The organism is Faecalicatena faecalis (genome assembly GCF_012524165.2).
Taxonomy (GTDB): Bacteria; Bacillota; Clostridia; order Lachnospirales; family Lachnospiraceae; genus Faecalicatena_A; species Faecalicatena_A faecalis.
In genome coordinates this window covers 57,672-115,342 of record NZ_JABACJ020000029.1, presented here as the reverse complement: position 1 = coordinate 115,342, position 57,671 = coordinate 57,672, and the positions used below count along the sequence as shown (strand labels likewise).

Sequence of the window (57,671 nt, the reverse complement as noted above, 5' to 3'; positions counted from 1 at the left end):
CTGTCCGGGCTTTTCGGACAGGCGTATTTTGCTGCTCAAAAAATTTTTTGAAAAAAATCCGAAAATCTTCGGCGTTTTTTTCAAAAGGCAGTATTGCCCCGCGAAAAGGGGGAAGCACCACCAACTTTCCAACGAGAAAGGGGGTGAGAATGTGGAACCTAATCGCAGGGAGTTTATAAAACAGTGCGCTTTCCAGAAGTTTTGTAATACGGTACTGCACAATGAAGCGTGTGACGCTCACAAAGAGCTGCACAGGCATAAGGCAAGGGAGATTACCTTTTCCGACTTGACCTTAGAAGAAGCGCGGCAGCTTCATACCTTTGATGAATATTTCAAAGGGGAAATCGCCTTTGAAAGAGCCGGGAAGAAAATCACGCCGAAGCTGCTTCTTGAAGCAATCCGTACTTTGCCGGAAGAAAAGCGCAAAGCCGTACTCCTGTACTATTTCGAGGGAATGAACGACACCGAGATTGCGGAGCTGTTCGATACGTCGAGAAGCACGATACAGTACAGGCGGACAAGCTCTTTTGAGCTGCTAAAAAAATATCTGGAGGAAAATGCTGATGAATGGGACGAATGGTAACGAACCCGGCTACCCGGAAAAAGCCCTTGTTCCCTATCCTGTCATTTTGGCAGCGACAAAGGGCGACCCGGACGCTATGAAGATTGTCTTGCAGCATTTCAGCGGCTACATAGCCCGCCTCTCCATGCGGAAGCTGTACGACGAGCGCGGGAACGTCTATTTTGGCGTAGACCACGACATTCGGGAACGGCTGCAAGCAAAACTGATGATGGCTGTCCTCACCTTTAAGGCAGAGGAATAAACCGCAGCGGCGGGACGCTTTCTCTCTCCCCCTTTTCCGTTCCGCTGCTGACGCGGCAGCAAAGCCATTCTGAACCTTGACAAAGAAAGCGGCGCAAGATAACGGCGGCGCAGCATAGGGCAAATCGGATACGTTCCTTTTGCGCCGAGCCATACGGTGGGTGCGCCATGACGCTATCCGGGTGAGGTTATCCCCGCCCGGACAGCCGAGCGACCAACACCGCGCCGGAAAGCAAGTGTAGCGGCTTGCGGGCGACGACACGCAAAATATACAATGATACTTCCTTACAGCCACAGTCCGAGCGTTAAGAGCGTCGCAGGCAATGGGTAGGGCTGCATGAGAACCATGCCGGGGTGAAATTCCCATGAGGTTATGCTAATAACCGTCCGATTAAAGCCTTTGTTTTCTTGAATAGTGGACTTGCTGCTATTCATAGACTGTATTATATGTTTGCGAAAGAAAGGGGGATTTTCTTTGACGCAAAACCAGACGCCCGTTACCACAACGGAGCATAAAATCGGAAAAGTTACTTACCTTGTATGTTCGTCCGCAAGTGAACGCGCAACGGACACACTGGATAAAAAGATAAAGAAGCTCATTCGCAAGGACATGGAGCTGAACCCCGCAAACGCCCGGAAATAGGGCGTTTCTTCACATTTTATACATGACACAGGCAGCGGTATGTGGTATAATATAGACAGTACAAATACCATGCTTGTCTGTCGTCGGAAAGGAGGACAAAATGTTACAGACAGACAAGATTACCGCTTTATATTGCAGATTGAGCCAGGAAGATATGCAAGCCGGGGAAAGCGAAAGCATACAGAACCAAAAACTGATTTTACAAAAGTATGCTGACGAACACCACTTTTTCAACACACGCTTTTTTGTAGACGACGGATTTTCCGGCGTGAGCTTTGAGCGTGAGGGGCTTCAAGCCATGCTGCATGAGGTTGAAGCCGGGAACGTGGCGACCGTCATAACAAAAGACCTTTCCCGTCTGGGACGTAATTATCTGAAAACCGGCGAACTGATAGAGATTGTTTTCCCCGAATACGAAGTGCGCTACATTGCCATTAACGACGGTGTAGACACAGCGAGGGAAGATAACGAGTTTACCCCTCTGCGGAACTGGTTCAACGAGTTTTACGCCCGCGACACCTCAAAGAAAATCCGGGCTGTCAAACAGGCAAAGGCACAGAAAGGCGAGCGCGTCAACGGCGAAGCTCCTTACGGCTACCTTATCGACCCGGATAACCGCAATCATCTGATACCCGACCCGGAAACGGCACACGTCGTAAAACAGATTTTTGCAATGTATGTACGGGGCGACCGTATGTGTGAAATCCAGAACTGGCTGCGGGACAATGAGATATTGACCGTCGGGGAACTGCGCTACCGCAGGACAGGGAGCAAACGCCACCCCCGCCCACAGCTCAACGCATGGTACAACTGGCCGGATAAGACACTGTACGACATTCTGACAAGGAAAGAGTATTTAGGGCATACCATAACCGGGAAAACCTACAAGGTATCTTATAAGTCGAAAAAGACGAAAAAGAACCCGGAGGAAAAAAGGTATTTCTTCCCCAACACTCACGAACCTTTGATTGATGAAGAAACCTTTGAACTTGCACAGAAGCGGATTGCCACCCGGCAACGCCCGACAAAGGTTGATGAAATTGACCTGTTTTCCGGGCTGCTCTTTTGTGGGGACTGCGGCTACAAAATGTATGCAGTACGCGGAGCCGGGACGCTTGAACGGAAACACGCCTACACTTGCGGCAACTACCGCAACCGGGCAAGAAATGATATGCTCTGCACTACGCATTATATCCGCAAAAGCGTATTGAAAGAACTTGTCCTTGCAGACTTGCAGCGAGTAACGTCTTATGTGAAAGAGCATGAACAGGAGTTTATCGAAACCGCCAACGAGTGCAGCGCAAAGGCAGTACAAAAGACGCTGACACAGCAGCGGAAAGAACTTGACAAGGCGCAGAACCGTATTAACGAGCTGAACATCTTATTCCGCAAGCTCTACGAGGACAACGCTTTAGGGAAACTTTCAGATGAACAATTTGCTTTTCTGACTTCCGGCTATGATGAAGAAAAAAAGACGCTGACCCGGAGGATTGCGGAGCTGTCACAGGAAATCGACAACGCCACCGAGCGCAGCGCGGACGTAAAAAGGTTTGTCGCACTGGTACGCAGATACACAGCGATTGAAGAACTGACCTACGAAAACGTCCATGAATTTATTGACCGTATTCTTATTCACGAACTGGATAAGGAAACGAACACCCGCAAAATCGAAATCTTTTATAGCTTTGTCGGCAGAGTTGATACAGGCGACAAGCCTACTGAAAGTATCTCCTATTTCAGACAGATAGGAGCCGACGTAAAGAGTTATGCTATCTAACATACATCAAAAAGAGGTAAGATAACACCCTCTGCAAAAAAGGTATCGTTATCTTACCTCAACAAAATAAGAACCAGCAAATCCATATGTGTCATCATCAATAATGTATTTAACATCCTCTTCTGTAAGGTCATCCAAATAGAAACAAAAAGCTTTAACAAACAAACTGCTCTGATTCCTCATAAAATGTTTGAAATTGTCCGTATTTTCACAAAGAAGATTAAGAAACCGTTTCTTTTGTGAATCAGGAAGGGTTCTCTGTTTATAAAGATTATAAAGCATTTCAAAAAACGCTTTACTATCTCCAAGCTCATTTTTAATTACAGAGAAAGCTAAACGAATTTGTCCTATTTTATCCATCCATGCACGAAGCGTATCTACATATGTATCATGCTTTGCAAGAATACTATTACTGATTTCTATAATTTCATATTCACAAATCAATTCGTCAATTTTTGCATTAACAGTATCCGTACTCCACACCCAATTTGCATCATCAGAACTAAACTTATACTTCAACTGATTAATATACTGACCGCCATCATTAAGCTTTGCCGCAACAGAAGGAAGCTTTCCACCTTCATATAGCTTTAAATACTCAAGCATTCCGCTCTTACAATTATCATCTTTAAGGATTGACTTCAAATCCTCTGCAACGCCTTCATGGTCAAGGCATAATCTACCAATAGCAAGTGCAATATCATTATCCGACTTTTCTCCTTCCATATTTTTATTGTTAGCAATGCCACAATAATAATCAATAAGCTTAGAAATAACATCTTTACCCGTCTTAAAAGTATTTCCGTCAAAAACATACTTAATTACCCAAATTGGGAATGAAAAACCTTTCATTCGCTCTCGAATCCTAGACCGGGTTTCAGTAATAGAAACACAGTACATTTCAGGAATATCAAAGGCTAATGATGTTGCCTTATTGAATGCACGCTCTTCCTCAGTCAACGTTACAATAAACTTATCCTTATAACGCTTGTCTGGATTGTTATCTTGCTTGATAACTTCTGAAATCATACTTGCAAGTTTTTCCGTATCTAATGGTACAGTGGTAAGATTGTCGCTGTATGAATAAATGCCATTTGCATATTCTTTCAGAACAAAACCAAGAATAAATGCCGTAAGGTTACAAGGCATAAAACCAAAAGGCTCTGCTTTGAGCATCTCGTATATTGAAGCAATGGAAATTCGGTCACTTTTCTCAAATGCTTTGTTAATATACTCATCTACTTCTTTTTTTAGGCTTGCAATATATGAGTGTGAAGATTTCCAATATTCTTGCGTTTTCCATGCATCTTTTAAAACATTTTCAAGTTTGGTTGCCTCATTACCAGAACGGAATGTACCTTTGGTTTCTTCATTGATACCACAAATCGCACCTGCACCAAGTGAATTTGCATCAAACATGGTATTCAATACATTCGTATAAGCACTCTCAAGGCATTGTGGATAATGAAATTTGTCAATATCGAGTAAATAAGCAAAGAGGTCTTGCATATTGGCTACTCTTTCACCACTTGTAGCATACCTAGAATAAACATAGAATGAACCACTCTTGATACGCTTTGCCCAATTTGATAGAACTTCAATAGCATATCCCTCATATGTTTTACGCTGGTCTAAGTCACTGTTTCCGATGGCAAGTGACATGGCATAATTTTCGACAAACTCATCGTATTCGCCATCCCCAAGAATACACGCTGAGCTGTCTATTACAACTGCATTTGATTCAGGACTATTTGCAAAAAAATTTTCTATTTTCTTTTTCAACGCACCACTCTCAGCAGAATCTCTGCCGATGGTCGTAACCGTATAAAGTTTATTGCTATTGACACTTGGATTGTTTGCCTTTTTAATTTCGCTATCAAAGTCCGAAAGCGTAGCATATGTCAGTGAATAACGAAGTTTCAATGCACCAGTAAATTCAATTATTGTACGTAAATTGCTACCTGCCATAAACGACATATCTTTCGTAGATTTCGCCTTTGCTTGTGACATAAACGGAGTGGGGTCCACAATAGGTCCCATATTTTTGCAACAGTATGAAAACACATCGCCAGTAAGTGGTATTCTGGTCACAACATGGTCGTTCAAGAGCTTTTTAGCAATTTTGGGTGCAGTAAATTCCAAATCTGTACCTTCAAATGCCATCGTTAAGTTTTTGTCATTTGGAAGGAAAATATCGCGATTACCAACCATCCTTTCAGATATAGCCTGAAGCAGTAAAATAACCTTAAGTACTCGTTTTTCGTCTTCCAAAAGTTCCTTATCCATTTTTGGTGTATAACAACTTAGAACTTCTCTTATACCATCCGCCAACTTCTGGCTACCAGTTTCATAAAAGAAATTCCAAAGCATATCGATAGTAACAAAAGGATTTGTAGAGCTAAAATCGTAGTTATCGATAAACCACTGAAATGCCTTAACATCGTCTCCTTCATCATTTTTGATAAAATTGAACATACTACGAGCTGTAGAAGTATAATAAATAGAAATATGTTGAAGGATTAACGCTGCATACGGATGAATTGGCAAAACATTACTCAAATCCTTGTCCGTAAGCCCTATCTTATTTTTTACCACAGTGCGGCTTTGCATAGTACGGTGGTCTAAGCTTTTTTTATGTTTTTCCCACTTCTCTGCCTTATCAGCATCATCAGTTACTTTCAAAGCCTCATGCATTAATTCAAATGCTATATTTTCAGGAAGAGAAATATGTACCGGTGATACAAAGCGGTCAAGAATTTTTCTCTTATCAGGATCACCATCTGAAAAATATCCTTCTGCCTTATGAGTAACAATCATCAAACAGAACGGGGCGGTAGCCGCAAGCTCTGATATCTGCTGAAACCCTGTCAAATGATGCATATTGTTCTCAAAGTACTCAGAAAATTCATCCCAAATGAACACTAATTCTTTGAGATTATTCTTTTTAATGACTTCTCGAATCCAATCGCAGAGTTCTCCAGTATTCATGGCGAATCCACCTTTTACAACAGGAACTTTAAACACCTTTTCAATAAGTGCATTCAACGATTCTTCTTCATACTCGTTCAATTTTTTCAGTATATTGTCAGCAGTATCTCCACCAAGAACTGTTCGATATTTACCTTTAGCATAGATATCAAAACTTTGTTTGTTTTCCTCATCCCCGAAATACCGAACAAGCGAATTCTTTAAAGAAGAATTAGCAGCATTCTCAATGCCAGCATCAAAAAGTGCCTTCTCCACACCTTCCTGAATCGCTACAATCAAATCCGTATCACTTTGAATATCAGATGACCCATAACGATGACAAACAAGAATCTTGCCTTCATTTTTTTGAGTAAGCAACTTTTTGCAAAGGAAATCATCAAGCTTATAACGCTCAAAATAAGAATTTATCTCTTCATCCGATGCTTCAATAAGTTTTTTCAAAGTAAAAACTGCATGAGATTTACCAGTGCCATAAGCACCGTCAACCCAAATAGACAATTTTTGCTTACGAGCCAATACATCTACCATAGATTTCAGAAGCTGTATAAAAGAAGGGTGCGGATAGAACTTTTTCCACAAATCAGGTTGTTCCTCAATGATTTTTTTATCTACCTGTGGAAAATATTCCGGGTCAATGTCAAAATACTCTCTGTAGCTCATTTTTTCTTTTCCTCCTTAGAACAGTTCGTTCAAAATTTCGTCAGCGTTCCTATTGCTCTTAAGCGTAATGTTGTCTAGTCCTAATGTAAATCTCGCTTCAATCAGGTCTGGATAATTAAAGGTAAGACCATTCAAAATCTTCTCCATAGTTTCACGATTTAATCCAAAAATCTGAGTTGGACTAATTCCTGCACTTTCGATAGACGTATCCATCAATCTGGTTAATGTAAATTGCCTGTAATTTCCACAAGCCTCCGCAAACTTATAAAGAGAATATAAGATGACGTTCTCATTTGGTTTTTCCCATGCACCTCTAACAAAAAAATTTAAAGTAATTGTCTCTCTACCATTTGCCGATACTTTTTCCTCATAGTCAGCAACGCTACCAAGTCCAAGTTGTTTTCCAAACGGTGTCTTAACAATAAATGATTTGAGTGCATCGCATACATTTCTCTTTCCTAGACCAGACTTGTCATTTTCCATTACTTCTTCTAAGCGAAGTTTTACAGATTCCAGTGTTGTTGTTTCTCCAAAAGGTATATTTTTTATAAACCATCTAAATTCTTCTGAATCTTCCGCATATACTAAATTGCACATCAAATACGCCCACATATTTTCATCATCTACACCAAGTAAAAACATCTTTTGTGCAAATTCGTTTGGCTTATATTTTGTATATTTATAATCTTTTCCTTTTAAGGATTTATCTTCTTTTACTAAACCTGCATCTTTAACAAAATTTAAAAATGCATCTTTTTTCTTATTTGGCACTTCACCATCGCCATCAGAAGTCCAAAATGCCATAGAACCTTCATAGTCAAAATATACTCTCAACCAATTTTCTCTAATACCAAAACTATAATATCTGTCAAGACCAGTCATAGCCTTTGCTCCTAATCTATTTTTTATCGAATTGTATCTCAAACAATGAGAATATATGTCATGGCAACTGAAACAATGTTCACATTGTTCTGATATTTGTAATCCATTTGTCATATCAATACAACCCTTTTTACACTCTGCCACACAGTAACCGCAATTAACGCAATAGACACTTTTAATAATTGAACTTTTAAAGAGTGATAAAAATTTAATATCCTCCTTACTACTTCCCAAATTAGGGAACCTAAACTGTCCGCCTCCATTGGGAATTTCAGAAACCCGAATAACATAAGCTCTTCCTTCATATGTAATGCTAAACTCATCATCGCTTAAACGGGTAACTTGACCAATCGTTTTAGCCCACTCTTTCCAACGTTCGTTTTTTTCCAGTATAGTAATTACATTTTGTCCCTTGATTATTTCAAAAATATGCTTATCATGACCAAAATTTAATTCCCTACCACTTTTTCTAGTACGCCAATAACCTTGTTCAACAAATCTATCAAAATCTTCTTTTGTATAATTTCTTTTTCCACTGGTAGATATTATTTTATCAATGAATATATTGGTAGGTTCGGGATAATTCTTATACTTCATATAGTCATGCTTTCCCTGGGACATTGGACACACAAGACACCCCGCTCTTGTATTGCCCATTTTATACGTTTCATTAAACACTATTTTATTTTCATATATGTACAAAAATAGTTCTGCTGCATTCCATTCAAGAATCGGATGACAACTATACTGTCCTGAGTGCTTACCACCATAACTTATGCCGTCATATTCACTTCTTGATAAACTCTCATCACCCCGAACCCCTGTAAATGCCATACCTGTAAAATCAGGTTTATGCAGAATTTCTCGTAAAAGCATTATTTGTGGCGTCGTTTTATGAACACTACAACACCAACGCATTGTTACGGCTGGAGGTCCAAATACTCTCCAAGTATTTTCAGGTATAAGTTTCGATTTAGCTTGTAAAAAATCAATATTTTCCTCAGCACAAATTTGTTTAATTTTCTCAACCGTCTTATATGTATCTGGGAATTCCATTCCAGTGTCACCAAATAGAACCTTAAAACAGTTATGTGGAAGTGCTCGTTGAACTAAATCCAACACCACCACACTATCCTTACCTCCAGAAAACGCCACATAAAATACATCTACTTTTTCTTTATACTCGATGAAAGTATTATAAATTTTCTTTATTGTTTCCTGTGTTAATTGTTCCATTGACTGTCGATTCTTTTCAACCATAGCCGGAATATCAACATAACGAAGTGGATAGCCTTGCGGCTCTGGTTCATCAATTATAACCAGTTCCGGTGCTGTATAAAGAGACCCCCCCTTGGTCTTTGCGACAAGCCTTCCACGATAATAATAGTTATTAGCTTCCGCCCACATGTACGGTAAACTATCATTTTTATCGTAATTCCAATATTTATCAAATCCTAAAATGTCAAGTTCTCTATAGTACACGGGACGCGGTTCTTTTGAAAATACCAATGGCATTGGCGTTAGAACATATCCACCCGTAGAACTGTCCCATTCATATGCGTACATTCTATTTATTCCTTCCTTTTCCGAATTTGTGTCGCTTTTTGAAGTGCAGCGTCAAGTTCTTTATAACTGCGTCTCGTAATCATATTGACCTCTGTAAGATAATCAAGTGCTTCAGATTTTTTTAAAGTAATTCTGCTTTCTGAAAGTACCGCTGCACATACATCCACAAACTCTTTTATTTTTCCGTCTTTTTTTACAATGGCTCCTGCAACATTATTCAAAGACAGGCCATTGTTCAAAAGCATAAATTTTTTACTGTATGAAAATAGAAAGCTTTCTAATAAATACTCATTCCATTCATAACCAACATATGGGAAAGCAAGGAAGGAGTCTATTTCACGTACTCTGATATAATCTTTTGACATGAAGCTTTCAATCGTCTTGTCAACCATTTGCACATCAAAGCTTATTATCTTTTTCGAGACAAACAAATCATGACTAACACGTACAGAAACCTCCGTCAATGCGTCAAAATAAATAACTGTATCTAATTCTTTTGAGAGATTATATATATCATCTGCAGTAAACTCGTCATGGTGCTTAGCATAAAGCTGATACACATCTCTCATTGTATATTTATCTTTCGGCAGACTTATAACTGCACCCTCAAAGATAAATTTACCTACATAATGCTGCGCTATTGCATTACGAACACCAAGTCTGGAAAGATAAAGATTATTTTCCAAAAATACCGGCATCCTATCCTGCATTTCATTCCAAACATCTGTCCAAATTGCATACTCATTTTCGTCGATAAATCCATTTATAATGTCCGCAATACATTCAAGTTCATCATTAGTAATTTCAAAAATACCGATATGAAAATACTCACCTTTCGCATTTCTGAGGAAACGAGAATCCATAGTAATAATTCTATTAACCTGTTTCTGCGGAATATGAGATAGTGCTGTACATACTTCTTCTTTCTGCATAGGCTTACCACTAGACAGAAAATACTCTTCAACCTCTGCATTGTGGTCAACTTTTACATTCTTTTCAACGGACATATAGTTAGAAAAGAAATAATACTTTCTTGATGTTAAAGAATACTCAATATATGCTTTCAACATATTTTCGTCGCTAAGAGTGTAGCAACTGGCAAAGGCATCTGCTAAATCTTCATAAATTGCTTTATAGTACAATACCTTCTTGCCGGATTCAAAGCTATTCTCAATGTAGGAAAGCAGCTTCTCCTTTGTATCGCTATCAATAATTCCTTCAACCGGGAACAGTCTGTCTTTATATATTACACCGCAATAGCGAAGTCTCTCTTCAAGCGCATTATCATCAAATGTAAGCACTTCATCATAAAGTATCTCATACATTTCGCGGAAATTTTCAAAATCTATGGAATCAAATTGCATTCCATTTCGATATCGATGCAAAAGAGTTGCTTCAAATTTTTCTTTATCAAAATCTTCAGGTTGTATCTTAGTTTTTTCTTCTGCACTCTTGGAATCCGATTTTCTTCCTAAAGTAGGAATCTGACCGCCCATTTTCAAAAATTTTGTATCAGTAACTATATTATTGGTTTTTGCAAAATATGGATACACTCGTTCTCTCAATACAGAATCGGCATTTCTGGAAAATGAATAAATATCATCTGACATTTTTACTGCCCAAGAAGCATTATCTAGAATATCTCTCACTACGGATTCATCAATTTCATTTCCAATCATAGACATTATTTTTTTTATTGTTATACCTGTTGGGTCATCATACACTTTGGAAACAGAATACAGTTTTTGATAAATCTTTGACCGATTTTCATCGGCATCTTCGTTTTTTTTACTTTCAAAAGATATACTCTCTTGACTATATCTTAGAAAATCTTTATAAAGCGAAACAGCTTTATAAAGAACAACAGCAGTTTTTCCATGAGTCAAACGATATATTTTCATACTAAGAAGCTTTGAAGTGACTGCAGCAAATTCTCTGCTATCATGTATGTCCCAGAACTTTTTTTTGCCCAAATTGCGAGACATGCAGTATTCTGAACCTTCATCAAGTGCTCTGGCAATTGTTTCAGAACTATACTTTTTTGAAGAATTAGACGAAAGCCACTGAATAAACAAATCTCTTGTATTCATATTATCCTCAGCCTCCTTTTCCCAAATTTGCTTTCTTGCAAGTACAAGTATTCTTTCAAATTCAACAGGATTTAATTTACTCAATCTTGCCATTTCCACATATAATTTACTTGCTCCCGGCAGACCAGTTTCTCCGCCTGTCAGGAGATATTACCTCTTTGTCATTTGAAGCGATATTCCATTCTCATCATTAAATATTTCATCTACATCAATGCCTTTTGACTTTGCACATTTTCCAAGTGTATATGATAATTTATGTATAACCTCAACTTTATCAATCTTCTTTTCTCTAACTTGATTACATGTATCAATAAGCAATGCCACTTCAAATTCATCCCAATTTATTCGCAATGCCATATCAATCCTCTAAAACCTAACAAACATCTCCTATATCGCAATGAAATACTTTACATATTCTCATCAATCCTTCCAGAGATACTATTTCGTTCTTATTCAACTTCGTTGCAACAGATGATAAAATCTCCGCTGCACGCATTAAATCCGGTCTTTTCATCTGATTATCAATCATAAGTTTTTGAAGTCTATTATAACTTATTCTCATCTGTAACACTCCTTTACCTTACAATTTTCTTGGTTACAGTTATATAAATGACATTATAGCACAAAAAACTTCACTTTTTCTATACACATACAACTTTTTACAGTTCCTAAAATGAAAAAGTAAATTCCACTCCTCCATTAATCGGTGGGGTTTACTCTTGCACAGTTGATATTTACTCTTTCATACATGAGTGATACGATTATGTCTCCTTCTGTCAGCAGTAGGAGGAGACTTTATGAGCAAACATATTCCTGGCAACCAGAAACACCTTACCCTTGAAGACCGTATCTACATCGAAACTTCTTTGTGTAAAGGCCACACCTTTAAAGACATTGCCAAATACCTGTGTAAAGACCCGACCAACATTTCCAAATAGGTCAAAACACACCGCTTTTCTGACTGGTATCATAAAGGCACTTTTTACAATGCCAAAAACTTCTTCATCCATCGCTATCATTGCAAGAAGACCAATGCATGCGGCAAAATCCTTTTATGCGGCATCAAATGTACTTCCTGTCCTACCTGTAATCAGACCTGCCCTGATTTTGAGCGTGAACACTGCAACAGTTTAGATAAGGATTCCTATGTCTGTAATGGCTGCGACAAAAAAATCAACCACTGCACCATTTCCCACAAGTATCTCTACAATGCTCGGTCTGCAGACAAAAAATACAAAGAAAAACTCAGTGATTCCAGAGCCAGAATCAACATGACAAAACAGGAGCCACATCAAAAAGTTAAGATAATCACGCCATTAATTGAGCAGGGCCAGCCCCCTTATCAGATCGCTATAAACCATCCCGAACTGGATCTGTCTGTCCGCACCATGTATACCTATCTTGACAAAGGGTTATTCACGGCCAGAAACATTGACTTGAAACGAAAATCCAAGTTCAAACCCCACAAATGTCACAAAACACAAATCACTGATCGCTCTGTGTTTACGAATCGGACTTATGCAGGTTTCCAGTTATTGGCCCCTGATGCCTACGTCGAAATGGACACAGTCCATTCTTCGCGTGAATCAAAGAAAACGCTATTAACTTTCTTTTTCCCGAAGGAAAAACTCTTCCTGGCTTTCCTGATGAATCGCTGCACGAAAGGTGCTGTACGCTTTGTTTTTAATCATTTGGAAAAACGTCTGGGAACTTACGATTTCTTATCTCTGTTTGACAATCTGCTTACAGACAGAGGTTCTGAATTCGGTGATCCCGAAGCACTTGAAACAGGTATGGATGGAATCCAGCGAACCAGTATTTATTATTGTGATCCTATGAAAAGTGGACAAAAAGGCGGTGTGGAACAAGCTCACACAATGCTTCGCATGGTACTTCCCAAAGGTACTAGTTTTGACTTTCTGACTCAGTGGGATGTGAATCTGATTGTAAATCACATCAATTCCATACCAAGAAAAAGTCTTGATGGCAGGACTCCTTATGACGCTGCGTTAGAATCATTTAGCGAAAACATTTTGAAAACGCTTCAGCTTAGGCGGATTTCCCCTGACGAGGTAAATCTGACACCTAAGCTGATTCGCTATAACCGTTAACTAGCTTACAAAAATCTGCTGTCGGACTGGAATTAAACTTTTCACATTTTTCAAATGTGGCCGATGGAATTTAGTTCAGCACACAAAATCCCAGTGGCCTGTTTGTCATGTCCTAAAACAGGATTTTGGGTAAGAAGTCAGCCTAATTATAACAGATATGGAAGACCCTTGCGTTAAAAACCTTATAGTTTAAGCTGAATTTTAAAGAGTGATGGAATTTAGTCTTGCACTGGAATTTACTTTTTCAATTCAGCCTTTTCTCACTCCACTGATATTCTTGCTATCCAGCTTACTGCAACGTGTCCCTAATGCCGCAATCGCTTCGATATGCCCGTCCAGTTCTATCCGGACCTGTACACTGTCTTCTTAGTCATCCTTTACCTCCTGTTTCTGTCCATCCTGTATCGCCGGTACCTCTGTCAAGCATTTTCCATGGAACCTGCCCTCTATCAGTTCAAACCGAATATATTTCCCATTTTCAAGTAGCCAGACGGCGTTCACATCGTCCGGGTTATATGCGATGGTCACGATTCCACCTTTCAAATACCGTTCCGCGTAGTTCTCATTCTTGTAACGCAGGCAGTTGACTTTCAGTCCGAACTTTGTAAAACGCCCGGTGGTCCTTGGCATCAGCCCCCTCAGGCTGTACATGCTACCTTCCCATGAAAGGGCATATCCATAGCGGAGGCTGCTGCAAACGTCAATGCAGGCTTGTTCATTTACCCTCGGACCGTTTCCCAAATCCGTTCCCAAAATCTCTGATTTTTCCCAAATCCGGTATTTATTATGCGAATTGCTTTTGGCGATTTCATTCTTGCACCTGTTCTCCCTTGTATTTATGCGGTTTCTAAGGGATTCCCCATTTCCCAAAAACGATATTTTGAAAAAGCGCTATATTCCCATGTAACCCCCATTATCCTCTAATGTGTAAATTCCATCATCCTCTACACCCTCTCCCTTCCCCCTACTACCCCCATCCCTCTCCCATGGAATCTCGTCACGAAAGTTCGTAACGACTTTTGTCATAAATGCCGTATTTACTGGAGTTATGGAGCTTTTTGCCGTAACAAAAAAGCCCCGAACTTTAGATTTCTCTAAAGATTCGAGACCTTTTTTTTATTTTATACCAGGCTGACATTTTTTGCCCCAAACAGGATAATCACCTTTGCCCCACTCCTCCGCCATGCTCAGCTCGATTCCGCTCCGCTTCATCTCGCTGACGGCTTTCGCCGTATAAGTCTAAAATGAAAAAGAGTCAGCTGAGAGCGTAAACGTTCTCCTCTGACTCTTTTTCATTTTATCCTTGCATGGCTCATTGCCTATTCCCACTCTACAAAGACTAACGCTTTTTGTTTAGGAATTATTCTCTGTAATGTTTCTCGTTCTTTTGATTATTTGATATATCCATATTATCCTGCCTATACGAGCTAATGTTATCATTTTGTTATCGGCATTGATAACACCTACTCGATAACTGTGGATAATAACTATATGTAGCATGTCAAATTATAAGCTATTTTGCTTAGAGATTCAACACAAAACTGAAATTTTACTTTTCCTTATATTCATCTGGTATTGCTATTTGAAATGTTTCACACAACAGCATCACATCATGCACATCATTTTTATCGTGTTCATATCCCAAATGAAGCATTACCTGACTCAATGGTTCAATACAAGAAACAGTTATATCTCCAACTTTTCCAATACCGGAAAAAGTTTTTGATGGAAATATATCTCCCTCATAAACAATTCCGTCATCTGTAAATTCAAAACAATGTAAATCAATGATTCTTTGTTTATCATCTTTCCAGACAGTATGACCATCCGTTGTATAATCAGTATTTACTTCCTCAAATCCATGCTGCTTAATCACATAAATATAATCATGATAATGTTTCAGTTCAACAAACAAATCAATATCATTGTGTATTCTTGATTCTCTTTTAAGAAGTGCATCAACACCCCATCCGCCATCTAAATATACTTTAATTTCGTTTTGCAAAGCATATTTTATAATTTCACATGCATCTTCTGTACGTACCATAATCTATCCTCCAAATTCAAATCTTTGTATGCTTTCCAACTCACTAAAAGCCTGAAATTTGTCAGTCTTTCATCCTTTTTGTTATCAATCACCAATTAGCTGTAATCCATTAGGATTTAGCTGATATATTTTATCGCACACCTCTTCAATATACTTTCTATCGTGAGAAATGCTAATGACAGCCCCCGGAAATTCTCGGAGCATTTTTCTTATTACCGGACCGGACAATGGTGAAAAATTTCTTGTCGGTTCATCCAGAATAAGAACATTTGCACCACTTAAGCTCATCCTCAAGAGAAGCACTTTCGCCTTTTGTCCGCCTGATAACTCCCGAATCGGATGCTCCATTTCATCTGGTGTGTATTTAAGTGAACCAAGGTATGTTCTAATTCTTGTACGCTCTTCTTTATCTCCTGTTTTATCAAGGTAATCAACCGGTGTAACATCCAAATCCAGCAGGTCTTCATAAGTTTGAGGCATATATTCTGCTTTAATGTCATTCCGATTTAGGAGTTCTTCCGCTATCTTTTTTAGAAGAGTCGTTTTTCCTGCCCCGTTGGCTCCTATCATACAGATTTTTTCTGAACCTTTTATTTTTAAATGAATTCCTTCTGCTAAAATTCTTTTGCCATCCGGAGTCACAAGCTTTGAAAGTTCATATTCTATGACCGTTTTTCCTGCGGGAATGTGTGAGTTTTCATCCCCTAATTTGACAAAGATTGCTTCTTCCTGTTCCGGCATCTGAGTCATATTTTCATCTTCTTTTTCAAATCTTCGTTCCATTGCCTTAACCGTATGCATTTTGTCCTTTAAGTTTTTGGCAACAGACGGTGCTTGTCTGGTACAACTTCTTAATGCACCTTGTACACTCTGCATAACTCTTTGATATTTTTCATCGCGAATCTTTTTCTCCCTACGGTCACTCAGTGCCCGCTGTTTTTGGATTTCAAATTTATGAAGCCGTTCTTCCACATAGCGTCTATAGGGAAGCTTTGCCACGGTATATCTCGCCTTTGTTTTTCGTATAATCTGCTCGATATGTATCACCATGTTGGCAGTACGCTCTATCAGCGTTTCATCGTGTGAAATAAAAAGCACAATGTGCTTCCAGTCATTTATGATTTTTTCCAGTAATGTAAGCGTCGCAATGTCGATGTCATTGGAAGGTTCGTCCAACAACAGCACAGAAACATCGCGAATGAAAAGCCTCATAAGTTGTGTCTTGACTTTTTCGCCTCCTGAAAGACTACCCATTGTCTGGTTACTGTAGAAAAAATCATTTTTCATTCCAAATTTTCCCGCAATAACAGACAATTCTTTAGGCGTTTTCTCCCAGAATATTTCCTCTTCAGAAAAATATTCGTATATTGTTTTTTCCTTATCTTCATCGAGCATCTCCTGCGGAAGATAACCAAGACGTTCGTGTCCCATTATCCTTTCCCCATCTGCTTCTATATAGTTTTCTACAAGCGACGGATTGTATATCCACTTCATTAATGTCGATTTCCCATTTCCCTCTTCTCCAATAATAACTGCCTTATCTCCATCATTTAGCACAAGGTTGAAATCATTAAGAATTATTCTCAGGTCTTTTTTATGTGTTAAATTTAATTTTTTTATCTGCAACATTAAAGTTTCTCCTTTTCGAAGTCTGAGCCAATTATTATTTTGAACACACAAAAACGAGTCTTTTTTGCATACGCAAAAATAGACTCGCTAAATAGACCCTTATTTCTTTTCCAAAAGGAAAACAAAGGAAATGCCTCTTGCGATAATCCAACTTAAGCGTACACAAAACAAACCTATTCTCTACAGGCTCAATAACTATATGTGTCTTACTTAAATCAAATTATCTATTAATCATTTCCTCACCTTACACAAAATGTGCCTTTCTTTCTTCTAATGGCAATACTATCATACTGTATTTTTTGTGTCAATACATTTCACCTTATGGAAGTGCAAATTAAAATTTTCACTTCCTAATTATACATCCAACCATTACGAAATTCAATCTTTCACAACCTCTTTACAACCACAACCACAGCACTCCAGCAAACGCAGGAGCACCATACCGTAAAACGCTTATGTGTAAATCAACTCCGTTCCTACAACTTCCCTCACACAAGCCTGAATATTATTCATTCTTCCAATCCATTCGTAGGGATTATCTTTCTTTAATTGTTCCGTCACATCTTGTCTGTCGGCATATTCCTTTACCAGTCGAAGAAACATATCCTCTGCTTGCTTATCGACTTCTGCAAGATAACTATGCAGCTTTCCGCTTGTCAGCAGGTTCATATATAACACTTTATAGTGTTCCTTTAAATGCCTTGCATGTCGTTTCCCCCATAAACCAATCGGCTCTATTTCTTCTTCGGCTGGTACTGTGATGTTCGGCAATAAATAATCACCCACCTGTCTATAAGTTCCGCCCATTTCTTCAAAAATTGTCTTTGTCATTTTCCTTTTCCTCCTGTGATTTTTGTCTATCGTGATCGTGTATTATCACGCTTGCGACCTTTAACTGTTCTTGCCTGCTCCAACAAATCATCTATCTGTTTGCGACCAAAAACCTTACGGAGCAGGCTGTAATCTTTATTTTCTGCTTTTAGGATTTTGTTTTCTTCGGTCAATCTTTCATTGACTTTCTCCAAACGCTGATTGGTGCGGTATAACTGTGCATTCGCTGTATTCAGCCTATGATAGTTGTCCCACCCCTCAAAGCAGCGGGCAAGCACCGTTTTGACAAGTTGCTTCAATTTCCTTACAACCGGCTCTGCCATTTTGGTTTTATATGCCTTTGCAGTCATAAATTTCTCTGGTTCTGGCAACTGATATTTCGGTGCAGTATCAAGCTCTATTTCAAGATTTGACAGCTCGTCTTTTGCCTTATCATAGTTCAATACTCGTTCCGACAACACATCAAATTCAATCTGTTTCTGCTCGATTTTCGCACCTAATGCCGCCACTTCTTTTTCTCTTTCCTGCTTTTTATAATCCAAAACAGAAAGATGTTTTTCGTGTGTGCCTAAATGTTCCCACTCAATCCCATAACGTTCCATCACCGCCGCAAGCTGTTCTTTTTCGGACTGTATCCATTGCGACCACTCCGTATCGCCACGACTGCCGCCCTTAAAACCTTGCGTTGCAAGAGCCTGCTTTAGTGACACTCTTGTATCAAGTCCACGCTTGCTGCCTGTGGTAAAAGGTACAAAATCTATGTGCAGATGTGGTGTAGCTTCATCCATATGCAGATGAGCCGAGAACACCCGAAGCTGTGGATTTCGCTCCTGAAAACCCTGATAGTATTCATCTAAAATCTGCTTTGCCAGTTCTCCGTTTTCCGTATCGGCGTTCATATTTCCCTTACCGCCCACCTGTAAAATGATTTCGTGGAACGGTTTTTCCTGCTTGGAACTTCGGATTTTTTCATAATAATCTTTTATCTTTCGGTCTGACCTTATCTGCTTGGCATTGTATCTTTCCAATGCTTCATCAAACAATTCGTGATAAACTGTCTTTATATTTTCATTGCAGTAGTCGATATTGAGATGAGTACGAGTTCCGTCTACATTTTCTGCTCGGAACTTTCGGCTATTGTGATTGACCGAGCCTTTACCGACCATTGCACTTATCGTTCTCTGCATTTTTTCATCTCCCATCTGTAAATTTCAACATTCTCAGGTTTTGTTACTTTTGTCAAAAGTAACGCAAAAGCACTTTTGACGGGTACACCCATCAAAAATGCGACCTGTAAACAGGTTTTGCGTTCTCCGAAGGCTCTCCGAGGGGTGAGCGTGTGCCGGTGGCACACACGCCTGCGAACCGACCGAGCCAGCAGGCGAGACCAAAGAGCCGCCTTTGAAAAGGCACTCTCTGCACACTCCCCTAAACTTTATCCGGTGTCAAAGTGTGACGATGGTGACAATGTTTTTCACAGCGTGCTGCTCTCAAAAACATTGACACCTTTGACACCGTTTGTCACGCCGTCTGCTCGGTTTCTTTCCAAAGTGAAACCTTTCTTCCGTCGTGTGTGCGGCTGTTCTGATAACGGATACCGTAATCACGAAACAGCCTGCTTGCGTTGATACTGAGCCTTAAAGAAAGTACATTCGGCTTTATATCCACCGCAAGCCTTTCGCAAAGTTCCGAAGCAGTTCCTTCCCATCTGTCACTTTCCGAAAAGAGCGTATCCGCTATCTTCTCAAGCAGAGGTTCGGGCGGTTCTTTCCACATCTCCGTTTCCGATTTTGCAAAGTTCCACACCAATCGCTCGCTGTCCCTTACAAGATGGATTTTCATATCCTGCTGGTCTCTGCCAGCAACATCAAGTGTGGCATTGTTGGAAGTACGCTTGTCCTTACTGAGAACAAATGCACCGTCTGCCGCACCCATCAGACCATTCGTGCCTGAAATCATATCGAATATATCTTCCGATTTTTGTTTGCGTGTATGATGAACAATAAGCATTGAAACCTTGTAACTGTCTGCCAACGCTTTCAGCCTTGCCACAACATCATAATCACTTGCGTAGCTGTAATCTGCTCCGCCTGCTTCACGCACACGCTTTAAGGTGTCTATGATAATCAAGCCTGTGTCTGGGTGTTCCCTCATAAACCCTCTTATCTGTTCTTCCAGTCCGCCATTGACCGTTTTACATTCCGTTGCGAAATACAGATTGCCTGTCTCCTTTGCACCGAACATCTGAAACAATCGCTTCTGCAAACGTGGGTAATCATCTTCAAGGGCAAAATAAAGCACCGTTGCCTTACGCACCTTATACTCCCAAAGCGGTGTGCCTGTGCTGATATGATAGGCAAGCTGTGCCATCATAAAGCTCTTTCCCACTTTCGGGGAACCTACGAAAAGGTAAGTTCCCCTTTGGAGCAGACCGTCGATAAGTGGTGTCTGAACCTCAAACACCGTATCATACAGCGTTGTCATTGATACTGTTTTCAGATAGGAAGGGTCTAACTGTCTGAGTATTTCCCTTTGCATTTCTTCAAAAGATTGCTCGTACCCCTTGAAATCCGTATCCTGATTGACTATACTATTGTCAGTACATTTGGAAAGTGACTGTTCCGCATCTGTTGCCGCAGATACATTTGGAATAGTCATTTCTTTTTTATTCTCCATTCGCATCCTCTCCTTTCAAACCGCCGAGAATAATGGAAATCAGTTCTATTACACTCAGCAGTTCATCATCCACACCTTTTCCTGCTTCAATCCTTTTCAGTTCCGCAAGGACTGTGGCAAATTCCGTTTTCAACGCCTTATACACTCTCGGATTGCCCTGTACCACCACATCCTGATTTAAGCAACGGCGGTAACAATACTCCTGTTTTGGCAATCCTGATAGAGCTACAGCTCTGTTAATGAGTTCGTTTTCTTCGGGCGATACTCGAAACCCTACTGTGATATTCCTCCAACGATTTTTGTTATCTCTGTTCTTAGCTGACATTTTCAAAATCTCCTTTCCCTAAATCATCTAATTTTTCTGCCATCTCAATCTGCTTTGACGGAAAGAGGTGTGCGTACTGATAAGTAATATCAATACTTTCGTGACCAACTCGGTCAGCAATCGCCACCGCAGAAAAGCCCATATCAATCAAGAGTGAAATGTGGCTGTGACGGAGATCGTGAATGCGGATACGCTTCACGCCTGCCGCCTTTGCCCCTCTGTCCATCTCGTGATGAAGATAGCTTTTCGTCACCGTAAAGATACGGTCTTTCTTCTTCAATCCGTAAAGCATACCGAGATATTCTTTCATTTCCTCACACAGAAACTTCGGCATTTTAATCGTGCGGTTGCTCTTTTTCGTTTTCGGAGAAGTAATCACATCCTGCCCTTTCAAACGCTGATAGGATTTATTGATTGTGACTGTTTCCTTATCAAAGTTGAAATCTGCCGGAGTCAAAGCTAACAGCTCGCCCTCTCGGATACCGCACCAGTAAAGCATTTCAAACGCATAAAAGGAAACAGGCTTGTCCATCATCTCAAAAGAGAATTTCTTGTATTCTTCCTTTGTCCAGAACAGCATTTCCTTGTGTTCCTCACGTCCCATATTTCCCACCTTTGCCGCAGGATTGGAACGCAGTTCATAGTAGCGGACAGCGTGATTGAAAATGGCGGACAACTGATTGTGCAGCGTTTTCAGATACGTCTGTGAATAAGGCTTTTTCTTCTCATCACGATAGGCAAGCATTTCATTCTGCCAAGTAATAATCTCCTTTGTGGAAATCTCGCTGATTTTCAGTTTCCCGAAATACGGAAGTATCTTTGTGCGTATGATATGCTCTTTGGTAAGCCACGTGTTTTCCTTCAAACGGTTCTTCACATCATTGATATAAAGCTCCGTAAAGGCTTCAAAACTCATATCAAGGTCTGAAGAAGTCTGCAATTTGAACATTCTTTCCCATTCCTGTGCTTCTCGTTTGGTAGCAAAGCCACGCTTGCATTTCTGCTTGCGTTCCCCTTTCCAGTTCACATACCTTGCCATCACATACCAAGTACCGTTATCTTCATTCTTAAATACCGGCATTTACATTTCCCCCTTTCCTGCTCCGTAGAGCCTTTCGTAAAAATACTGGCGATTTACACGCCCTGCAATCGTAATAAAGCCCTTTGCTTTCAATTCCTCATTTAATTGTCTGATGAGTTTATATGCATAAGGTTTTGATACGTTTAGTTCCTGAGCCACATCTTCGGCTCGGATAAATCTGTTTTCCATATCCTTTTTCTTCCTTTCTTAAAATAATTTTTTGCTTGCCGCTTTCTCCGTGTTAAAGTTCCAACAGGCACTCCTGCTTGTCGGCAGGCGCTGTGCTGTCCCAATGCACCGCAGTACATCAGGCGCTCGCTCGTATAGGGGTTCCCGAAAAGTCGGAGACTTTTGGGGAAGAGGAGGAGCAGTGCAGCGAATGAGCTTTTGTGCTTGCACACAAGCGAACGATACGGAACTTGCTCCGACGAGGTCTTGGCGGTTTGGCTTTTCGGACGGTCATTCAGTTGTCGCATTAAGCATATTTGTTTAATTCGTAATTTATTTTACTAAACATATTTGCTATTGTCAAGTGGTTGCAAAGAAAATATTAAACATTTTTGTTTCGGTTTTTCTTGACTTCCACTAAACATTTCTGCTATACTTATTTCACTAAATATAAAAGGAGCGTATCATTATGGCTATCAGCGAAAGAATACATTTTTTCAGACTAATGCGTGGTATGACACAAAAGTATCTCGGTACAGCAATCGGTTTTCCAGAAAAGAGTGCTGATGTGCGTTTGGCACAGTACGAAACTGGTACACGCAAACCGAAAGCAGACCTTACAAATGCATTGGCACAGGTGCTTGATGTTTCTCCACAGGCTCTTGATGTTCCTGACATAGACAGCTATATCGGTCTTATGCACACTCTGTTTACCCTTGAAGATATTTACGGTCTTACTGTCAGTGAAGCAGACGGAGAGGTATGCTTAAAGGTCAACAAGGACAAAGGCAGAGAAGCATATGAACTCCTCAAAATGCTGTATGCTTGGAAAGAACAGGCAGACAAGCTATCTTCCGAAGAAATCAACAGAGAAGAATACGATAACTGGCGTTACCATTATCCAGAGTTCGACACCACACAGCGTTGGGCAAAAGTTCCATCACAGGAATTAAGTGACGCTCTCGTGGAAGCATTCAAAGACCACTTGAAAGATAAATAAGCACCTACAGGACCTGCCACTGGCAGCTCCCTACAGATGCTTTGGCAACGACAAAAAAGCCCTTAACTATGGTTATTAACCACAGCTAAGGGCTTAGTTTATAATATGGAATTTGTTCAGAGCCAAGCTCCGAACTTTAGTCTGCAAGCCACCTGTTAATTGTTCCGTTACCCATAAACCACTGGATAACAAGAATAATGGCACTTGCTATGACTGTTATCAATTTGTTATCAAAAGACTAATCGAAATCGCTGAAACCCGCATAAACACTGGCTTTTTTAAGCAACTCGATTTATTCCCACTCTATTGTTGCCGGCGGCTTCGGTGACATGTCATAGCATACGCGGTTGACATTCTCTACCTCTGCGAGTATCCTTTCTGTAATCTTCTCCAGAACTTCCCAGTCGACTTTCTCGATTGTCGCTGTCATGGCGTCAATTGTATTGATTGCTCTTAAGATTACCATGTACTCGAAGCATCTCTCGTGATTCTTCATTCCTACAGATTTGAAATCCGGTACAACGGTAAAATACTGCCATACTTTCTTATCCAGTCCTGCCTTCTCGAATTCTTCTCTTAAGATTGCATCAGACTCTCTGACTGCTTCCAGACGGTCACGTGTGATTGCGCCCAAACAGCGTACCCCCAATCCTGGGCCCGGGAATGGCTGACGATATACCATGTGAGGCGGCAGTCCCAGTTCGATACCACATGCACGTACTTCATCCTTGAACAACTGCTTTAACGGTTCTACCAATTCGAACTGTAAGTCTTCCGGCAGGCCGCCTACATTGTGGTGAGATTTTACCATCTTTGCAGTCTTTGTACCACTCTCGATAATATCCGGGTAAATGGTTCCCTGTCCCAGGAAGTCGATTCCATCCAACTTGCGTGCTTCTTCTTCGAATACACGGATGAATTCACCACCGATAATCTTCCGTTTTTCTTCTGGATCTGCAACACCTGCAAGCTTATCCAAGAAACGGTCTGTAGCATCCACATAAATCAGGTTTGCATGAAGCTGGTTCTTGAACACTTCTACAACGCTTTCAGACTCATTTTTACGCATCAGACCATGATTCACATGTACGCATACCAACTGCTGGCCAATTGCTTTTAATAAAAGTGCGGCAACTACAGACGAATCCACACCACCGGAAAGAGCAAGCAATACCTTGCGGTCACCTACCTGACGCTTGATCAGTTCTGCCTGATCCTCAATAAAATTCTTCATATTCCAGTTTGCGTCTGCTTTGCACTGGTCAAATACAAATGCTTTCAATGTCTCGTCATCTGGTAATTCATCATACTGCTTCTCACACTTAGAGCCTGGATAATCCACGGATATCATTGGATATCCACAGTCATACAATACTGGATTGACCTCAACTGCCTGTCCATCTACGACACGGTTCTCTCCACCATTTAAAATAATTCCCTTTACATTCTCTAATGCGTTTAACTCTTCCACAGTGATGTCGTGGGGATGAATCTCGCTGTATACGCCAAGACTGCGGATTTGGCGGGCAAGTACTGTGTTATTTGTACTCCCCAGATCCAGAATAACAATCATGTCCTGTTTCATTTGTTTTCCTCTCCTTCTATTCGTACGATTTAAATTCTCTTCTATTATAACTGAACGTTGTTTGATTTTCCATCCATGAAATGAAAATAAGCACATATTTTTCTCTCTGCATATAATAAATAAAATTGTATTTTGTCAGGAGTTTCATAATGGAATATCCACAATACGATTACGCGGTGATCGGAGGAGATATGCGGCAAGTTTATCTGACCGAGGAATTGGCACACCACCAGAACCGCGTTACTTACTATGCTCTTATGGGTGCTCCCGATGAACGCCGGTATTCCGATGCCGCTTTTGTGTCCTGTGCCCCTTCCCTAGAGGAAGCTGTCCGGTTCTCACGCTGTGTGATCTGCCCCATTCCTTTATCTAAAAATGGTGTCCATCTGAACCAGAATGTGCTGGACCATGACGTTCTTCTTACTTCTCTACTTGACCTGCTGACCACGGGACAGTCCTTTTTCGCCGGCTGCGTGCCTGATGATTTTAAAAATAACGCACAAGAAAGCGGTGTTTTGATTTACGATTTGATGCAAGATGGCTGCCTTTCTGTCTATAACACGATTGCCACCGCTGAAGGTGCTGTCTGCGAGGCAATCATGAGAAGTCCGTTAAATCTCCACCACAGCCGATGTGCTGTACTTGGCTATGGGAAATGCGGCCGCACGCTGATCCACTATCTGAAAGGAATGTTCTGTGATGTCTATGCCTGCTCCTATCACCCAGAGGAATGCGCGGCCGCCAAAACATTTGCCGACAATGCGGGGGGGCTTGATGAGTTCGCCGATCAGGCAGCGGAATTTGACTTTATTTTCAATACGATTCCTGCAAAAGTATTGACTGCTCCTCTTTTGATGAAGATGAAACCATCCGTAACAATCATTGATATTGCCTCTGCGCCCGGCGGGGTGGACTATGCCGAAGCACGCCGCTTGGGCCTTACAGCAGCATTGTGCCCCGGCCTTCCCGGGAAATACGCCCCGGCCTCCTCTGCAAAGGCAGTAAAAGAGGTCATTGAAAAAAATAATATGATCCATAAGGAGTGAACAAAATTGTCTTTAAAAGGAAAAACCATTGGGGTAGCCTTTACTGGCTCCTTCTGTACTTTTGAGAAAGCATTCCAAGAGCTTCAAAAGCTGGTTGACGAAGAAGCACTTGTACAGACCATTTTTTCTGATGCGGCAAGCAGCTTTGACAGCCGTTTTGGAAAAGTCCAGTCTTTTATTGAACGGGCAGAAGAAATCACAGGTGTGAAGCCGATGCTGACCATTCCCCAGGCTGAACCAATCGGCCCCGGCAGTCTGCTGGATATCCTTGTCCTGTTTCCCTGCACCGGAAATACCCTGGCGAAGCTTGCCAACGGCATCACAGACACTCCCGCTCTGATGGCGGCAAAGGCCCATCTGCGCAATAACAAGCCTCTGTTGATCTCGATTTCCACCAATGATGCTCTGGGCATGAATATGAGAAATATCGGCCTTCTGATGAATGCCAAAAATGTGTACTTCATTCCATTTGGGCAGGATAATCCGAAAAAAAAGCCAAATTCCATGATCGCACACACAGAACTGCTGATTCCTTCTATTGAAGCCGCTTTAGAGGGACACCAGTACCAGCCCGTGATCCAGTAACTCGTGTCCAAATCCGCCCCTGAAGGGAATCCCGTAACTCATGCCCTTCGGGCGGACTGCGGCAGAGCCGCAATATAAGGTATACCCAGAGGGCATCCCGTAACTCATGCCCTTCGGGCGGACTGCGGCAGAGCCGCAATATAAGGTATATAAAAGGAGACTTAAAAATGTGTGGAATAGCAGGATTTTTTAATCCGTATGTGGATTATAAAACGGAGGAACCCAAATGGCGACATGTTCTGGAAAGGATGAATGCCGCCCAGAAACGGCGCGGACCGGATGATGATGGTACTTACTTAAGCTCCATCTGTGGTCTGGCTCATGTCCGCCTGGAGGTCATTGACCTGAAAACCGGCCATCAGCCTCTTATCAGAAGGTCAAATGGCCGAGAATGTGCCATCATTTTCAATGGTGAAGTTTATAATATGGCGGAACTAAAAGCAGAACTTTCACTGGAAGGAGTTCATTTTCAGACGACAAGTGATACCGAGATAGTACTGGCAGGTTATATGCTGCATGGAAAGGATTATATCAAAAAGCTGAATGGAATTTTCGCATTCGCCTTATGGGACTCTGCATCTGAAGAACTACTTCTGTTCCGTGACCGACTGGGCATCAAACCTTTGTTTTATACGATGATTGGAGAAACTTTAGTATTTTCCTCCGAAATTAAAGGACTATTTGCCTATCCGGGAATCAGACCAATTATAGATAAGAACGGCCTATGCGAGATTTTTGCACTGGGACCTGCTAAAACTTATGGAAAAGGCGTATTCAAGGATGTGCTTGAAGTCCTGCCCGGACAGTGCATTACCTTTGACCGTACCTCCTGCAGCGAAGAATTTTACTGGCAGTTGGAAAGTCATCCCCATACTGACTCTATGAAGGAAACCATCGAAAAAACTGCATGGCTTGTAGAAGATTCCGTAAAAAAACAAATGCTTTCTGACCTTCCGATCAGTACTTTCCTCTCCGGCGGAGTAGACAGCAGCCTGGTAACAGCAATCTGCGCAAGGGAACTAAAGAAACAAGGAAAGATCCTAAACACATTTTCCTTTGACTTTGTGGGAAATCAAAAATATTTTAAGTCCAATTCCTTCCAGCCCAGCCAGGACCGTCCTTTCGTAGAACAGATGGTAAAATACTGCGGTACGAACCACCGTTTTCTGGAATGCAGCAATCAAAATCAGTTAGACTGCCTCTATCAAGCAGTGGATGCCAGAGATCTGCCTTGTATGGCGGATGTAGAGTCTTCCATGCTGTATTTTTGTTCCGAAGTCACAAATTACAATAAAGTCACCCTGACTGGCGAATGTGCTGATGAAATTTTCGGCGGTTATCCATGGTTCCATAACGAAAAAGCTTTTAAAACAGATGCTTTTCCATGGTCCATGAGCATGGAGCCTCGGCAGGCACTATTAGATGATAGTGTCATCCGTGAGCTGCACATGGACGAATATGCTCATGCTGCCTATGAAAAGACCATCCGCGAGACGCCCCGCCTTGCAGAAGATACTCCGGAAGAAAAACGCCGTCGGGAAATCGCATACCTGAACCTGCGCTGGTTCATGGTAACTCTGGTAGACCGAATGGACCGTACCAGCATGTATCATGGACTGGAGGCTCGCGTACCATTTGCAGATTACCGCATTGTAGAATATATCTTCAATGTTCCTTGGGAAATGAAATGTCCTGATGGAATCGTAAAAGGATTGCTGCGTCATGCAGGAGAGGGACTTCTGCCAGAAGAAATCCTATGGAGAAAAAAGAGTCCTTATCCGAAAACCTATGACCCGGCATATGAAAAACTCCTTGGTGACGAACTAAAAGAAGTCCTGGCAGATTCCAACGCTCCGATTCGTACACTGCTGGATACCAGAAAAGTCAACGATTTTTTGAACAGCCCATCTGATTACGGAAAACCATGGTATGGACAGTTAATGGCCGGACCACAGATGCTGGCCTATATGCTGCAGGTGAATTATTGGTTAGAAAAATATAAAATTCAGATTTTATAAACAACGAAAATTCAGAAGCTATCCGATATCAGACATGTATTACAATCTAAATCATTTTCTTATATCGGGCAAAAAATATTGGGCGAAAGTACCTGTTTTACTTTCGCCCAACAAAATAATCGTTCTATCCAATCATTCTCTCAGCCACCTCTAAATCCGTCTGCTCCATATTTTCCGATAACAGATCTATGACCTTCTGAACATAAGACAGCTCCAATTCCAAATCATCTGCAATCTCAGAAATACTCATCCCTTTCCCTAACTTTTTTCTGATCATAGCCACAATTTTGGCTTCCATTCCTTTTTCTATTCCCTTTTCCATTCCTTCCGCAATTCCATCCTGATATAAATCATCCAAAGCTTTACACATATCAATTCCTCCTGTCCGCTCCTCCATTGCCTTTAGGCTCTGTTCAGATCCTAGAAGAACCCGGAGCGCATTATATGACTCTTCATCTATCCGACTAAAATATACCTTATTCTCTTGTACATATTTTAATAATCCATCTTTATTTTTCCTATATTTTAGCATACCAAAAACCATCTGTAAATTTGTTTGAAAACACGTCAAGTCCCCAATTTTTCTTGGGTCAATCAAATTAATACTATAATTCGGCACATACTTTTTCAACATCTTGTATTCTTCCCGTTCAATTCCGAACAAACTATGCAGGTCCTGCTTTCCATCCCAGTCCTTTTCACCATAATAAAATATCAGTGTGACTACCGGGTACAGCAGAGCCGTCTGTTTCATCCCAGACAGGAACTCTGCAGAACGTTTCAGTTCTTTCTGATTTCGCCGCCCTTTGCGTATCTCATTGACCTGGTCCACATAACTAAGCGCATCGTACAACATCCCTCGTACCGGCATCCCATAATGGATTTCTTCCTGATTTTCGCAAGCCAGTATTACAACCCTGGTCCCATCTTTGGCTGTCATGCAAATGTCCCGATATCGCTGTACCGTTATCTCCTCTCCATCCGGTTTCCGAATGACCAGGCCATGTTCTGTATCTTCCTTTTGAAGGCTTTCCGCCGTAAAAACTTTTCTGCCCTGAAACAAAGAACCATTTACAAAATCAGAAAAACGTTCTTTGTCAGAAAGCCAGTGTTTCATATATACATTGCCTTTTCCCATATTTCATTTTCTCCTTGTCAGACGATTCATCCACTGATTTACCGACTCTGCCGGTCCACCAGCACCTCATAAACACACTCCAGGAAACTCCGGCAGTATACCAAAGCTCCATTTACTTCCTAATTTTCATCTCTTCATACTTACTGACAAGTATCATGCAAGCAATAGACATCACCAGCTTCCAATTCAGACCTTTACTTACAACTTATTTTTAATTTTCAAACATTGAATAAACGGGCGAACGACCCTTGGAATGGAATCTGTGATTCCACTGTGAATTAATTTAAAGAATGTTTGAAATGCCCCGGATATTACTTCGGATGCATTCAGCTTACCACAAAATATAATTTGGCTGCAATAGAAAAGAGGGAATGCCCCATTATGAAACATTCCCCAATATATTCCCATAGTCCAGTCCGCTTTCCCTCTATACCTTTTCTAAATCTTCCTTTACAAACATCAGTACAAATCCAACGAACAAAAGCCCTGCTGCCGTCCAGATGACACGCAGTCCCATATGAATGCTCATCAGTGCACCCATGGCTGCACCAATTGCAAAGATCAGGATAACAAAGTAGTAGTGCATACTTTTTCTTTTCAGTTCCTGATCTTTTGTGATATGGTATCTGCACAGCATCTCAGTCGCACTGCGCATATTCCCGATGCACATGGTTGTCGCACAGGGAATCCCCCTGAACTTTCGAAAGCTGTTCACCTGCATGGCACAGGCAAAGGACATCAGCACATTTGCAAGCATATCCATAGAATGTGGAAGCAGGCCGACGATAAGCAGAAGTACCGTTTCCACAATCAACACGATCTGCCGCCAGTGCAATTTTTCATACTCTTTATATAAATGGTGCACCCACTCGGTCACATAGACTCCGCCAATGAATGCCGCCAGAGGCATCAGGTAATGCAGTGCATTCTGAAAATGTCCCTGTGCAAGGTTCTGCCCCAGCAGCACGATATTTCCTGTCTGGGCATTTGCAAATACTTTTCCCCGGCAGTTATAAGAATAGGCATCCTGAAATCCGCCTGCCAACGTCAGGAATACTGCCAGCGTCATAGACTCAGACATCTGCTGTGCTTTCCTCTTTGTCATCCCGATAACCTCCCGCCATATATTTCTTTTCCTATTATACGGCGTTCGACAAAAATGTAAAGCCTATTATTTTATGATCTCATAGTTCATCCCAGCACCATCTTTAACCAAAGCAGATATTCTTTCTATCCATTTTATAATTCCACAACTACCTTTTCATCACTTGGCAATAGCACGATTCCTTGTTCTGTGATTTCTTTCACCTGTGCCCCGGACACGCTCTTCACTTCCGTGATATTCCTAAGCAAGTAGGTCATATTCTCTACTTTGGAAGTTCCCAGGATTATTTGATTTCCTTTTCTTTCTGCTTTCACCGTCAGGCTCACATTCCCTTTACGGTCTGGTACTTGACAAAGAACTTCTTTTTCTTCCACCAGCTCATAGACCTGAATCTGCACATCTTTTGCAAAATCATATTCAGCCGTCTCCTCATTCGACCCGATCGGAAGTAGAGTATTCTCTCTGACGAACAGAGGGAGAGACAAAAAGTCGTAGGTCTCTTCATACCAGATACCGCCCTCCTTCTTTTCTCCCGTAAGCAGATGTGTCCAGGTTCCTTTCGGCAGATAATATTCCACCTTTCCATCTGCCGAAAATACCGGAGCGACCAAAATACTGTCACCAAGCATATACTGCATATCCAAATATTTGACAGCCGGATCTTTCTCGAACTCCATAATCATCGCCCGCATGGACGGAATTCCTGTCTGGTGAGAAAGCACTGCCATCTGATAAATATATGGCATAAGTCGAAGTTTTAGCTTCGTAAATTTCCGACAGACTTCCACCGCCTCATCATCAAACAGCCACGGTACTCTGTAGCTCTTAGAACCGTGAAGACGGCTGTGTGTAGACAGCAGACCAAACTGCAGCCACCTCTTATATACATCTGGGCTTGCAGTAAGCTCGAATCCCCCGATATCATGGCTCCAAAATGAAAATCCAGATAGAGTAAATGACAAGCCGCCGCGCAGGCTTTCCGCCATAGACTGATAAGATGCAGAGCAATCACCGCCCCAATGCACCGGGAACTGCTGACCTCCTACTGTCGCACTTCTTGCAAATAGGACAGCTTCACCTTCCCCTTTTTCTTTCTTTAACAATTCAAATACTGCTGTATTATAAAGTTTTGTATAATAATTATGCATTCCCCAAGGATTGGAACCATCATAATATTCCACATCCACCGGAATCCGCTCGCCAAAATCAGTCTTAAAACAATCTACGCCCATATCCAGGAGTGTTTTTAGCTTTGCGGTATACCACTTTACAGCATCGGGATTTGTAAAATCCACCAGCCCCATCCCTGGCTGCCAGTTATCCACTTGCTTAATTCCCCGGCCATCTGCACGTTTTAACAGATACCCATTTTCCAGCCCTTCCCGGAAAAACTTTGTTCCCTGGGAAATATATGGATTGATCCACACACAAATTTTCAAGCCTTTTTCTTTATAACGTCTAAGCATTCCTTCCACATCTGGAAAAATCCTGTTATCCCACTCAAAGTCGCACCAATGGAATTCCTTCATCCAGAAACAGTCAAAATGGAACACATCCAGCGGTAAGTCTCGATCCTCCATCCCCTGAATAAAGGAACTGGTGGTTTCTTCATCATAATTGGTCGTAAAAGAGGTAGACAACCACAGACCGAAGGACCATGCCGGTGGAAGTGCCGGTTTCCCAGTCAAGTCTGTATAATGCACCAGTACATCTTTGATATTATCCCCATAAATAATATTGTATCGTATCTCCTCCCCTTTTACGGAAAACCCGACGGCCTCTACTTTTTCACTTGCCACCTCAAACGATACATTATCGCTATGATCTACAAATACACCATAGTGCTTATTTGTCACATAGAATGGAATATTTTTGTACGCTATCTGTGACGCCGTACCGCCATCCTCATTCCAGCAGTCCACGACCTGTCCATTTTTCACAAATGCTGTGAATCTCTCTCCCAGCCCGTATACACACTCTCCGGGCGCCAATGACAGCTCTGTCAGCATATATGGTATGTAGTCTGCAGCCATATAATTCTCTTCTGGGAACTTGGTAAGTCTCTTCCTATCATACTGCATGTATCCCAGATTGCGGAAACCACAGGAAGTCAGGACATTCTCATCTGCCTCATAAGTAATCTTAAAATCCTTACGGTCCACTCGCACCGTCATTCTTCCGGCAGTCATGACTGCTTCATCCTCGTTGACTTCTACTTGAACATCCTGTTTATCCTGATTCAGATCGAATTTTGGCTCTTTCTTCTCATATCCCTCGAAATGATAACTGCGAACACCAATCACGTCTTTTCTGACCGCTATAAATTCTGTTGTAATCGTCCCCACATCTAAAGCACCCGCACGGTCCGTGATCCTGTGGAGCGGTGCAGTCACACGCATGCCGTTTTCTATTTCTTCTACCACAAATGCCTGGACTGCATACTGTGCATTTGCACGTTCGTTCTTTTCCCAATAGCCTTCTGTAAACTTCATAATTTAACTCCTTCACCTGATTTTATTTATGCCCGAACCTCTGTCTTCCCATTTCTCAAGTCTTCAACAATTGCATCATATTCTTGATCCAAATGATAGAAAAGCATGATAATTATCTGAATTACCGCAATTCCTGCCGGAATATAAATGAACAATGCTTTGATTGCCATAACAGAAGACGCGCTCTGAGCTACTGAGTTTTCTGCATAATTTCCCAGGGCAAGAATCCAACCAAGCATTGCCGAGCCAAGTCCATTTCCTACCTTAAATCCAAAACTAGAAGCGCTGTTGACCAGACCTTCTGTGCGGTAACCAGTCTTCCATTCCCCATATTCTATCGTGTCCGATACGATAGCAAACATACAGGAAGAAATACAGGCGTTCCCAATTCCTTTCAGAGCAGATGCAAACATGACTCCTGCATAGCTTAGACCTACGAATGCAAACATACCGAATCCCAGACCATAGATCACAGCTCCCACAATCATCATGTTTCTCTTTCCGATGCGTTTTACAAAAAAGGCCATCGTAAACATTGCCACAATCTGAACCACACTTGCTACCAAATTCATTGGCCCTACCATTTTCGCGTCATGCAGAACCACTTTAGCATAATAGACAGCTGCGCCTCCGTTGAGAGAGTACTGGATAAAGATAAATACCAACGTCAATGTAATCATAATCCAATATTTATTTTTGAATAGAATGCCGATTCCTTTCCAGAACGGCAGCTTCTCCTGCTTTGTATTCTTGGATGGTTTGACACGTTCCTTTGTTCCTGCAAAGGTAACCGCAAAGATGATCACTGCAAATATCCCGAATACGGCAAACGTTTTCGTCCAAGCAGACAAATTATCGCCAAAGAATTCCACCAGCGGCAGGGTCAGATTCGTAATCAGCAGAGTTCCGGTTGTCGCAAGTGTCATTCTGAATATACTTAAGACAGACCTCTCATACTGATCCTGCGTGATCAGAGCATTCAGTGTTGCATACGGTACGTTGATTGCCGTATATACAACAGATGAAACCAGATTATATGTAATAAAGATATAGATAATTTTTGATGTTTCCCCCAGTCCTGACGGTACTGAGAATAGGAGGATTCCCGCAATAGCAAACGGGATTGCCATCCGAATGATCCATGGACGGCATTTGCCGAACCTGGACTTGGTACGGTCTACGATCAGTCCCATGATCAGGTCTGTGACACCGTCAAAAAGACGTGAAATCAACATGATCGTTCCGATGGTCAATGCACTGACTTTTACGTAATCCGTATAATAGAAAAGCACAAAAGCTGACATGGCCGAATAGATAATATTGCATCCCAAATCTCCCAGTCCATACGCAAACCGCTCTTTTATACCTATTTTTGTCGTTTCCATTTTTTTCATTCTCCCTTCCTGAATTGGCTATAGTATATCATAGGTTTTTCTCATGGATTAGGAGCAAAAACGACTCAAAAATTGTACTTTTCCGACATTTTATTCTTTTTTGTGTTCCAGAGCACGTTGCTCCTTCGGTGTACAACCGTATCTCTTCTTGAACCAACGCATTGTTACCCTATAGTTCGTACAGCCATGCCGCTCGAAAATCTCGTTGATAAAATCATCCGTATTAATCAGATCATAATAAATATAATTGATACGTATCTCATACAGATATTCGCTGACTGTCATCCCAATCTGCTTCTTCATAAGCCTGGAAAGATAATCAGGATTATAGTTAAAATAATCTGCTACTGACTGTACAGTTAGCTGTTCCTCATGGTGTTTGTCCAGATAAGTCAGGATTTTTTTCATTTTCTCACGGTTTTTCTGGTTACGGCTGACCTCCTTTTCTACCAGTCTGACAGAATAGGAGTGTACCAGTGTAAAAAGCAAATCATACAAAAGGCTATTGAACTTAAGCAGATATCCTTCCGGGCGTATCTCATAAATAACATACATATCATGACAGATTTTTTTCAGGCTCTCCAGGCGGGTGACCTCAGCTGGACGCATGGGTCTTGGTTCCACCTGGAATTGGAGAAGTTCATAATCCGGCACATATTTTTCTAAAATATTGTCAGATACCTGCAGCACAAGAGCTTGATTCTTCGTGCTCCAGATAGAATGGATTTCTTTGGAATTCAGAACAATCAGCTCCTCCGCCTTTACCTGGACTTCCCTGGTCTCACACTGGATCTGGATTTCTCCTTCCAACATGTAGATCATCTCGATATGGTCGTGCCAGTGTGGCGGGACATAACGTCCATCATCCGCAGATAAGTAAAATCGTACATCTATATCTGCGTTACTGAATACAATTTCATGACGAACTTCTCCACCTTCCATGATAGGACCGCCTTTCTTTCTATTCCTGTATCTCCTCTATGATCTGCTGCTTTAGCACGGACTGCCCTGAAATCAGGACCGCCGCAATACAGATCAGGATATTGATTCCGGCCATCGCAAGAATCGGCAGAAGAGATAAGGAAGCATTTGGATGCAAATATAATAACATATGTGTGACAAAATAGTATAAAAACTTTTGCAGAATCAGATAGGCTGCCACCATGACAAGGCTGGAATAAATCCCATATCTCAGCCCCTCTTTCACAAGCATTTTCCGAAATCCTGCATCTGTGATTCCCATTGCGCGCATAATCCCAAATTCATGCTTTCTAGCCATCACAAGATACTGCATGCTGTTCATAATGTGCAGCAGACTGATGATAAAAATAATCAAGGCTACCCCATAAAAGAATATCATCTTTCTGTTCAGATAACTGTTCTGTACTTCAATCTGAGAAGTAAAGTCTTTCACAATACACTTCGGGATACCTGAAACAACTTTTTTAATTTCCTTAGATGCCGCAGTCGCATCCACGCCTTCCTTCAAGCTGATACTAATCGTCTGATAACCATCCACACCGAAATTTTCTTTCATCTGTTCATTTGTCATGATGATATCGACCCGGCCTTGTATATTTTCATTATCTCCAATAAAAGTATCTACCTTTCCCATGGGGCGGCTTGTCAGCGCTGCGACCTTGAACTTTTTTACCTCATACTGGTCTTCCGCCGCCTGAAAGCGGAGTATTTCCGGTGAATCTTGTACGTCTATGTTTACATGATCTGGCGTTTTCACCTGAATCTGATCCCCGATGGAAAGGTCAAATCCATTATAATTTCCCTGGCCGTCCATCAACGTTTTAAAAATCACGCTGTTCTCCTTACGCATCATGTCTGGACGGATTTCTCCTTCTAAAAGATAGTCATTGAGAGCCTCCAGCATTTCATCATCGTATCCATATATATTTACCTTGAGAAGGTAGTCATCCTTTCCTGTCTGAACTGCCACACCATTATATTTCTCCATCAGAACCTGGTCCGGCTTCTCGTCCCCTCTTCTGTCAATTTCAGGGTAATACTCCGTCCACTGAAACGTGCCATCTGGAAAAGGAATTTCTCCCAACATATACCTGACCGGACTCACCGATTCCAGGGCTTCTATTTTTTCTAATTGTGTGACAGACGAAGCAGGAATCGTATCCTTCAATTCATCCGACTCCTCATATACCTGAATATCCGACGCCAGCCCGTCATCCGCCTTAAAACTTAATTCATTATGTGTTCTGGTCGTCTGTGTGATATAAGTAGTGCCAAGAAAAATAAGGCTCCCGGCAGATAAAGAAAACAAAATTCCTACAAATGCACCTTTTCTGGCGAACATAAATTTTTTCGTCAGCACACCCGTCAGATTTCCAGTCTTTGCACTGTAGATCTTTCTGCTCTTCTTCCTTCCAGTTTCTTTCGCCATCAGTTCCCTGGCTGTTATTTTTTTCATTCTTCTTACCAGCAAAACAGTCGTCACAATCAGGAAAAGGAAAAGAAAGGCTGCTCCGCCTCCCATCACATTCCACGATACATGAAACGTATCCACGGTTGGAAGTGTCGGAAGTTCGGACATATTTTCTATCCCTGTATGAACCCTGGAACTTTCAGGCGGAATAAAAATCTGTCCGATTCTTCTGTACAAAAGCGCTGCCGCACCATTTCCCAACATACACCCGATTGGATACCCCGCCAGAAAGATCATGAAAAGCTCTGCGAAAAGTACTCCAAATGTGGCCTTATCTTCCATTCCGACCGTCTGCATAATGCTGTACTGGGACATTCTTTTTATAATCGATACCTGGAATAAGCTGTACATAATAAATGCACCGAACAGTCCCAATGCCGCAAGGATCGCCTTATCTGTCAGATTCCAGTCATTATTCAGGCTGCCCCAGATATAAGGCAGTCCCGTCCCTTCCAAAGTGATTCCCTCTTTGATCACCTTAAAAGGATTTGCTTTTGCGTCTCCGCCTAAGAACTTAATTACAGATGCATTGCTGCATATGTAATCCTCATCACGGATTCCCATCTGTCGGATAAAAGCCCCTGCCTGCTTGTATGTCTTTTGTGACTCATCAAACTTTACATACAGGTAGGTTCCGTTTTTACCGTAATCCAATTCCTGATTCACGAAGACCTGCATCCGGTTCATTTCCGGCATGTCAGAAACGATCCCACACAGGGTAAATGTCTCCCCGTCCAGTTCTACCCTGCTACCCAATTTTTCAGGGATTTCCAGGTTTCTCAGGGTATAAGCATCCATGGCCACTTCATTCTTCTGCCCGGGATAATGCCCCTCTGTCAATTCTCTTCCCATCATATCCAAGTAATTCTGATCTGCATATGCCAATTCTATCTGATATGGTTCTTCTATCACCTTGCGAATTGTCAGAAATCCATCCTTATCAATGCGATACCCCTTTCCACTCATCTGATTCTGAAATTCTGATGACCAGGAGTCGTCATACCTAAGCTCATAGTGCCAGTCCCCATATTTTACCTTCGCATTTTCCAGTGCCGCTGCCCTTCCGCTGTCTAACAGAGATCCGATTCCGGTCAGAATTGATGCAGAGAGTACGACTCCCATTAAAAGGGCCAAAGTCTGCTTTTTATAATATCTTACATAGGCAGATGCCAGACGAATACAGTTTTTCATCGTACTTCACCGCCCTTTGCATAAAATTCCCGCTCGCCGTCATACAGCCTGCCGTCCTCAATCCTGATGATTCGGTCACAGGTCTGCGCAATCGCTTCATTATGCGTCACCATCAAAATGGTCTGGTTATACTTTTTACAGCTTGCCTTTAGAAGTCCCATCACCTCGATCGTAGTCCTGGAATCCAGATTTCCCGTGGGCTCATCGGCTAAAATCAGGGCCGGCTTATTGGCAAGTGCCCGTGCAAGAGCCACTCTTTGCTGCTGACCGCCAGACAGCTCGCTGGGATAACTTCTTCTCTTTTCCCACAGACCCAGCTCCTTTAACAGCTCCTTGATATATGCATGGTCCACATATTTTCCCTGATCAAATGTGACCGGCAGGGCCGTATTATCATACACATTCAATACAGGCATGAGACTGTAATTCTGGAAAACGAAGCCGATATTTCTGCGTCTGAAAATCGTGAGCTCCTTTCGGGTCAGCTTTGCGATATCATGGTCGCGGATGACAATCTTCCCCTTTGTCGGGATATCCAGCCCTCCGATCAGATTCAACAGTGTACTTTTTCCACTCCCACTGGCGCCTACGATTGCTGAAAACTCCCCGAGCTCAACATTAAAACTGACATCCTTAAGCGCATGGACCTTGTTTTCACGGGAGCCGTATGTTTTATCCACATTCATTACTTCTAATACTTTCATTATCCACACTCTCCTTTTCTTTTTCACACCTTTATCTTAACAAGGTCCTCTTACAATCTTCCTACAAATAAAAAAGAAATTCTTACAGAACTGTCAGAATCACTCCTGAGAGTTCTGTAAGAACACAGAAAAGCAGCTTCCCATACCCTTTCGGGATGCCACATTCATATACCCTTTCTCTTTTTCCAGAATCAACTTGGACAGATACAGCCCGATTCCCGATCCTTCCTGGTTTTCCACACCACGGCTTCTATAAAAACGTTTAAAAATCTCTGTCTGTTCCTTCTGCTCGATTCCGATTCCGGTATCCCGGATTCTAATTTCCGTATACATCTCAAAACGCTGCATCCCAATGGTGATCTTCCCACCTTCCGGTGTATACTTCACCGCATTTTCCAAAAGATTCGCAAACACTTCTGTTGTCCACCTTGGATTATGGAATAGGCTGCAGTCCGGGAAATATTCCGTCTCAATCTCGATCTGCTTCCTCTGTGCCTTTTCATAGATGAGATTCACTGCATCCAGGATAGTTTTGCGTATCAGGTTCGGACCCGCCTCAAAAACAATCACGTTCTGTTCCAGCCTCACCATCTTGAAAAGAGAATTTAAGATCCAGTCCACCTTTTCCGACTGGGCGCGCATTTTTGCCAGGAACTTTTTCTGATCCTCTTTTGAAAGCTTAGTTCCCGCTGCCCCATCCGAACTTAAGATTTCTTCATACATCATGATGTTCGTAAGCGGTGTCTTTAATTGGTGAGACATGTTGGAAATCAGACTCTTCACTTGTTCCTTTTCCTGCGTAGCCTGCCCGATTTCAGACTGCAGCTTTTCCGAAAGGCGCTTCGCCTTCCCGGCCAGTGCAGATACCTCCCCCTCCTTTAAGTCTGTCAGGGTCACTACTCTATCCTCCAGAAGATCATCCATCATCCGGCTCAATGCCTGATACATGTTTTTCTTCTGCCTGTAAAAAATCCATGCCGCCACAGTGCATCCTGCTGCCAAAATCACTGCTGCCGCTGCCAGTATCTCCATCCTTCCCATCTCTATTTCACCTATATTTCCTTCCAGATATACCCGAGTCCATAAACAGTCTTGATATACGATGGTGAAGCCGGATTTTCCTCCACCTTCTGCCGAAGCCTTCTAATATTCACAGAAACTGTATTGTCATCCACGAACTGCCCCTCACTGTCCCAGATACGCTCCAGAATCTGTTCCTTGGATAATACCTGACCAGGGTTCTCCATAAAGTACAAAAGTAACCTGTATTCTATCTTACTGAGAAAAATCTCCTCTTCTGCCTTATAAACCCTGCACTCCTTTTTATCCAGCCGGATGCCGTTCGAATTCAGGCCTGAAGCTTTCTCGTTTCTGGAAAGCAGCCTTTTCAACCTTGCCTTGAGGACTGCCACAGAAAACGGCTTGGACATGAAATCATCGACTCCCAACTCCAATGCCTTCACCTCATCTAATTCCGTATCTCTTGCTGTCAGCATCAAAATCGGAATAGAGCTGTTCTCCCTGATTCTTCTGCAGAAATCAAACCCATTTCCATCCGGCAGATTGCAGTCCAGAATCATACCATCCAGTTCCACCGCATTTATTTTCTGCGCTGCCTCCTTAAGCGTCCCCGCCGTTTCAGTCACATAACCGTCTGTCTCCAGTGCGAAGGACAGCCCTTCTTGTAAATCTATATCATCCTCGATAATTAATATCTTTTTCATCGATCCATTCTCCGATACCTTTATATATTGACAGATATTTTCATCCTTCTTCATCCAGTATATCCGATTGCCGTTTCAAAGTAAACGAGCTCTTTTATACAAAATATGGTACAATTAAGCACATGTTTAAATAATCAGTGAGGTATTTCATGAGTTTAGTATTTATGATATACTATTTGTATTTGGTGCAGTCTGCTGTATCTTTTGAGTCATAATCATACACAATATAGTATGTCTGCGAACTACAGAGAGGTGTTTTTCTAATGGATAAAGAGTATTTAATCAATCAAAAGCCCGCAAGGGCACTCCTTGTTTTTGCATTTCCTATGATCATCGGGAACTTATTCCAACAATTCTATACGATGGCGGATTCCGTTGTTGTAGGTCAATTTGTTGGTGAAAATGCGCTTGCTGCGGTGGGAGCTTCTTATTCACTGACCAACGTTTTTATCTCAATTGCAATTGGAGGCGGTATCGGTGCTTCCGTTGTGACCAGCCGTACATTCGGCTCCCGCGATTATGATGCGATGAAACGGTCCGTTTATACGGCACTGATTTCCTTTCTGATCCTCAGTGTCCTTCTGGGCGCATTCGGTCTGTGGAAGGGCAGTGAAATCATGCAGCTTCTGAACACTCCGGCAAATGTACTGGGACAGGCTACAAAATACCTGGATATTTATTTTATCGGGCTGCCGTTCTTATTTATGTATAACGTGCTATCCGCCATGTTCAATGCACTCGGAAAATCCCGCATTCCGCTTTACCTGTTGATATTTTCTTCTATATTCAATATTGTGCTGGATCTCTACATGGTATACTCTCTCGGCCTTGGTGTGGCCGGGGTCGCATGGGCAACCCTTATTGCACAGGGAATCTCAGCGATTGCCTCTTTTATTCTGTTTTTAAAGGAGCTTTCTTCCTATCCAGTAGAACATACCGCCTTATTTGATACTAAGGAATTGAAGGTAATGACAAAGATTGCACTGCCATCCATTCTCCAGCAGTCCACCGTCTCCATCGGAATGATGCTGGTGCAGTCTGTTGTCAACAGCTTCGGATCAGAGATGCTGGCAGGATTCTCTGCTGCTATGCGTGTGGAAAGCCTTTGTATCGTTCCTATGGCTGCCATGGGAAATGCGATTTCCCCTTACACGGCACAAAATATTGGTGCAAAGCAATTTGAACGAGTACAAAAAGGATACCACGCTGCCTATAAAATCGTTGCCGCCTTTGCAGTTTTGATCTGTCTCTCACTGGAACTCTTCTATCGGCCTATTGTCATGATGTTCCTGGGCAGTGAAGGCTCACAGCTTGCAATAAACACAGGAATTAGTTATCTGAGATTCATGGGCTGGTTCTTCGGTTTGATTGGATTGAAAATGATCACAGACGGGGTGCTCAGAGGTGCTGGGGATATGAAAATGTTCACCGTAGCAAATCTGGTAAACTTAGGACTTCGTGTCTGTATTGCAGTCACGATGGCTCCAAGGTTCGGAATCGCTATGGTATGGTATGCCGTACCGATGGGCTGGGCCGCCAATTACGTGATATCCTATCTTCAATATCGGACTGGAAAATGGAAGCACATTTCAGCAGAACATGCTGCCAGCTAAAAATGCCGGGAAATAAATTTCTACCTGATCTGTTCTCTGAGCCTTGACTCAGTGTTCATATCCTGTATAAAAATTCTTTCCCGGCATTCTTTTATGCCGCTTTTTACTATGCTAAGCGTATTCTCTCATGTGCGACATGTTTGTCAGTAATTTCTTTATTATTAAATGGTGTGATTCTGAATGACAATTTAAATGGCTCAAATTTTGCACGGTATTTATCTAACTGCCACTGTCCACAGGAATAAGTTCCAAGTGCGTTCTGCTTGTAATCGATATTAAATACCACATAATCACGTTTTTTCAGATCACAGGTATGTTTTGCATTGTCTAAATCTTTATCCTCATACCAGGATGCACTGAAATTAAAGCTGTCTTCGGTGGATGCTACCAATCCCATACCACGGTCATTTGTCATGGATACCCACTTGCAGTCCATATGGTTACCATTTTCCTGTGGAACTACATAGTTCGTGAACAATCCATCCACTGTATTCTCATAGACGCCCATCATGCCGGCCTCTCTGGAATCTGCATAGTTCTCACCTGGTCCCATTCCGAAATAACGTACCTGATCCATGGTCTGATCCAGGTGCATGGTCACACCGATTCTTGGGAACATATCCGGTGCCAGATCAACTCTGCCAGATGGAGTTCCTTCCACATCTATCAGGACATCACCTGTCGGACATACAACATAAGAATATCTGGTCTTAAAGTGCCAAGCACTGTTTGTTGTACTATTGATCGTATCTACCTGCACTTTCAAGAAGTTATTTTCCTCCTGATACTGCACATCTGTTACAACTTCATGTTCCAGATGCAGAAAATATACCTTTTTCAGTTGATCGATGATTTCCATATCATTGCTGATCGGTGCTCTCCAAAGTGTCAGACGAGGTCCTTTACTCATCACTTCCATTCCGTCACGTACAACACGAATGATATTTCCGCGTACCAGATCGAAATCCACATGGAAATCAGCGCCTTCTGCACGAAGTGTTGTGTGTTCCTTCGTTACTTTCAGCATTCCTTCTGGAATCACTTCAATTCCCTCTTTGTAGATCGGAAGCTTGAACTGTGCCGTTGCGAGTTCGTGTCCTGCCGGTGCATAAGCAGTATGTTCCTTCAATTGATAGGACAGGTTCAGGTAATATTCTGCCCCCGGTCTTACCTGGATTGCTTCCAGACTATATGGCAGTTTGATTTCTTTTGCTGTTCTTGCAGGGATGGATGGCAGATCCATGCTTCCTCCCTGAATCATGACATCATCCTCCATGATGCTGTAAACAACACGGAACTGATCCAAATCAGCAAAATCATAGCGGCTCAGCAGACTGATGGTTCCCTGCTCAAGGTTTACAGCGCTTGTCGTCACAGGCTCTACCACCTTTTTATACTCATACAGCCCTGGTGACGGTGTACGGTCCGGCATCAGCATTCCGTCGATGCAGAAATCCTTGTTACTTGGATCGTCTCCAAAATCCCCGCCATAGCGATAATACTTCTCACCATCCTCTGTGTAAGACTCAATACCATGATCGAACCATTCCCAGATAAAGCCTCCCTGCAGTTTATCATGTGCATAGAACAGATCCTGGTACTCTTTTAAATTTCCCGGTCCATTTCCCATAGCGTGACAGTACTCACAGAGGATATGCGGCTTCTTGGAGGTCTCGATAATATCCTTCATCAGGAACGGCTTTTCTGGATTCTCCAGCCATGTATACATCGTAGAGTAAACATCCGCGGACTCTACATCAAAGTCTCCCTCATAATGTACCAGTCTGGTGGAATCCATCTCATGTGCCACTTCAGTCATTTTACGGAAGTTGCATCCGAATGCGGATTCATTTCCCAATGACCACATAATGATAGATGGATGGTTCTTATCACGCTCGATCATGCGTGTCATTCTGGAAACATATGCAGTCTCCCATGTCGGGTCATCTGTAATCCATTTGTAGTCCCCTGTCAGTTCAAATCCATGGCACTCCAGGTCCGTCTCATCAATCAGGTACATTCCATACTCATCACACAGATCATACAGGTAATAAGAATCTGGATAATGGCAGGTACGAATCGCATTCACATTGAACTGCTTCATCAGGATGATGTCTTTTTCCATCTCTTCCTTTGCCACAACACGTCCATTCCTTGGATTGTAGTCGTGGCGGTTCATCCCTTTGAATTTGATTGCAACGCCATTTACAAGGAAGGTCTCTCCATTGAGGCGGATATTTCTAAATCCAACTTTCTGCGGAATGACTTCGACTACCTGTCCGTCTTTTTCTACAGTCATAAGAAGCTGATACAGGTACGGGATTTCTGCACTCCAATGCTGAGCATTCTCTACCACTGTTTCCATGCAGACAGTTCCATTTTCTGCCGTTCTTGTTTCGGTAAATACGGTTCTTCCCTGTGCATCTAATAACTCAAATGTTACCTGGGCACTCTCTGGTGTGCGAAGTGAAGCCTCCACCTTCAAAAGGCCGTTCGTATAGGTATCATCCAGATCTGCTGTCACTTTAAAATCATGGATTCCGTCTTTTGGTACGCCAAGCAGTTCTACATCACGGAAAATACCACTTTCCCACCACATATCCTGATCTTCCAGATAAGTTCCGTCTGACCACTGGTATACGCGGACTGTCACATCATTTTCTTCTCCGATCTTCACAAGATTGGTGATATCGAATTCAGATTCATTTCTCGCTGCCTTGCTGTAACCTACCTCCTGACCGTTTACCCAGAGGTGGTATGCGGAATCCACACCGCAGAATCTTAAAATGATCTGTTTTCCACGAAAACTCTCTTCAACGAAAAAGGTACGTTTATAGATACCTGTTGGATTCTCTGTCGGTACATACGGCGGATTGATCGGGAAATTATACCACAGGTCGGAATAATGCATTTTGCCGTAGCCCTGTACCTGCCAGTTTCCAGGAACTGTAATATCATCCATAGCAGCCGTATCAAAGTCACTTGCAAAGAATCCCTCTGGACTGTATTCTGGTGCGTCCAGGAACATGAACTTCCAGACTCCATTCAGGTTCTTAAATGCATGTGTATATTTATTATCGTTAAAAAGTGCCTTCTCCCTGGTCGGGAATGTTAAAAAGTGTGCTCTTGCAGGCATTCTATTGATGCCGTCTATTTGATGGTTCTCCCAGATTTTCATAATGAAACCTCCAATGAATTTATTCTCTATTATTTTAAGATTTATGTTTGCTATTTCGCAGCCTTCTGCTTTTTCTCATACCGGTTCCAGCAGATCCATGCCAGACCTACGAAGACAACGATACCAACTACATTATAGGCAAGTGTACCAATTGGGTTCGCAACTCCTGCCGGAAGTGTTCCTGCGATTGCCTGCTTGAGCAGTGTTGGTTCCGGGAAGGTTGACATAAAGAATACAAATACGAATACTGCCATCAGGAAAATTCCGGCTGCAATACCGAAGCCTCTGTTTCCGAATTTAAAGTCACGTTTCATGTCATCCTTCTTCCAGCGCAGTCCGATATATGCTGCGATCAGGAATAATACAGGAAGCAGAGAGGTTGCTGCTGTCATATTGATCAGCATTTCAAGGAAACTGTCCATGTTGCCGATTCCAAGTGCCGGAATCACTAACAAGATTGTTACAACGATTCCCTGTACAAACAATGCGTTTGTCGGGTTTCCTTCCTCATTTGTCTTAACAAGCCATTTTCCAAATACTCCCTCTGGAATCTCAGAGAAGAATACTTTTACAGGTGCTGCTGTCCAAAGTGCCAGTGAACCAAGGTTTCCAAGGAAAAGGATCACTCCGACAAGTCGAACGATCACGCCATTCGGAATTCCGAATTTTCCTGCCAAAATCTTAAAGATATCGAAGATTCCGTTAGAAAAGTTACCTGCAAGTACATCGCTAGGTACGACCAGACCAACTGCAACAGCTCCTAATACATACATAACACCAACGACAACTGTAGAAAGAATCATAATCTTAACAAATGTTTTATTGCCGCCTTTTACGTCTTTGATATAAACTCCAATACTTTCTCCACCTCCAACAGCCTGGAGTACCCATGCCATTGTCATGAAGAAGGTCCAGTTGAACTTCGGTGTGATTGACTGCATCGTGAATTCCTGAGCCGGTGCTTCCCCAAATCCGAAGATCACTACGAATGCCAGGATAACGAAGATGACACCCATCAGCAGTCTGGCACTTCCTGCAAATCCAGTTACCTTTGAAATCCAACTTACGCCTTTGATACATACATATGTTGCAAGCCAGAAGAGCACGACTGAAATCAATGCGATGATTCTTGTCCCGTTATCTCCTGAGAATACGTTCCTTCCTACAAACGCATAAGAACCATAGATCAGGGTCTGCGGAAGCAGGGAACAAAAGTAGAACAGATTTACAAAAAAGTATGTCCAGGCACCAAGGAATGCCCATTTCGGACCTAATACACATTCCAGCCAGCTATGTACACCTGACTCTTTTCCTGAGTTCGCAGATGCGAATTCAGCAATCATCAAAATGAACGGAAGAAAATAAAATACAGAACCAAAAATATATGCCGGGATTGTCGCAAGACCAATCTGAATGCTGTTATTGATAATGCTTGGGAATGCAAATACAGCAGAGAAGGTCATCATCATCAGGGCGGCTGCCCCCAGTCTTTCTCTTGAATTTGATTTTTCCATGAGAGTTTCTCCTTATCCTTTATCACTTATCATTTTACAATTTACGGTTGAAGCATTTGCGCATCTGCTTTGTGATTAATATTGTATCACTCCAATTCGGGCGTTTCTATCAGATATGTTGAAGTATTTTATACTTATGTTGACACTTTTTTATTTTCTTTTCTTCACAATCTCATATCTGTTTTCTCCAGTTATCTCATTTTTGTGCGTTTTTATCACGTTTATTTGACAGAAAAATAACAATTTATATTTATAATCAAACTTTTTATGTTTTTACATTTTAAAATTATGTTGATGGATTATACTTATGTTGACTCTCTTATTTTTGCTTCTTGAAAGATCAAAACCCAGGAAGTATAATTTCTATATTACAAGAGAGGAGCAGGGTCTATGGGAAAAATATTTAAAGACGATGTCAGTATCCTGGTCAATGAGGAACCGATCGGCAATGAATTCCATCTCTATGAATGCGGCTACGAGGAGTGCCGACCGACTAAGCCATATGAATTTATTCCGATCGACTATTGGGTCATACATTACTGCATCGCAGGAGAAGGATTTTTCCAGATATTAGATAAGCAGAATCATATCCACCCCGGGGATCTTTTTATGATTCCCCCGCATACAAGGAATAAGTATTATCCTGATTCAGAGAACCCCTGGAGTTACCGCTGGATCGGACTGCGCGGAACGAATGTAAAAAAAGTGCTGGAAAAATGTGGCCTGTCACCAGAGCATTACGTCATCCACCACAAGGTCGACCCCCAATTAGAGTCCCTGTTCGAGAAGGTCTATGATCATTTTCAGAAAGACCATGAACTTCAGGCTCTGGGAAGTGCTTACCACTTATTAGATTATATCAGTAATAATGTGCGGAATGCACAGTTGGATCACCTGACACCGGGAGAACAATATTTCCACTCTGTATTGAACTACATCCATAAGAATTATTTTAATAATATTACCATCTCTGATATCGCTGCCGCCAACAATATTGACCGTACCTATGTATTCAAGCTTTTTCAGAAATATATGGATATAAGTCCAAGTCAGTATGTACAGCATTACCGCCTGGATAAGGCCTGCGTCCTGCTGCGGAAGAGTTCGATGAGTATAACAGATATCGGATATGCTGTGGGATTCCAGCATTCTCCGTACTTTACCAAATTATTTACGCAGTATATGGGAGTGACCCCCTCTGAATATAGGAAAGAATTCATGCAGTTCGGAGGAGATGAACAATAGATTGGGTTGCAGGAAGTGCACATCCCCTGGAGGTTTTTATTATACAGGAATATACAAAGAACTTTCCTGTATAATAAAAAAACTACACTTCGGACAAAACCGGAGTGTAGTTTTTTATTACATTTTTATAAATAGAACGCCTTGATTGCTTCACTCAGATATGATGCCGCTCCATCCCCATAAGTGGTATCATAAGCTTCCATCATCTCTGTATTTGTCTCATATAATTCCGCCAGCTCCAGCAGTAATTTACTAACATCATCTAGCTGATACAACTGTTTCGAAACAAAATCCAGCTCTCCAACAATCTGTTTCACCTCAAAGCTGTGAACATCTTTTCCCTTCGCCTCTGACAGCTTTTTATAGAGTGCCTCGCTCCTCTTCTGATATGAATTAAAAATCTCCTCTGGTACATTATTTTTTACAGAATCCATTGCTTTCTCTTTGCTGCCGTACCACTCCAGCATCTTCTGATAATTGGCTTGTGCTTTTTGGGAACCTGCTTTTTGTAAGAAGTCCTCTTTGAAGGTTTCCAGACTTCCATATTGTTCTTTGAAAATTTCTTTCTGTTGATCACTCATCTTCTGCATCATAAAATCGCACATTTCCTGAATGTCTGTTTGACTGAATACTTCGAAATTCATAGAATTCTCTCCTTTCAGAATATCATTGATCGTATCGATCAGTCGATCTAGTCTGTCCCTTTTCAATTCTAACAGACGCTTCTGACTGGTCAGTGTCTTTTCCTGATCAAACTCGGGATCATTCATGATTGCTTTGATTTCCTTAAGCGGAATATCAAATTCACGGAAGAACAGAATCTGCTGTAAGATTTCAAGGGCTTTATCGTCATAAAGCCGATATCCTGCCTCACTGCATTTTGTAGGCTTCAAAAGACCGATTTCGTCGTAGTAGTGGAGCGTGCGCACGCTGATGCCCGTTAATTCTGATACTTCCTTTACTGTCCTCATTCTTGTTCCCTCCTTTGATAAGGATAAGATACACCCTGACGTTCCGTGAGAGTCAAGCGTTAATTTTGTTCTCTTCCATATATTCCTGAATCATTCCCATGAATTCTTTTCCGTATTTATCATACTTGTTCATTCCAACGCCATTGATTTCCAGCATAGCCTCCTTCGTCGCCGGCAGATAGGTGCTCATTTCTTTCAGTGTCTTATCTGAGAAAATAATATAAGGCGGCACGTGGTTTTCCTGAGCCATCTCATATCTTCTCTTGCGGAGACGTTCAAATAACTGTGGATATTTGACATCCACGACTTTTTGTTTCTTCTCCTTCTTTGTCTCCTTGACAGCTGCCTTCTCCACCTCTTTCGGCAGTTTCAGGATTATCGGCTCTGTGTGCTCCTCCACAAGTAGGCTCTTCCCCTGTTTTGTCAGCTTAAGTATCGGGTACTCGCTGGTCGTCAACAAAAGATAACCTTTGATCAGCAGATCATTCATAATCTGGCGGATACGGACCACAGTCACCTTTTTTAGAGTTGCGTAAAAAGGATTCCTGTCCAGTTTGAATTGACGGACCTTGGCATTTTCCGAACCATGCACGGCATCGATGACCGCATTGATTCCATAGCGTTCACCACTCGTCTTGACCAGGCTTATTATGTTGAATGCCTCGTTGGTCACATCAATATCCTCAAACTCTTTCAAACAGTTCTCACAGTTTCCACAATAATTCGCGCCATATTCCCCAAAATAACGCAGAATATAATCCCGCAGGCACTCATTTGTAAAACAGTAGAACGTCATCTTCCTAAGACGCTCGCTGTCTCTTTCCCGAATCAGTTCGCGTTCTTCGTAATCCAGCTCTTCGTTCTCTGTCTGCTTGCTGATCAGGAACTCATTGATCTTCACATCCTGACCGGAGTATAGAAGAATACACTCTGACGGCTCACCGTCACGCCCTGCACGGCCTGCCTCCTGGTAATAGCTTTCGATATCCTTGGGCATGTTATAATGAATCACGAAACGGACGTTGGACTTGTCAATTCCCATCCCAAATGCATTGGTCGCCACCATGATTGGCTTAACATCGTAGATAAAGTCTTCCTGATTCTGCTTCCTGGCAGAGTCGGAAAGCCCGGCATGGTATTTGGCGGTCAGGTATCCTTCCTTCACCAGTGTTTCATAGACTTCCTCTACATTTTTACGCGTATTGCAGTAAATGATCCCACTCTTATCCCGGTTCTTTTCGAGATAACCAAGCAGCTCTGTTATTTTATTTTTCGGCTTTTTCACCGCGTAATACAGGTTCTTCCGGTCAAAGCCCGTAACAACTACAGTCGGGTCCTGTAGCCCCAGTATACAGACGATATCTTCTTTTACCACTTTTGTCGCTGTCGCCGTATATGCCACGATAACTGGTCTTTTGGGTAATGTATTGATGAAATCAACGATTTTCAGATAGCTTGGGCGGAAGTCCTGTCCCCATTGGGAAATACAGTGTGCCTCATCCACCGCCACCATAGAAATATCAACGCAGCTGACCAGTGATAAAAAGGACTCTGTCATCAGCCGCTCCGGTGCCACATAGATAATCTTATACTGACCATTCCTTGCATTCTCCATTGCCTTGCGGTACTGGGACTCTGTCAGAGAACTGTTGATGTATGCCGCATGGCCCCCTACCTGGTTCAGTGCTGTCACTTGATCCTTCATCAGGGAGATCAGCGGGGATATGATCAATGAGATTCCCTCAAATAATAATGCCGGGACCTGGTAGCAGATCGATTTGCCGGCACCCGTAGGCAGGATTCCAAGTACATCCCGTCCGGCAAGCGTACTGTCCACCAGTTCTTCCTGTCCATCCCTGAAGGAATCATATCCGAATATTTCTTTTAGTACTTTATGTTTGTCTTTAACCATTCTTTCCTCTTTCATTTATTTACAACATGTTTCTTTTGCCTGCTGTTCTAGGCATGCTGCTCCATATCTGTTCTTCTAGGCATACTGCCTATGTCTGTTGTTCTAGCCATGCTGTTCCATATCTGTTGTTTCGGAAGACAATTTCAAATCCCCTTCTTTGAAAATTCTTCTCTCAGATACAATGCATCCTCCATCGTATTCTTCCAGCCATCCTTTTTTAAGTCCACCCGCCAGCCATCTTCTGTCCAGAATACTTCCACACCCTCGTGCTGCAGCATCTGTTTCTGAAGGTCCGCCGTGGCAAATGCCGCTGCACCGCTTAAGATGCCTTTTGCGTTTACGACGCGGTGGGCCGGTACATCTTCTCCTGCAAGTCCGTGGCTTAAGGCGTAACCGACCTGTCTTGCATTCTTCGGTTTTCCACATAACAGGGCAATCTGTCCATAGCTAGCTGCCTTTCCCCTGGGAATCTGCTGACATACGAGAGCCGCTCTTTTATAAAAATCCATAAGCTTCCCCTTACCTGTTCCTACTGAACCGCTGTGTCTGTCCTGGTCACTATCTCTCTGACAAAGCCTGTGCCTGGTCTATCCCCGCTTTCAGGAACAAAGACTTGTCATCCTTTGCCCGCATCACAGCCAGTATTCCATCCAGATGGTCATACTCATGCTGTAAAAGCTCTGACAGATTTCCCTCCAGGCTCATCTCACAATCGTTCCAGTTCTCATCTTTATAATGGATGATGCAGCGTTTGTACCGCTCGACCTTTACCAGAAGTCCTGGGAAAGACATACAGTCATCCATCACTTCCATCTTTTCATCATCCGGGAATTCCAGACTTGGATTGATGAACACGACTGGCTGGTCAATGTACATATACAGCATTCTCTTCTGCACCCCGATCTGTGGTGCGGCAACTGCACGGCCTGCGTGGTATTTTTCCCGGAAATCCATCAGGGTATCATGCAGGTCCTGAATTACCTGGCTAAGGCCCTCCAGTTTACTTCTCTGAACCTCTGTGCTTGGCTCATAAAGCTTCTCGTTTCCTAATAACAGTATCTCTTTTATCATATTCTGTAACCTCTCTGCGTTTTATCACGATCAAATTTCCCCTAAGTCATAGTATATATCACAGGCGTTTAAACTTCAATCCTCACCGGAAATGTGCTATAATAAAACAATATAACTGTTTTTTTTCACAGACCTTATTTTCCAGTATCTGGGGGAGTGACTGTAACGATACTTTCTGGACTCATGAAATGTCCCCCTATTCTATATAAAGGAAGCGATTAATTTGCGCAATACAATGACTCAGGATGAAAAGTATAAGATGATGACAGAGATGCCGATTCCAAGCCTGATAGGAAGGCTTGCAGTCCCGACTATCATCAGCATGCTCATTACCTCATTCTATAACATGGCCGATACCTTTTTCGTCGGCAGGATCGGAACCAGTGCCACCGCCGCAGTAGGAGTTGCGTTTCCGCTCATGGCCGTGATACAGGCGCTGGGATTTTTCTGCGGGCACGGTTCCGGCAATTCCATTTCGAGGAAGCTTGGCTCCAAGGAAACTGGTACTGCAGAACAACTGGCAGCTACCGGATTTTTTATGGCAATTTTCCTCGGTCTTGCCGTAACGGTGTTAGGGTTGGTTTTCCTAAAGCCGCTCTGCCTCATCCTCGGCTCGACTGATACGATCCTTCCCTATACAGAAAAGTATCTGGGGATCATCCTGCTCGGCGCGCCATATATGACGGCACAGCTCGTGCTGAATAATCAGATACGTTTCCAGGGAAATGCGGTTTACTCGATGATTGGAATTACAACTGGGGCTGTTTTAAACATTGCTCTGGACCCGCTTTTTATTTTTGTATTTCATATGGGAATCGCAGGAGCTGCTTTTGCAACTATTATGAGCCAGTTTGTCAGTTTCGTTATGCTTTTGGTGGGAATTCGGATTTCCAAGTGTATCCCCATCCGTTTCCGCAATATAAAGCTTAACAAAGAACGGCTTTCAGAAATTGTCGGAGGGGGACTGCCCTCTTTGTTCCGGCAGGGTCTGGGAAGTGTTGCGACCATGACCTTAAATCTTGCAGCCAATCCTTATGGAGACGCAGCCATTGCCGCCATGTCCATTGTCAGCAGAATCACGATGTTTGCCGGCTCTGCACTAATTGGGTTCGGCCAGGGATTCCAGCCTGTATGTGGTTTTAATTATGGGGCCAAAAAGTTTGGACGCGTTCGTGAGGCTCTCTGGTTCTGTGTGAAGGTTTCTACTGTGCTCTTATTTATTCTCGCAATTGTTGGTGCGCTTTTATCAGGCAGCCTGGTCGGAATATTCCGGGATGATCCTGAGGTCATTCGGATCGGAACAACGGCACTTCGGTTCCAATGCCTGAGTTTTACACTAAATGGGTGGATTATTATGAATAATATGATGATGCAGACGATGGGGAAGACGGGATATGCAACACTGCTCGCCTCCGCCAGACAGGGGCTGTTCTTCATCCCAGCACTCTTGATTCTTCCGAGATTGTTCGGATTGTTAGGAATCCAGATGGCACAGGCTGTAGCAGATAGTCTTACGTTTGTTGTTACAACGGTTATCTATGTGCTTGTCATGAAAGGGATGCGGCAGGAAGAAGAGGAATATAGATGTGCTTGTAAGCAGGAAAGAAATGATATTTACTGCAAAAGCATAAAGTAATAATAGCTTATTATGTCATAAATGGTAGGGGCTACTGATTTTATCCCCCAGGAGTGTGTGAAGAAATCTCTGTAAAAGCAGATCTTCTATGATAATGGTAGGGCTGAAGGCTTCTTTATGAGCATTCAGCCCTTGGTTTATATATAACGCATATATTTACGTATGTCAAGAACAGCCGGACTTCCGCCTGGCCTGAAAGGTTTTGGATTCCTTTAGATAGGCAGCCGGCCTTCATACATAAGGCTCAGTTCCCCGTATACCTGTCCCCAGTTTCGGATGGGCATCGTCCATTTCTTTGTTGCTTCAAATGTTGACAAGTACAGGGCTTTTAAAAGGGCGGTATCGCTTGGAAACACGCTCCTCTGGCGATTCAGCTTCCGGTATGTGGCGTTCAGGCTCTCGATTGCGTTCGTGGTATATATAACCTTGCGTACAGTCGTTGAAAACTTAAAAATGGGGACGATTGCGTCCCAGTTCTGGTGCCAGCTTTTCATGGAATTCGGATACTTTTCCGACCATTTTTCTGTGACCCGCTCCAAGGCTTCTAACGCCTTCTCCTCTGTTGGCGCCTGGTAAATCGTTTTGAGATCTGCCGCAAAGGGCTTACGGTCCCTGTCCGATACGTATTTTAGCGTATTCCTCACCTGATGGACAATGCACCTCTGGTATTCCGTCTTTGGAAAGGCAGCGGCTATCGCTTCCTTAATTCCTGTCAGTCCATCGGCACAGAGGATCAGGATGTCTTTTACTCCACGGTTTTTTAAACCATTCAGGACGGAAAGCCAGTACTTGGCACTCTCATTTTCGCCAACCTCGATGGTCAGAACCTCTTTTAAACCATCTGAATTAATTCCAAGTACAACGTAGGCCGCCAGCTTACGAATCACACCGTTATCGCGCACAGAATAGTGGATTGCATCAATATAAAGTACCGGATAGACATCGGAAAGTGGACGGTTCTGCCAGTCTTCAATCTGAGGCAGAAGCTTATCCGTCACATCCGAAATAAAGCCTTCGGAGGCTTCGAAGCCGTAGATATCCTCCAGTGTTTCCGAGATCTGCCGTGTTGTCATCCCTTTGGCGTACATGGATATGATCTTCTGATCGATATCAGAAATATCTTTCTGGCGTTTCTTTACCACCTGGGGCTCAAAGGTGGAGTTACGATCCTGTGGGACTTCGACTTTCATGCATCCATAGCTGCTATTCACCTGCTTGGTTTTATAGCCATTGCGGTAGTCATCACAATCGGAACGTTCTGATTTGCGATAGCCAAGGTGTTCGTCCATCTCGGATTCCATCATCTCTTTGATGGTTCCGCCCAGCAGATCTTTGAGAGCATCCTGGATGTCCTGGGCAGATTCGATTTCATACTCCTCAAGAAGCTGCCGGATGATGTTCCGCTTTCCATCGGTCATTTGTACTTTGTGTACAGGTTTCTTTTCTCTTGCCATAATAAAAGGCCTCCTATGATTTTTATTTTATCATAGAAGACCTTATAAATCTTTAATTACAGAAAAACTTTCACAGACTCTCAGTCCCCCTACCTCTTACAGCATGACACCATCACCTTAAATACCTCATCCATATCCAGCGGCTTGGCAATATGTTCATTCATTCCGGCTTCCATCGCCTTCTGCGCATCCTCTGCAAAGGCATTGGCAGATACTGCTATGATAGGCACCGTTGCCGCATCTGAGCGTTCCATGCTGCGGATCTCCCGTGTTGCCTCCAGCCCATCCATAACGGGCATCATCACATCCATAAGAATACAGTCGAACGCTCCCAAGGATGACTCCTCGAAAAGCTCTACCGCCCGCTTTCCATTTTCAGCATTCACCACAGTTACCCCGGCATCCTCCAGCATATACTGAGCAATCTCACGGTTAATCTCATTATCCTCCACGAGAAGTACCCTCATTCCTGAAACATCTGCATGGAGCTCCTCTGTCTGTCTTGTATCTGTCAATTCCTCTTCAGCACGTTCTATTGGAAGCAATACCGTAAAAGTACTTCCCTCACCCTGGACACTTTGAACAGAGATAGAACCACCCATCTGTTCTACCAGATTCTTTGTGATTGCCATTCCAAGTCCTGTCCCCCGATAGCTGGTCCTGGCATCATCCCGCTCCTGGGTAAATGGTTCAAAAAGGTGCTTCTGAAACTCTTCACTCATTCCAATTCCATTATCTTCCACCGTAAAACGATATGTGATGGATTCCTTTTCGTTCTGAACCTCCTCTGTACAGACAAAAACGCTGCCGTTTGGATGGTTATATTTAATTGCATTGCTCACAATATTGATTAAGACCTGCCTTAAATGAAGGGGACTCCCATTTAAAGGCACATGTGTCAATCCAATCCGTCTCGTCCGCAGTTCGATTCCCTGCTCCTCTGCCTGAGGAATCATAATTCCTGCACAATTGTCCAGCACATCCTCCAGATAGAAACGCTCTTTTGCAAATACGAAAGCTCCACTTTCCAGCTTACTAATATCCAGCACGTCATTGATAAGGGACAGCAGATGCTCGGCTGAGGTACGGATCTTTCTCCTGCATTCACTCTGTCTGGCAGGGTCATCTGGGTTCTTCTCACTAATAGTAAGCATACCTAGAATTCCATTGATCGGAGTGCGAATGTCATGTGACATATGTGAAAGAAATTCTGTTTTTGCCACATTTGCTCTGTTGGCCTCTACTAAAGCCTCCATAAGTGCCTTTTCCTGTTTCTGTCTTGTTACCATGATCTCCGTGATGTCCTGATGATATCCCTTCAGCCGAAATCCCGGCTTATCAAACTTTTTATCGACCACACCACCGCAGCGGACATAAATCATTCCCCATTCTGGGTGGTTCCACGGATATTTTACTTCGGACCTCCCCTGACTGAGAATCTCCGCTACTGACTCCTCCACCATCTCCACATAATCCGGTTCAATGCGTTCAAACCAAGTCTTATAACATTCCTCTGGCGAAATACTCTCTTCCGCCCCTAAGAGCATCCTCATCGTTTTGTCGGCATACATCCTAGGTTTGCATCCTTCTTCACATTCTATCGTCCACAGCCCAGTCCGTGCCCCTTCCAGCGTCTCTTCTATATCATGCTGTGTCTCTTTTTTATATGCATCTTCCTTACGCACAGCAAGGTCTACATTACGAAATCCCATAATCACTGAAAATTCTTCTGGTCTTCCTTTTGCTTTGGCGAAGAGGGCTTCAAAGTTCTTCATTCCCTGCGGATTATCCTTCACCCTGTACCTGAATGTAAATCGGCTTTTGTTCTGCAGTTCCTCCCTGACGTGTTCCTTAGCTACCATAGAACGAAAATACTCCTGCTCCTCCTCTAATACATACTGATTGGTATAGCGTTCGAATGCAGAAGTATAATAAACCTCAGATGCTACAATACTATCTCTGACCCCATCACGCATATTATCATTGATACGATAAGTCTCATATAATTCTGAATTCAAATCTGCCCTGTAGACCGATACATAATCGGAACACAAAGCACTCAGAATGTCATTATAATCCTTTTTCCCTGCGACATATGCCCCGACCTCTATAGATTTATTCATCTCCCTGATGAGAGGCTCATACTCTTCGGGAAACTCTGCTGCATCCAAATAATAAACTGAGTCTCCAGTAATATTCTGATCATTTAACGCATGCAGCTTGTCAGCAAGTCTTTTCAGCTCTTTTCCTGGGGCATCCTCCCCCTTTACTTGTACACCCTGTCTTATCTGATCCATTGTTCACCCGCTCTTATCCTTTATCTAATCGACTTTGTATCGGTTGAGT

General features: G+C 42.4%; 44 protein-coding genes and 1 pseudogene. 12 read left to right on the top strand and 33 right to left on the bottom strand.

What is annotated here, in order from left to right:
• Window positions 1-151 precede the first annotated feature (151 nt).
• The 4 genes from HGO97_RS20905 to HGO97_RS20890 all read left to right on the top strand — a co-directional run bounded on the left by HGO97_RS20905 (window position 152) and on the right by HGO97_RS20890 (window position 3,243).
• Entirely contained in the window at window positions 152-583 is a 432-nt protein-coding gene (locus tag HGO97_RS20905; protein ID WP_009255547.1) for an RNA polymerase sigma factor, read from the top strand.
• A complete protein-coding gene (locus HGO97_RS20900; RefSeq protein ID WP_002590583.1) occupies window positions 564-824 on the top strand; it encodes a helix-turn-helix domain-containing protein in 261 nt (86 codons plus the stop codon). The genes HGO97_RS20905 and HGO97_RS20900 overlap by 20 nt, the downstream gene beginning before the upstream one ends.
• Before the next feature lie 474 nt (window positions 825-1,298).
• Entirely contained in the window at window positions 1,299-1,466 is a 168-nt protein-coding gene (locus tag HGO97_RS20895; RefSeq protein WP_022621154.1) for a transposon-encoded TnpW family protein, read from the top strand.
• Between the two features lie 100 nt (window positions 1,467-1,566).
• Window positions 1,567-3,243, top strand: coding sequence for a recombinase family protein (locus tag HGO97_RS20890; RefSeq protein ID WP_002569190.1), 1,677 nt, complete (start codon window positions 1,567-1,569; stop codon window positions 3,241-3,243).
• 48 nt (window positions 3,244-3,291) lie between these two features.
• Here the strand turns inward: HGO97_RS20890 and HGO97_RS20885 are convergent, their stop codons facing one another.
• The 5 genes from HGO97_RS20885 to HGO97_RS20865 are packed head-to-tail and all read right to left on the bottom strand — an operon-like array spanning window position 3,292 to window position 11,991.
• Window positions 3,292-6,891: a hypothetical protein gene (locus HGO97_RS20885; protein WP_216244919.1), complete on the bottom strand. Its 3,600-nt coding sequence runs from the start codon at window positions 6,889-6,891 to the stop codon at window positions 3,292-3,294.
• Window positions 6,892-6,906: 15 nt separating this feature from the next.
• Window positions 6,907-9,339, bottom strand: a complete 2,433-nt coding sequence (locus tag HGO97_RS20880; RefSeq protein ID WP_216244918.1) for a phosphoadenosine phosphosulfate reductase domain-containing protein — start codon at window positions 9,337-9,339, stop codon at window positions 6,907-6,909.
• A 5-nt stretch (window positions 9,340-9,344) separates the two neighbouring features.
• Window positions 9,345-11,528 (bottom strand): hypothetical protein, encoded by a 2,184-nt coding sequence (locus HGO97_RS20875; RefSeq protein ID WP_216244916.1) that lies wholly within the window; start codon window positions 11,526-11,528, stop codon window positions 9,345-9,347.
• Between the two features lie 51 nt (window positions 11,529-11,579).
• A complete protein-coding gene (locus HGO97_RS20870; RefSeq protein ID WP_216244915.1) occupies window positions 11,580-11,786 on the bottom strand; it encodes a hypothetical protein in 207 nt (68 codons plus the stop codon).
• A gap of 16 nt (window positions 11,787-11,802) precedes the next feature.
• Window positions 11,803-11,991 carry a helix-turn-helix domain-containing protein gene (locus HGO97_RS20865; RefSeq protein WP_216244914.1) on the bottom strand — a complete coding sequence of 63 codons (189 nt, stop codon included), beginning with the start codon at window positions 11,989-11,991 and terminating at the stop codon, window positions 11,803-11,805.
• 235 nt (window positions 11,992-12,226) lie between these two features.
• Between HGO97_RS20865 and HGO97_RS20860 the strand changes: the two are divergent.
• Window positions 12,227-13,540: pseudogene (locus HGO97_RS20860) on the top strand (IS30 family transposase).
• Window positions 13,541-13,906: 366 nt separating this feature from the next.
• Here HGO97_RS20860 and HGO97_RS20855 read toward each other — a convergent pair.
• From HGO97_RS20855 to HGO97_RS20815, 10 genes are all read right to left on the bottom strand, one after another.
• Window positions 13,907-14,191, bottom strand: coding sequence for a Mu transposase C-terminal domain-containing protein (locus tag HGO97_RS20855; protein ID WP_216244912.1), 285 nt, complete (start codon window positions 14,189-14,191; stop codon window positions 13,907-13,909).
• A 240-nt stretch (window positions 14,192-14,431) separates the two neighbouring features.
• Window positions 14,432-14,566, bottom strand: coding sequence for a hypothetical protein (locus tag HGO97_RS24095; protein ID WP_281420021.1), 135 nt, complete (start codon window positions 14,564-14,566; stop codon window positions 14,432-14,434).
• 523 nt (window positions 14,567-15,089) lie between these two features.
• The gene (locus tag HGO97_RS20850; RefSeq protein ID WP_009247521.1) at window positions 15,090-15,587 is read right to left on the bottom strand and encodes a nucleotidyltransferase domain-containing protein; all 498 of its coding nucleotides are present in this window, start codon (window positions 15,585-15,587) and stop codon (window positions 15,090-15,092) included.
• Between the two features lie 84 nt (window positions 15,588-15,671).
• On the bottom strand, window positions 15,672-17,216 hold the full coding sequence (locus tag HGO97_RS20845) for an ATP-binding cassette domain-containing protein (protein ID WP_009247522.1): 1,545 nt from the start codon (window positions 17,214-17,216) through the stop codon (window positions 15,672-15,674).
• Between the two features lie 453 nt (window positions 17,217-17,669).
• Window positions 17,670-18,047: a TnpV protein gene (locus HGO97_RS20840; protein WP_009247523.1), complete on the bottom strand. Its 378-nt coding sequence runs from the start codon at window positions 18,045-18,047 to the stop codon at window positions 17,670-17,672.
• 26 nt (window positions 18,048-18,073) lie between these two features.
• Window positions 18,074-19,213 (bottom strand): plasmid recombination protein, encoded by a 1,140-nt coding sequence (locus HGO97_RS20835; protein WP_019190307.1) that lies wholly within the window; start codon window positions 19,211-19,213, stop codon window positions 18,074-18,076.
• Window positions 19,214-19,568: 355 nt separating this feature from the next.
• A complete protein-coding gene (locus HGO97_RS20830; protein WP_009247525.1) occupies window positions 19,569-20,723 on the bottom strand; it encodes an AAA family ATPase in 1,155 nt (384 codons plus the stop codon).
• Complete coding sequence (locus tag HGO97_RS20825; RefSeq protein WP_009247526.1) at window positions 20,713-21,048, bottom strand: plasmid mobilization protein; 336 nt, start codon at window positions 21,046-21,048, stop codon at window positions 20,713-20,715. The genes HGO97_RS20830 and HGO97_RS20825 overlap by 11 nt, the downstream gene beginning before the upstream one ends.
• On the bottom strand, window positions 21,038-22,129 hold the full coding sequence (locus HGO97_RS20820; protein ID WP_009247527.1) for a site-specific integrase: 1,092 nt from the start codon (window positions 22,127-22,129) through the stop codon (window positions 21,038-21,040). The genes HGO97_RS20825 and HGO97_RS20820 overlap by 11 nt, the downstream gene beginning before the upstream one ends.
• Window positions 22,130-22,318: a helix-turn-helix domain-containing protein gene (locus HGO97_RS20815; RefSeq protein ID WP_009247528.1), complete on the bottom strand. Its 189-nt coding sequence runs from the start codon at window positions 22,316-22,318 to the stop codon at window positions 22,130-22,132. It abuts the gene before it with no gap.
• A 448-nt stretch (window positions 22,319-22,766) separates the two neighbouring features.
• Here HGO97_RS20815 and HGO97_RS20810 point away from each other — a divergent pair, with 448 nt between their 5' ends.
• Window positions 22,767-23,297: a helix-turn-helix domain-containing protein gene (locus tag HGO97_RS20810; protein WP_009247529.1), complete on the top strand. Its 531-nt coding sequence runs from the start codon at window positions 22,767-22,769 to the stop codon at window positions 23,295-23,297.
• Between the two features lie 292 nt (window positions 23,298-23,589).
• On the opposite strand, the gene guaA is transcribed toward HGO97_RS20810, so the two are convergent.
• Complete coding sequence (guaA, locus tag HGO97_RS20805) at window positions 23,590-24,882, bottom strand: glutamine-hydrolyzing GMP synthase (protein ID WP_216244910.1); 1,293 nt, start codon at window positions 24,880-24,882, stop codon at window positions 23,590-23,592.
• Window positions 24,883-25,031: 149 nt separating this feature from the next.
• On the opposite strand from guaA, the gene HGO97_RS20800 reads away from it, so the two are divergent.
• The 3 genes from HGO97_RS20800 (at window position 25,032) to asnB (ending at window position 28,531) form a co-directional block, all read left to right on the top strand.
• Window positions 25,032-25,928 carry a dipicolinate synthase subunit DpsA gene (locus tag HGO97_RS20800; RefSeq protein WP_216244907.1) on the top strand — a complete coding sequence of 299 codons (897 nt, stop codon included), beginning with the start codon at window positions 25,032-25,034 and terminating at the stop codon, window positions 25,926-25,928.
• A 6-nt stretch (window positions 25,929-25,934) separates the two neighbouring features.
• On the top strand, window positions 25,935-26,513 hold the full coding sequence (locus tag HGO97_RS20795; protein ID WP_216244905.1) for a dipicolinate synthase subunit B: 579 nt from the start codon (window positions 25,935-25,937) through the stop codon (window positions 26,511-26,513).
• A gap of 167 nt (window positions 26,514-26,680) precedes the next feature.
• On the top strand, window positions 26,681-28,531 hold the full coding sequence (gene asnB, locus HGO97_RS20790; RefSeq protein ID WP_216244903.1) for an asparagine synthase (glutamine-hydrolyzing): 1,851 nt from the start codon (window positions 26,681-26,683) through the stop codon (window positions 28,529-28,531).
• A 124-nt stretch (window positions 28,532-28,655) separates the two neighbouring features.
• On the opposite strand, the gene HGO97_RS20785 is transcribed toward asnB, so the two are convergent.
• The 9 genes from HGO97_RS20785 to HGO97_RS20745 form a co-directional block, all read right to left on the bottom strand.
• Window positions 28,656-29,669, bottom strand: a complete 1,014-nt coding sequence (locus HGO97_RS20785) for an Rpn family recombination-promoting nuclease/putative transposase (RefSeq protein WP_216244901.1) — start codon at window positions 29,667-29,669, stop codon at window positions 28,656-28,658.
• Window positions 29,670-30,096: 427 nt separating this feature from the next.
• Window positions 30,097-30,774, bottom strand: coding sequence for a YoaK family protein (locus tag HGO97_RS20780; RefSeq protein ID WP_216244898.1), 678 nt, complete (start codon window positions 30,772-30,774; stop codon window positions 30,097-30,099).
• A 134-nt stretch (window positions 30,775-30,908) separates the two neighbouring features.
• Window positions 30,909-33,266: an alpha-xylosidase gene (gene yicI, locus HGO97_RS20775; protein WP_216244896.1), complete on the bottom strand. Its 2,358-nt coding sequence runs from the start codon at window positions 33,264-33,266 to the stop codon at window positions 30,909-30,911.
• A 26-nt stretch (window positions 33,267-33,292) separates the two neighbouring features.
• A complete protein-coding gene (locus HGO97_RS20770) occupies window positions 33,293-34,651 on the bottom strand; it encodes an MFS transporter (protein ID WP_246597652.1) in 1,359 nt (452 codons plus the stop codon).
• 99 nt (window positions 34,652-34,750) lie between these two features.
• Window positions 34,751-35,602 carry an AraC family transcriptional regulator gene (locus tag HGO97_RS20765; protein ID WP_216244893.1) on the bottom strand — a complete coding sequence of 284 codons (852 nt, stop codon included), beginning with the start codon at window positions 35,600-35,602 and terminating at the stop codon, window positions 34,751-34,753.
• 19 nt (window positions 35,603-35,621) lie between these two features.
• Window positions 35,622-38,303, bottom strand: a complete 2,682-nt coding sequence (locus tag HGO97_RS20760; protein ID WP_216244890.1) for an FtsX-like permease family protein — start codon at window positions 38,301-38,303, stop codon at window positions 35,622-35,624.
• The gene (locus tag HGO97_RS20755) at window positions 38,300-39,007 is read right to left on the bottom strand and encodes an ABC transporter ATP-binding protein (RefSeq protein ID WP_216244887.1); all 708 of its coding nucleotides are present in this window, start codon (window positions 39,005-39,007) and stop codon (window positions 38,300-38,302) included. The genes HGO97_RS20760 and HGO97_RS20755 overlap by 4 nt, the downstream gene beginning before the upstream one ends.
• Window positions 39,008-39,106: 99 nt before the next feature.
• A complete protein-coding gene (locus HGO97_RS20750; RefSeq protein ID WP_246597650.1) occupies window positions 39,107-40,048 on the bottom strand; it encodes a sensor histidine kinase in 942 nt (313 codons plus the stop codon).
• 11 nt (window positions 40,049-40,059) lie between these two features.
• Window positions 40,060-40,731: a response regulator transcription factor gene (locus tag HGO97_RS20745; RefSeq protein WP_216244884.1), complete on the bottom strand. Its 672-nt coding sequence runs from the start codon at window positions 40,729-40,731 to the stop codon at window positions 40,060-40,062.
• A 263-nt stretch (window positions 40,732-40,994) separates the two neighbouring features.
• Here HGO97_RS20745 and HGO97_RS20740 point away from each other — a divergent pair, with 263 nt between their 5' ends.
• On the top strand, window positions 40,995-42,344 hold the full coding sequence (locus HGO97_RS20740) for an MATE family efflux transporter (RefSeq protein WP_216244881.1): 1,350 nt from the start codon (window positions 40,995-40,997) through the stop codon (window positions 42,342-42,344).
• Window positions 42,345-42,450: 106 nt separating this feature from the next.
• On the opposite strand, the gene ebgA is transcribed toward HGO97_RS20740, so the two are convergent.
• Together ebgA and HGO97_RS20730 are read right to left on the bottom strand one after the other, a co-directional pair.
• Window positions 42,451-45,522: a beta-galactosidase subunit alpha gene (gene ebgA / locus HGO97_RS20735; protein WP_216244880.1), complete on the bottom strand. Its 3,072-nt coding sequence runs from the start codon at window positions 45,520-45,522 to the stop codon at window positions 42,451-42,453.
• 50 nt (window positions 45,523-45,572) lie between these two features.
• A complete protein-coding gene (locus HGO97_RS20730) occupies window positions 45,573-47,036 on the bottom strand; it encodes an amino acid permease (protein WP_216244878.1) in 1,464 nt (487 codons plus the stop codon).
• 390 nt (window positions 47,037-47,426) lie between these two features.
• Between HGO97_RS20730 and HGO97_RS20725 the strand changes: the two genes are divergently transcribed.
• Entirely contained in the window at window positions 47,427-48,281 is an 855-nt protein-coding gene (locus HGO97_RS20725) for an AraC family transcriptional regulator (RefSeq protein ID WP_216244876.1), read from the top strand.
• Window positions 48,282-48,406: 125 nt separating this feature from the next.
• Here HGO97_RS20725 and HGO97_RS20720 read toward each other — a convergent pair whose 3' ends face one another.
• From HGO97_RS20720 to HGO97_RS20705, 4 genes are all read right to left on the bottom strand, one after another.
• Window positions 48,407-49,252, bottom strand: a complete 846-nt coding sequence (locus tag HGO97_RS20720) for a MerR family transcriptional regulator (RefSeq protein ID WP_216244874.1) — start codon at window positions 49,250-49,252, stop codon at window positions 48,407-48,409.
• Window positions 49,253-49,304: 52 nt separating this feature from the next.
• Entirely contained in the window at window positions 49,305-51,179 is a 1,875-nt protein-coding gene (gene recQ, locus HGO97_RS20715; RefSeq protein WP_246597648.1) for a DNA helicase RecQ, read from the bottom strand.
• Between the two features lie 128 nt (window positions 51,180-51,307).
• Window positions 51,308-51,673: an MGMT family protein gene (locus HGO97_RS20710; RefSeq protein ID WP_216244872.1), complete on the bottom strand. Its 366-nt coding sequence runs from the start codon at window positions 51,671-51,673 to the stop codon at window positions 51,308-51,310.
• Window positions 51,674-51,722: 49 nt separating this feature from the next.
• Window positions 51,723-52,235 (bottom strand): peptide deformylase, encoded by a 513-nt coding sequence (locus HGO97_RS20705; protein WP_216244870.1) that lies wholly within the window; start codon window positions 52,233-52,235, stop codon window positions 51,723-51,725.
• A 223-nt stretch (window positions 52,236-52,458) separates the two neighbouring features.
• Between HGO97_RS20705 and HGO97_RS20700 the strand changes: the two genes are divergently transcribed.
• A complete protein-coding gene (locus tag HGO97_RS20700) occupies window positions 52,459-53,871 on the top strand; it encodes an MATE family efflux transporter (protein ID WP_330654311.1) in 1,413 nt (470 codons plus the stop codon).
• Between the two features lie 212 nt (window positions 53,872-54,083).
• On the opposite strand, the gene HGO97_RS20695 is transcribed toward HGO97_RS20700, so the two are convergent.
• Complete coding sequence (locus tag HGO97_RS20695) at window positions 54,084-55,325, bottom strand: IS256 family transposase (protein ID WP_168866659.1); 1,242 nt, start codon at window positions 55,323-55,325, stop codon at window positions 54,084-54,086.
• A gap of 89 nt (window positions 55,326-55,414) precedes the next feature.
• Window positions 55,415-57,622 (bottom strand): ATP-binding protein, encoded by a 2,208-nt coding sequence (locus tag HGO97_RS20690; RefSeq protein WP_216244862.1) that lies wholly within the window; start codon window positions 57,620-57,622, stop codon window positions 55,415-55,417.
• Window positions 57,623-57,671 lie beyond the last annotated feature (49 nt).

Excerpts from the sequence above, each read along its gene's own strand:
- HGO97_RS20900 (WP_002590583.1), top strand. The coding sequence starts at position 564 with ATGAATGGGACGAATGGTAACGAACCCGGCTACCCGGAAAAAGCCCTT.
- HGO97_RS20890 (WP_002569190.1), top strand. The coding sequence starts at position 1,567 with ATGTTACAGACAGACAAGATTACCGCTTTATATTGCAGATTGAGCCAG.
- HGO97_RS20885 (WP_216244919.1), bottom strand. The coding sequence starts at position 6,891 with ATGAGCTACAGAGAGTATTTTGACATTGACCCGGAATATTTTCCACAG.
- HGO97_RS20880 (WP_216244918.1), bottom strand. The coding sequence starts at position 9,339 with ATGTACGCATATGAATGGGACAGTTCTACGGGTGGATATGTTCTAACG.
- HGO97_RS20870 (WP_216244915.1), bottom strand. The coding sequence starts at position 11,786 with ATGGCATTGCGAATAAATTGGGATGAATTTGAAGTGGCATTGCTTATT.
- HGO97_RS20865 (WP_216244914.1), bottom strand. The coding sequence starts at position 11,991 with ATGAGAATAAGTTATAATAGACTTCAAAAACTTATGATTGATAATCAG.
- HGO97_RS20855 (WP_216244912.1), bottom strand. The coding sequence starts at position 14,191 with ATGTACAGCCTGAGGGGGCTGATGCCAAGGACCACCGGGCGTTTTACA.
- HGO97_RS24095 (WP_281420021.1), bottom strand. The coding sequence starts at position 14,566 with ATGACAAAAGTCGTTACGAACTTTCGTGACGAGATTCCATGGGAGAGG.
- HGO97_RS20850 (WP_009247521.1), bottom strand. The coding sequence starts at position 15,587 with ATGGTACGTACAGAAGATGCATGTGAAATTATAAAATATGCTTTGCAA.
- HGO97_RS20845 (WP_009247522.1), bottom strand. The coding sequence starts at position 17,216 with ATGTTGCAGATAAAAAAATTAAATTTAACACATAAAAAAGACCTGAGA.
- HGO97_RS20840 (WP_009247523.1), bottom strand. The coding sequence starts at position 18,047 with ATGACAAAGACAATTTTTGAAGAAATGGGCGGAACTTATAGACAGGTG.
- HGO97_RS20835 (WP_019190307.1), bottom strand. The coding sequence starts at position 19,213 with ATGGTCGGTAAAGGCTCGGTCAATCACAATAGCCGAAAGTTCCGAGCA.
- HGO97_RS20830 (WP_009247525.1), bottom strand. The coding sequence starts at position 20,723 with ATGGAGAATAAAAAAGAAATGACTATTCCAAATGTATCTGCGGCAACA.
- HGO97_RS20825 (WP_009247526.1), bottom strand. The coding sequence starts at position 21,048 with ATGTCAGCTAAGAACAGAGATAACAAAAATCGTTGGAGGAATATCACA.
- HGO97_RS20820 (WP_009247527.1), bottom strand. The coding sequence starts at position 22,129 with ATGCCGGTATTTAAGAATGAAGATAACGGTACTTGGTATGTGATGGCA.
- HGO97_RS20815 (WP_009247528.1), bottom strand. The coding sequence starts at position 22,318 with ATGGAAAACAGATTTATCCGAGCCGAAGATGTGGCTCAGGAACTAAAC.
- HGO97_RS20810 (WP_009247529.1), top strand. The coding sequence starts at position 22,767 with ATGGCTATCAGCGAAAGAATACATTTTTTCAGACTAATGCGTGGTATG.
- guaA (WP_216244910.1), bottom strand. The coding sequence starts at position 24,882 with ATGAAACAGGACATGATTGTTATTCTGGATCTGGGGAGTACAAATAAC.
- HGO97_RS20800 (WP_216244907.1), top strand. The coding sequence starts at position 25,032 with ATGGAATATCCACAATACGATTACGCGGTGATCGGAGGAGATATGCGG.
- asnB (WP_216244903.1), top strand. The coding sequence starts at position 26,681 with ATGTGTGGAATAGCAGGATTTTTTAATCCGTATGTGGATTATAAAACG.
- HGO97_RS20785 (WP_216244901.1), bottom strand. The coding sequence starts at position 29,669 with ATGGGAAAAGGCAATGTATATATGAAACACTGGCTTTCTGACAAAGAA.
- HGO97_RS20780 (WP_216244898.1), bottom strand. The coding sequence starts at position 30,774 with ATGACAAAGAGGAAAGCACAGCAGATGTCTGAGTCTATGACGCTGGCA.
- yicI (WP_216244896.1), bottom strand. The coding sequence starts at position 33,266 with ATGAAGTTTACAGAAGGCTATTGGGAAAAGAACGAACGTGCAAATGCA.
- HGO97_RS20770 (WP_246597652.1), bottom strand. The coding sequence starts at position 34,651 with ATGGAAACGACAAAAATAGGTATAAAAGAGCGGTTTGCGTATGGACTG.
- HGO97_RS20765 (WP_216244893.1), bottom strand. The coding sequence starts at position 35,602 with ATGGAAGGTGGAGAAGTTCGTCATGAAATTGTATTCAGTAACGCAGAT.
- HGO97_RS20760 (WP_216244890.1), bottom strand. The coding sequence starts at position 38,303 with ATGAAAAACTGTATTCGTCTGGCATCTGCCTATGTAAGATATTATAAA.
- HGO97_RS20755 (WP_216244887.1), bottom strand. The coding sequence starts at position 39,007 with ATGAAAGTATTAGAAGTAATGAATGTGGATAAAACATACGGCTCCCGT.
- HGO97_RS20750 (WP_246597650.1), bottom strand. The coding sequence starts at position 40,048 with ATGGGAAGGATGGAGATACTGGCAGCGGCAGCAGTGATTTTGGCAGCA.
- HGO97_RS20745 (WP_216244884.1), bottom strand. The coding sequence starts at position 40,731 with ATGAAAAAGATATTAATTATCGAGGATGATATAGATTTACAAGAAGGG.
- HGO97_RS20740 (WP_216244881.1), top strand. The coding sequence starts at position 40,995 with ATGGATAAAGAGTATTTAATCAATCAAAAGCCCGCAAGGGCACTCCTT.
- ebgA (WP_216244880.1), bottom strand. The coding sequence starts at position 45,522 with ATGAAAATCTGGGAGAACCATCAAATAGACGGCATCAATAGAATGCCT.
- HGO97_RS20730 (WP_216244878.1), bottom strand. The coding sequence starts at position 47,036 with ATGGAAAAATCAAATTCAAGAGAAAGACTGGGGGCAGCCGCCCTGATG.
- HGO97_RS20725 (WP_216244876.1), top strand. The coding sequence starts at position 47,427 with ATGGGAAAAATATTTAAAGACGATGTCAGTATCCTGGTCAATGAGGAA.
- HGO97_RS20720 (WP_216244874.1), bottom strand. The coding sequence starts at position 49,252 with ATGAGGACAGTAAAGGAAGTATCAGAATTAACGGGCATCAGCGTGCGC.
- recQ (WP_246597648.1), bottom strand. The coding sequence starts at position 51,179 with ATGAAAGAGGAAAGAATGGTTAAAGACAAACATAAAGTACTAAAAGAA.
- HGO97_RS20710 (WP_216244872.1), bottom strand. The coding sequence starts at position 51,673 with ATGGATTTTTATAAAAGAGCGGCTCTCGTATGTCAGCAGATTCCCAGG.
- HGO97_RS20705 (WP_216244870.1), bottom strand. The coding sequence starts at position 52,235 with ATGATAAAAGAGATACTGTTATTAGGAAACGAGAAGCTTTATGAGCCA.
- HGO97_RS20695 (WP_168866659.1), bottom strand. The coding sequence starts at position 55,325 with ATGGCAAGAGAAAAGAAACCTGTACACAAAGTACAAATGACCGATGGA.
- HGO97_RS20690 (WP_216244862.1), bottom strand. The coding sequence starts at position 57,622 with ATGGATCAGATAAGACAGGGTGTACAAGTAAAGGGGGAGGATGCCCCA.